Below are 57671 nucleotides of genomic sequence, written 5' to 3'. Positions count from 1 at the left end.
ATCTGCACAGACAATGGCGGAAAGTGTCGTGGGTGAGGATCGCCTCGTGATAGCTATTGATCAGCCTTTGCATGGCGCCAGGGGTGTCGATTTGAATGGTGACGGGGTAATGGATATCACCACGACCAGTACCGAAGAAAATGAAGACAAGTCGGTATACCTTAACCTGCTTAGCCCTCTAACGTTACGCGATAATCAGCGTCAGGCCGTGATTGATCAGCTAGCATTGAGAAAAGCGCTTAACTCCACGTCTTTTATTGATAATAGTGACGTAAGCCTAATAGGCCACTCACTTGGAGGTATCGTATCGACGATGGTGAGTGAGCTTTCTCAATCAGATGAAAAACTAAAATTTTCAACAGTTACTTTGGTGGTACCTGGTATGCATTTGACTGATCTGGTAATGAACTCAGATTTACTGGGTGACGAAGTGGCTAACGAGATAAAGGAATCGAGCGATATTCAGTTAATGGTTGCCCAAATGCTAGGAGTTTACGACTCGAGTGAACAGACTAAAGTTGAAGGCCTCAACGCTTTAGCAAAATTCAAGTTTGAGAGTGATGAAAATGAAGAACAAGCTGAGGAGCTAGAGCAGACATTCTACGATATGGCTGTGGCTGATATGTTCCCTGCAGTTCAGGCTGCCGTAGATGCAGGTGACCCGGCAAACTTTACCACCCAGCAAGCTAACAACCCTGAACAGCCAATCCTGCTCATTGAGGCTGCTGGTACGTGTGATCCTGAATTGGATAACTGTAAGCTTGGGGAAGATTACCTGCCTGATACCGTCGTCCCGAATAAAGCGACAGGCTTGCCGCTTGTTGGTACTGAGCCATTGATTGACCATCTTTCATTGACCACGGCTACCGATAATATTTCTGACCAGGGTGTAATCAAAACAGCCATCAGAGTGATGCATGGTGGGCATGGTTCATACTTGTTCCCGTATGAAGGCCCTGCAATAGAAGTTGAAGGAGAAGATGGGGAAGTGAATCTTGTTCCTGCACCAATTGGCCATGAGGAATTTAACGAGGACAAGGATCTGCTAATTGAGTCAATGAAAGCACAACAGGTAACCATTGCAGAGTTTATCCGCAGTAAAGGTACTGTGATCAACTTTGACTCAAACTACTACCACAGCGAAGACAAATAGGCTTAAAACTGTTTAATTTCTCGGCGTACACCGGAGTGTTGTGATATTGGTACTTGAATCTCATTTTGAATTTGGTACAAACAAAGGACGAAGAGGTTCCGGAGACAGGGATGACAACAGACAAATCGGTGGCCGAGAAATTACTGAGCCAGGACATTATGGATCAGGTACGCAAGCAAGGTGCCATCAACGCCCTCGAAGAGGTTTACAGTAAAGCGCGCTATGCACGTTTCACCCGTGTGAAGTGGAGTGGTAACTTTTACGACGGCCTACTGTTCGATGATGGCAGCACCATCAGTGTTTACCCAGCCTCGTTTAACAAGCTGACGCTAATCGCAGCCAAATCCGGTGAAGTGTTATCAGCATAAGCTAACCCCTCTTTCTGAGTGAAAACGAACCCTTTGTGCCAATGGCCAAAGGGTTTTTATTTGCTTGAAATCTTATTTTTCATTTATGGAATATAAGATTTCATGTGCGAGTGTTGAAGTGCTTCTAATGACCATATAAGTTGCTAACTGACCAAACAAAACAAGGGTAATCAGTGGAAGGTTACCTTACTTATAGGGATTTATCGTTGTTGGAGTACGATTAATGAACAATAAAACTGTAGGGAAGATCCATCTGCCCTCTACCGCCTCTTTAGAGCGTGCTTGCGCTTACCTTTCTCAATTCGCCAAACCTTCTGCAAACTTTCAGTTTTACGGCTATTTTGCCGCATTCCGATTTAGTCACTAATTCTCTATTGCTGCCGTTTTTATCTGCAGCACGTTGATAAATAGATTATTTCCCCCATTTTTGTTTTCTGCCCTCTGTGCGGCGGAGACACATTATTACGAGACAAAATTGTGAATTTAAAACTGCTTGGTAGCTCTCTTATTATTGCGGGTACGGCACTGGGTGCCGGTATGTTGGCTATCCCTATGGTACTGGCCCAGTTCGGGTTGGTCTGGGGTACGTTGTTGATGCTGGTGATCTGGTTAGGTACAACATATGCCGCTCTTCTTCTGCTTGAAGCCAGTATCAAAGCGGGTGGCGGCCTGGGTATGAATACCATTGCTCGCAAAACACTCGGTAAAGGTGGTCAGTTGGTGACAAATGGTTTGCTGTATGCACTGCTTGTTTGCTTGCTGATGGCGTACATCATTGGGGCAGGGGACTTGGTTCAAAAACTTCTGTCCAGCATTGGCCTTGAACTCAGCTTTATGCAGAGCCAGATCGTCTTTACCTTAACCGCAGGTGTGGTTGTAGCTGCGGGTACCGCAGTGGTTGATAAGCTAAACCGTGGTTTGTTTGCCGTGATGGTGATTATGCTGGTACTGACACTGTTGTCTTTGGTACCGACAATTTCAGTTGAAAACCTTATGGTAGCAACCAGCGATAACAAGATTGACCTGATCAAAACCAGCTCGGTACTGTTCACTAGCTTCGGCTTCATGGTGGTTATCCCATCTTTGGTGACATACAACAAAGAAGCCACCCACAAGCAGCTTCGCAACATGGTAGTGATTGGCTCGCTTGTTCCACTATTTAGCTACCTACTGTGGCTTTATGCTGCAATGGGTAACCTAAGCGCCGATCAGATGGTTGATTTCACCAACGTTTCTGAGTTAATTGCCGTGCTTGGTTCGAACCACAGTATGATTAACCTAGTCCTGTCAGTGTTCACAGGCCTTGCACTGCTTACTTCTTTCCTTGGTGTAGCTATGGCGCTGTTTGACCAAAACGTGGATACATTCCGCCAGAATCGCGCTGTGACCTACGTACTGACCTTCATCCTGCCGTTGGCTGGTGCATTGTTTGCTGCTGACCAGTTCCTATCTGTATTGGGCTATGCTGGTATCATCCTAGTATTCCTTGCAGTGTTCATCCCAATGGCGATGACAATGAAATTGCGCAAAGAAGATGACAGCGCGTTTGAAGTGGATGCTTCTGGGGTACTGTACCAAGCGTCAGGTGGACAGGTGGCGATGGGCTTGAGCTTCCTGTTCGGTTGCTTCCTACTGGCTGCAGAGTTGATTTAAGAGCAGCAGTTGCGGCACTGAAAGAATAATCTGAAAAACAAATAGAGTTAAGGGCGTTTACTGGGTAAACGCCCTTTTTGTTTCTACCTGGATGATGCAAAAGGCAAACAGGCTGGATAGGTAGGATGCGACCAAACAAAACTACCTGTTGAAGTTTTAGCGACCAAACAAAAACTTCTAACTGCTTTATGGAGTACTATTGGGAATAGGGTAAAGCAGTGTTTTCCAATGGCATTGATAATACAAAGTTTCGTGGTTTGCAGCTATATCTAGCCATGATCCGGCATATGGCGAAAAAGGGTATCATTGTAAACTAATGTGTACACTGCAATAGCTTACTGCAAGGGCAGGGTGTGTGATTGAAGATAGCCTTTTGAAACAAGCATCTTGAGCTTACTTGGGTATACAATGGTGAAAGTAAAGGATACTGAGGAGGGGCATATGTCCTGTCAAACTGAAACGCTGTGGGAAAAGGCAACCCAAGTTTCTGAGCACGCATTGGTTGATGGCAGCCTGATGCCGATAGTTACCGATGCCCAAGTGATAGAAGAAGAGGGAATTGCCTATTTTGGTCATGTGGTCACAGCCAATGCGACCAAGAAGTTTCGTGCGACGTCTACCCAAGGCAATCCGTTCCTGCCTTATGAACAATCTCTTTACGTTGCCGACGCCGGGAACGAGCACGTCTGTTTGTTGAATAAGTTTCCGGTACTGTCTCCCCATCTTCTTATTTGTTCAAAAGCCTTTGTCCCGCAGCAAAGCTGTCTGAGCTTGAGTGATTTCCAAGGCTGGCTGAAAGGGTTTGATCATCCCGATGTCTTCGGTTTTTACAATAATGGCCCTGTTGCCGGTGCGAGCCAAACCCACCGTCATATGCAGCTTGTTCGTTCGCCCATTCCGTTAGAGCAGGTCATTGCGTCAGGACAGTTGCCTTTTGAACACCAGTTGATGTCATTGCAGACTCTGGATGCTACGGCGCTGTATGAGAATTATCTTTCAATGATGGGGAAATTGGGGTTACAGGCGAAAACTGAGGGTGGGAATTGCGCACCTTATAACCTGCTCCTTACCGAGCGCTGGATGCTACTGTTTCCCCGCAGCAAAAATAACATCGAGGGTGTTTTTGCCAACGGGATAAACTATTCAGGGCGTTTTTTGGTGAAGCATGAAGAACAACTAGAGTGGTTAAAGCAATATGGTTTGATGAATTACCTTGCCAACTGTAGCTCATAAAAACAGAGCATAAAAAAAACCCGATAGCTTGGCTATCGGGTTTTTATCAGCTATTGAGCTTACTCAGATAAGAATTACTTCTTAGCTTCGCGCTCTTTAACTTCTGCGATTACCTGCTCAGCAACGTTTGCTGGACATGGTGCGTAGTGTGCGAACTCCATAGAGAACTGACCACGGCCAGAAGTCATAGTACGTAGGTGACCGATGTAGCCGAACATTTCTGATAGAGGAACGTCTGCTTTAATACGAACACCAGTAGTACCAGCTTGCTGGTCTTTGATCATGCCGCGACGACGGTTAAGGTCACCGATTACGTCACCAACGTGGTCTTCTGGAGTGAACACGTCAACGTGCATGATTGGCTCAAGAAGCTGAGCACCAGCTTTAGGCATAGACTGACGGAATGCACCTTTCGCTGCGATTTCGAATGCTACTGCTGATGAGTCAACTGCGTGGAAGCCACCGTCGAATAGTTCAACTTCAACGTCAAGAACTGGGAAGCCAGCTAGGACACCGTTGTCCATCATGCCTTCGAAGCCTTTCTCAACTGCAGGCCAGAATTCCTTAGGAACGTTACCGCCAACAACAGTTGAAGAGAACTTGAAGCCAGAACCAACTTCACCTGGCTTGATACGGTAGTCGATCTTACCGAACTGACCAGAACCACCAGACTGCTTCTTGTGCGTGTAGCTATCTTCAATTGCTTGAGTGATAGTTTCACGGTAAGCAACCTGTGGCTGACCAACGATTAGGTCTACGCCGTAAGTACGCTTAAGGATATCAACCTTGATGTCTAGGTGAAGTTCACCCATACCTTTAAGGATGGTTTCGCCAGTTTCTTCGTCAGTTTCAACCTGGAATGATGGATCTTCTGCAACCATTTTACCGATCGCGATACCCATCTTCTCAGAACCGCCTTTGTCTTTAGGCGTTACTGCGATAGAGATTACTGGAGTTGGGAAGATCATTGGCTCAAGAGTACACTCGTGCTTAACATCACATAGAGTGTGACCAGTTTGAACGTTCTTCATACCAACAACAGCGATGATGTCACCAGCTTGTGCTTCAGTAAGCTCGTTACGGTCATCTGCCTGCATCTCAACCATACGGCCGATACGCTCAGTTTTACCAGTCGCAGAGTTAAGGATAGTGTCACCCTTCTTCATGCGGCCAGAGTAGATACGGATGAACGTTAGTGCACCGAAACGGTCGTCCATGATTTTGAACGCAAGCGCTTTTAGTGGCTCATCAGCAGAAACAGTTGCAACTTCACCAGTTGGCTCACCAGTTTCTTTGTCTGTTAGCGGCTGAGGATCTACTTCAGTTGGAGAAGGTAGGTAGTCAACAACTGCGTCAAGGATTAGCTGCATACCTTTGTTTTTGAATGCAGAACCACAGAACGTAGGGAAGAACGCGATGTCACGAGTACCTTTACGGATACAACGCTTGATGTCTTCGATAGAAGGCTCTTCACCTTCCATGTAAGCTTCCATTAGGTCATCGTCCTGCTCAACAGCAGTTTCGATTAGCTCTTCACGGTAAGCTTCAACGTCGTCTACCATGTCAGCAGGAACGTCTTTGATTTCGTAGTTCTCTGGAAGACCAGTCTCATCCCAAACGTACGCTTTACGGCTTAGTAGGTCTACAACACCAACGAAGTCGTCTTCACGACCGATTGGAAGAACCATTACTAGCGGAGTAGCACCAAGAACGTTCTTAACCTGATCAACAACGTTGAAGAAGTCAGCGCCCATGCGGTCTAGTTTGTTAACGAAGATCAGACGAGATACTTCTGATTCGTTCGCGTAACGCCAGTTAGTTTCTGACTGAGGCTCAACACCACCAGAACCACAGAATACACCGATACCACCGTCAAGAACTTTAAGAGAACGGTATACTTCAACTGTGAAGTCAACGTGTCCAGGAGTATCGATAACGTTTAGGCGGTGGTCGTTCCAGAAACAGCTAACTGCTGCAGACTGGATTGTAATACCACGCTCAGCTTCCTGCTCCATGAAGTCAGTAGTTGATTCGCCGTCGTGTACTTCACCAGTCTTGTGGATTTGACCAGTAAGCTTAAGGATACGCTCAGTAGTAGTGGTTTTACCCGCATCAACGTGCGCGAAAATACCAATGTTTCTGTATTTAGATAAATCTGCCATTGTTTTTCTCTATAAACAATTAGTGTCACTATTCGGTGGGGGAGTATATCACTGATTCCAACAAACATTACATAGCTCATTTAAGATAAAATGAACATTTGCTTGTTTTTGCTCCGTCTTTTCAGGTTTTCTGGCGTAAACGCTCAATAAACCCACAGGAGCTGCATGTAATAACACATTATGTTTCCCTTATCATTGTCAAATTGCGCTTTGACAAAGCAGTTTTGGGACACACATCTTGGTCATTTACCTGCTCATTGTTCACTGAATGTGAACGATGATGGTGTAAAAATGGCAGCCTACATGCCACCAAATCCGCTTAATTCTAGTAGCAAACGCTAAAAGCTACCAGTGGGTTAGGGTAAATTTCCTGTCAGCAGATCATAGGTTGTTAACTTATGGTTGCTCTGAAAAATAGGCTGCGATGTCAGCTAAATCCTGGTCATTGAGTACAGAAAGTTGTTGTTTCATCATTTCACCATATGCACCGCTCCGCTCTCCTTTTTGGTAGGCTTTCATGGAGTTATAGAGGTAAAGGGCGTTTTGGTTGTTGATATGCGGGTAACTGTCTTTTTTGGCAACGCCTGTTTGCCCATGACAGAACTGACAGGAAAAGGACTTCATTTTGCCTGCTTCAAAATCACCTGATGGCATAGGGGTGGCAAAGGCGAATGAACTTGACAATGTGCTTGCTATATAAAGGAAGGAAAAAAGGAAATTAAGTTTCATGAGTTGCTTTGGTTTGTATGAGCTAACCACAAAATAATGCTATTGCCGACTTTTCGCAATTGTGTGGTTAGAACCTTTTACTAAAAAAGCTGTGGTGAAGAGCTTGGGTTTATGTCTAATGAAATCAGTTGCAATAATTTTGACCATTAGCCATTCGTTTCCCATACTCAAATCAAGGGTTAAGGGAGATTAAGTCTATGAAAGGAATTATTTTTACCGAGTTTTTGGATATCGTCGAAAATCGTTTTGGTTTAGAGGTTTGCCAGCAAATGCTTGATGATGCTGGGGTTGATGGTATCTACACGGCAGTAGGCAGTTATGATCACCGCGTACTGGTGAAGATGATCGTCTGTTTGAGCAAAATTACCAATGTCTCCCCTGAGGCCCTGCAAGAAGTATATGGTGAGGCATTGTTTGCGCGTTTGTTAACGACAATGCCTATGGATAATGGTGACAAACCGACAGGCACGTTTAGTTTCATTGAAAGAGTAGAGCGCCATATTCATATTGAAGTGAAGAAGCTCTACCCCAATGCCAACCCGCCGCAATTTGACTTTATCTCTCAAACGTCAGCCCAAATGGTACTCGATTACATTTCTGCCCGTTGTTTCTCTCATGTGTGCTTAGGCTTGATTCGAGGTTGCGTCCAGCATTTCAACGAAGAGATGGACATCGAAATGGAGCCGGTAAATCAAGATCAGAGCCATGTGCGATTTACGCTGACCCTTAACGCGGGGTAACTATGGGGCTTGAACGCATGGATCTTGAACGTCAAGTTGCTTTGATGCAAAAGAAAATCGACCGCGAGCGCGAGGCCAGAAAGATGGCTGAAATGCTGTTGGAGTCGAAAAGTTTGGAGCTTTATCAGACCAAGCAACTGGTTGAGGAAAACCTCGAGCAGATGCGAGATAAAGTCGCCAGTGGGTCTGATTTTCTTTCTTACCAGCAGAAAATGGATAACTTGCTGCTGGGTTTCGGCCATACATTCCTCAAATACCAACCTTCGCACGGTATTATTAAAGAACTGCTAGATGCCTTGATTTCCAGCCAAGCGGTAAGTGCTTGCGGTTTGAAGATCAGCTGTGAATCGACGCCTGCACTTAACATTGCATACTCTAATGGCATTGATGATTCCATAATGCCTCCCCCCCAATTAACGTCGATTGGCGAGTGTTGGGATGCTCAAACGCAATTACACTGGTTCTCACTGAGTAACTCTGCGGTAACAGGGTATCTGGTTACCCATATTGATGAGCGAAGGGAATGGCATACCACTGTCCGCAAACATATGAATTTAATCGGCGAGATGCTCCGAACCTCGATTGACCGTCAACTCAAGCTTGAAGAGGCGATCCTTGCCAGGAAATCTGCGGAGGAATCGGAACGGTCGACCCGTGATTTCCTGGCGATGATAAACCATGAACTGCGAACACCACTGAACGGTTTGCTCGGCACGGCTGAGTTGTTGTCTGATACTCAACTAGACAACCACCAGAGTGGTTTATTGTCCACCTTGCATCATTCAGGGGAATTATTGCGAGCCATTATCAATGACTTGCTTGATTACAGTAAGATCAATGCAGGGATGATGGAGCTGGCTATCAAGCCTTTTGATAGCCGGTTGATGACCAATATGCTGAAAGATATTTTCCAGCACCCAGCCAATGAAAAGCAGCTTAACTTTTCCATTCACTTCCTGCCTGATACACCGCAGTGGCTGCTAGGAGATGAGGATCGTATTAAACAAATCTTCGTTAACCTTATTGGTAATGCTATCAAGTTTACCCAGCAAGGCTTTGTATCGGTCACTATCGGGTGGCAAGACGACAAACTTAAGTTCATGGTGCGTGACTCGGGTTGCGGGATCCCTAAAGATAAAGTGGCAACGTTGTTCCAGCCTTTTACCCAGGTCGATAATTCCAGTAATCGCCAACACGAGGGAACGGGTTTGGGATTGGCAATTTGTAAGAAGCTTGCCGAACAGATGAAAGGTTGCATTGAGGTCGACAGTGAAGAGGGGCGTGGCACCACCTTTACAGTGACTCTACCGCTGGAAATCAATCAGACTCAGGTAGATAAAAATGAAAGTCGGTTTGGCGGCGTAACATCTATTGGTGAGCTGTCTATCTTGGTGGTAGAAGATTTAAAGACCAATCAAATGATCATTCAGCTAATGCTGGGCAAGTTCGGTATTACACCCGCTATTGCGGATAATGGCCAAAAAGCATTGGAAATTCTGGAGCATCAGGAATTCGATATTGTTCTGATGGATTGCCGAATGCCAGTACTTGATGGTTACGCGACAACAGAGCAGCTTCGCAGTGCAGGTTACAGTAAACCTATTATTGCTCTGACAGCTGGCACCACCAAGGCAGAGCGGGAAGAGTGTTTTACGGCAGGCATGGATGACATACTTTGTAAGCCGTACCAAAGTGTCGAGCTTAGGGAAATGATTGAAAAATGGGGCACAGAAACTGTCCCCCAATAGTGTTCGGCCTATGTGCTGCCTTAGGTGCGAGAATTAGTGATTCGACAGTTAGTGGTTCGAAAAACTCTCACCTTTTGCCATGCGGTCATATAGGATGACATTGACCGCGGCAGCGAGATTCATGCAGCCGTTTGTCGGTACATAGATGGTTTCGCGGCAGAAGTTGGTGATGTCTTTTTTCAGCGTGCCGTCTTCCGGACCAAAAATGTAAAACGCGCGTTTTGGGTGTTTGTAGTCAGGTAGCGGCTTGGCACCTTCCACAAGATCAACAGCAACAGGCACGCAATCGTGCGGGATGATGTTTTTCAGATCCTCAACACCGATTAATGGGATATCAAGGATGGTATTTTTGGTATCGGTGCAGAACTTTTTAGCAAGGTCGTAGCGAGTGCCTGTGTAAAACACACTATTGACGCCATAGCAGCCAGCAGCACGCATCACAGAACCAACATTTTCAGGGGTTTTTGGGTTGAACAACCCAACGCAGGCGTAACCTTTGCTCATAACTCGTATTTTCCGAAATTTTAAATCAGCGCGAGATTATACGGATTTTGACGGAAAATGGCAGGGGCTTCCCCCCTACCCATGATAAAGCCGCTTGGTGGGGTTATTTACCGCAGCACTTTTTGTATTTTTTACCGCTTCCGCATGAGCAAGGGTCATTACGGTTTGGGGTTTTCTCAAACACAGTGGTTTTCGGCTTGTTGATCAGTGTGTCCAGCTCAACCAGATTTTCTTCAGCTTCTGGATTTATCGTAATGGTGGCGACAATTTGGTGTTGTTCAAGCAGTGCTTCAACTTCTGATTTTTTCTCATCGCTGTTCACAATAAGTTGAAGTGGGTTAACTTCAGTTCCTATCTTCTTGGCCTGCTTGGTGTTGAAGCCGTAGCTCTCGTGCTTTGGTTTTTTTTCAATGCGGCCTTTATAGAAGAACTTTGACATAGGATGATCCTGGCAAATATAGATGAGATGGCGGTCTGTAAACCTGAAAGCGGGCGATATTAACGGCTTCAATAGCTTGCCGCAAGTGATCACAGCTTTTCATATTGGCTATTGAGTGGTTGTTCATTTGCCATTAGTGTCCTATCGTAAACATATACAGCATAATAATTTCATCTAATTCAAAGAGTAAGACAGTGCATACAGTTACTGTTTGAAAATGATTTCTACGCATGGAGGCTCGGATGTATAAATGCGTCTCATCGTTGCTGGTGGCGATGGCGGTAGCTGGCTCAGTGTCAGCCAATGAGGTGGTGGAAACCCGTTCGTTAGTGGGTTTTGGTAGCGCGAAGTATCCTGCAGATTTTGCACATTTTGATTACGTTAACCCCGATGCCCCTAAGGGCGGGCAGGTGACTTACGCCCAAGTTGGTACTTTCGACAGCTTCAACCGTTTCGCTTCTCGCGGGGTGTCGGTTGCAGGCAGCGAGGCAATCTATGACACCTTGTTTGTGTCGTCACAAGATGAAATCGACAGCTATTACCCACTGATTGCTGAAAAGGTGCGTTACCCAGAAGACTATTCGTGGATGGAAGTGGATATTAACCCTGATGCCAAATTCCACGATGGCAAACCGATCACTGCAGCTGATGTGGCTTTTACCTTTGATAAGTTCATGAAGGAAGGGGTGGCCCAGTACAAGGTGTATTTCAAGGATGTAAAATCGGTCGCGGCGAAATCTGAGCGTACCGCTAGGATCGAAATGGCCAAGCCGAACCGGGAAGTGTTGCTGGCTTTAGTGCAGGGCATGAACGTATTGCCTGAACACTACTGGAAAGACAAGAACCTCAGCGAGCCTCTTAATACCCCTCCTGTTGGTAGCAGCGCTTACAAGATCACTGATTACAAGCCTGGTCAAAGCGCGACCTATTCTTTGGTACAGGATTACTGGGCCAAAGATTTACCGGTCAATGTGGGAAGGCATAACTTTCAAACGATCAAATACGACTACTACCGGGATGAAACGGTCACCCTCGAGGCGTTCAAGGCTGGCGAGTATGATATTCGTGAAGAGAACGTCGCCAAGTTCTGGGCCACCATGTACCAAGGCCCAAACTTTGATAAAGGCTACATTGTAAAGGAAGAAATCCCGCACCAAATTCCGCAGTCGATGCAGGCCTTTGTGTTCAATACCGAGCGAAGCTATTTCAGCGATCCAAAAGTACGTGAAGCCCTGTCTTATGCCATGGACTTCGAGTGGATGAACAAGAGCTTGTTCTATAACCAGTATACCCGCACCCGCAGTTACTTCCAGAACACCGATTATGAAGCCAAGGGGCAGCCTTCGGAAGCTGAGGTTGCTGTCCTGGCTCCGGTAAAAGATAAAGTGCCGGCAAGGGTCTTCACCGAAGAATACCAGCCCCCTCAATCGGATGGCTCTGGCCGAATCCGTGTTCAGCTTCGCAAAGCGCTGGCATTGATGAAAGAAGCTGGCTGGGAAGTGCAGAACAAAGTCATGACCAATGTCGAGACTGGCGAAGCTTTTACCTTTGAGCTTTTGATGTACAGCCCAACCACTGAGCGTTTGGCTATCCCGTTGCAGAAAAATTTGAAGTTACTGGGCATTGATATGCGCTTGCGTACCGTCGATACCACCCAGTACATAAAACGACTTCGGGACAGGGATTTTGACATGGTCTCTGCTGGCTATGGGGCAAACCCTTACCCAAGCCCGAACCTGATGATTGCCTGGAACAGTAATTTTATCGACAGTACTTATAACACCGCTGGCGTAAAAGATCCTGCGATTGATTATTTGACGGAGCAAATTGCTGAAAACCAAGAGAACCCAGATAAGTTGCTGAACCTTGGCCGGGCACTCGACAGGGTATTGCAGTGGAACTTCTACGTGATCCCGCAATGGCATATCAGTATGTTCCGTGTGTCGAGCTGGGATAAGTTCTCTCGGCCAGATGTGCGGCCAAAATATGCTTTGGGTCGAGATACCTGGTGGATTGATTCCGAAAAAGCGGCCAAGTTGCCTAAGAAGCGGCGGTAAGTATGTCGGCATATATTATTCGGCGTCTGTTGTTGGTAATACCCACGTTGTGGGCGATCATCACCATCAACTTCTTTGTTATCCAAATCGCCCCCGGCGGACCGGTTGAACAGGCGGTGGCCCAGCTTGAAGGCCATAGCTCTGGCATCATGGAACGCTTCACTGGCGGTGGGCAAGAAGTTGGTTCGTTGGAGCCTTCTGAAAATGGTTCGGGCTACCGCGGCTCTCGCGGGTTGGATCCCGAAGTGGTCGAGGCGATCAAGAAGCAATTTGGCTTTGATAAGCCATTGCACGAGCGTTACTTCGATATGCTCAAGGATTACGCCACGTTCAACTTTGGCGAGAGCCTGTTCAAAGGCGGCAACGTGATTGATTTAATTATCGACCGCCTACCGGTCTCTATCTCGCTAGGCCTTTGGAGTACGCTGATCATCTATTTGGTCTCGATTCCACTGGGAATAGCCAAGGCTATCAAGCATGGTTCGCGGTTCGATGTCTGGAGTAGCGCGGTAGTGATTGTCGGCTATGCGATCCCCGGTTTCCTGTTCGCGATATTGCTGATCATCTTCTTCGCCAGTGGCAACTATTTCAGCTGGTTTCCGTTGCGCGGGCTGGTGTCGTCCAATTTTGACCAGTTGAATTGGTACCAGCAGATCATTGATTACTTCTGGCATTTGACCCTGCCTATTCTGGCGATGGTTATTGGCGGTTTTGCCACTTTGACCATGTTAACCAAAAACTCCTTCCTTGATGAAATCAACAAGCAGTACGTAGTCACAGCCCGTGCCAAGGGGCTTGATGAGCGCAGTATTTTGTATCGTCACGTTTTCCGTAATGCCATGCTGATCATCATCGCAGGCTTTCCGGCTGCCTTTATCAGTATCTTCTTTACCGGTGCGATGCTGATAGAGGTGATGTTCTCTTTGGAAGGGATAGGATTGTTAGGGTTTGAGTCGACCATACAGCGAGATTACCCGGTGGTATTTAGCTCTTTGTACATCATGACGCTACTCGGGCTGTTGCTGAACATTATTTCGGATATTACCTATACATTGGTCGATCCACGGATAGATTTTGAGGCACGTTAGTGAAATTGAACCCATTAACCAAGGAACGTTGGGCTAGATTCCGCGCTCATAAGCGCGGTTATTGGTCGTTGTGGATCTTTTCGATCCTGTTTTTCTGCAGCTTGTTTGCAGAGATCGTCGCCAATGATAAGCCGTTGGTGATCCAGTTTGAGTCACAGTGGTATTTCCCTATTGTCACCCCTTATTCCGAGACTGAGTTTGGCGGTGAATTCGATGCAGAAGCCGACTATACCGACCCTTATGTCGCGGACTTGATCGAGGCCGATGGCTTTATGATCTGGCCGCTGATCCGCTTTAGCTACGACACCATCAACTATGACTTATCTGGCCCGGCTCCGTCGCCGCCTGATAGTGTCAACTGGCTCGGCACAGATGACAAAGGGCGCGATGTGCTTGCCCGTATTATTTACGGTTTCCGTATATCCGTTTTATTCGGTTTTGCCCTTACCATCATTTCTACCGTGATTGGCGTTATCGTCGGGGCTAGCCAGGGGTACTACGGCGGTTGGGTCGATCTGTTCGGCCAGCGCTTTATCGAGGTATGGTCTGGCATGCCGACGCTATTTTTGCTGATCATCTTATCCAGCTTTGTTGAGCCAAATTTTTGGTGGCTGCTGGGCATCATGGTGCTGTTTAGCTGGATGGGGCTAGTCGGTGTAGTCCGTGCCGAATTCCTTCGATGCCGGAACCTCGATTATGTCAGGGCGGCCCAGGCGATGGGCGTCGGTGATGGCCGTATCATGCTACGCCACATGCTGCCTAATGCCATGGTGGCTTCACTTACAATGATGCCGTTTATTCTCAGCGGCTCGGTAACCACGTTGACCTCGCTGGATTTCCTCGGCTTTGGCTTACCAGCGGGCTCCCCATCATTAGGTGAACTGCTGGCTCAGGGGAAGACTAACCTGCAAGCGCCTTGGTTGGGCTTATCTGCCTTCGTTGTCCTTTCAATCATGCTGAGCTTGTTGGTGTTTGTCGGCGAAGCTGTGCGTGACGCATTTGATCCCCACCATCAGAGGTAACTATGTCACAACCTATTATTACCATTGAAAATCTATCGGTGGGTTTTCAAAGCGGAAAATCCGTTAATCAGGTGACCTACAACGTTAGCCTGGATATTAAACGTGGCGAAACCCTTGCGCTGGTGGGGGAGAGTGGCTCGGGTAAATCAGTCACGGCCAATGCGATTTTACGCCTGCTACCGAAATCATCTACTCGTTATCTCAGTGGCCATATTCATTATGATGGCATTGACATGATGCGTTGTAGTGAGCGGGAAATGCGCGGCTTAAGGGGCAACCGTATTGGCATGATTTTCCAAGAGCCGATGATGTCCTTGAACCCACTGCATAAAATTGGCCGCCAGTTGTGTGAAATCCTCGCTATCCACCGTGGTACTCGGCAGCGAGAAGCGCAGAAGAAAGCGCTGGAATGGTTGCAGAAAGTCGGGATCAGAAACCCAGAAAAAAGATTGGAATCTTATCCGCACGAATTGTCAGGCGGTGAGCGCCAGCGGGTAATGATAGCGATGGCGCTTATTAACGAGCCAGAACTGTTGATTGCCGATGAACCGACAACGGCACTGGATGTTTCGGTACAGGCGCAGATTTTGGATTTGCTCAAAGATCTACAGCGTGAAATGGGCATGGCCATGCTGTTTATCACCCATGACTTGAGCATTGTTCGCAAAATTGCCGATCGTGTTGCGGTAATGCAGATGGGGCGGCTGGTGGAAACCAATACCATGATTGAAGTGTTCGAACGGCCGCAAGATCCTTATACCATCAAGTTGATCAACTCCGATCCGAGCGGCGAGCCGGTCCCGGTCGATATGGCAGCGACACCTATGTTCGAGGTAAAAGACCTACGGGTGTGGTTCCCGGTTAAAGGCGGGGTATTGAAGCGGGTTAAGGATCATATTAAAGCGGTGACGGATGTAAGCTTTTTGTTGCGAACCGGCCACAGCGTCGGCCTTGTCGGTGAAAGTGGCTCGGGCAAGTCGACAACAGGCATGGCGATTCTCAAATTGTTGGAAAGTACGGGTGAAATTTTATACCGAGGGGAGGATATCTCGGCATTTAATCGTAAGCAAATGTTACCTATACGCAGCAAAATGCAAGTGGTTTTCCAAGACCCGTTTTCTGCCTTGAACCCGAGGATGTCTGTGGCTCAAATCATTGGTGAAGGGCTAAAAGTTCATCAAAATTTAACGCCTGAGCAAGAAGACAAGGTCATTTGTGATGTGATGCGAGATGTTGAGCTCGACCCAGAAACACGCCACCGCTATCCCAACGAATTTTCGGGCGGCCAGCGCCAGCGGATTGCTATCGCCCGTGCCCTGGTGTTGAAACCTGCGTTTATCTTGTTGGATGAACCGACATCGTCGCTAGATAGAACGGTTCAATTTCAGGTGCTTACCCTATTAAAAAACCTGCAGCAAAAATATAACTTAACCTACCTCTTTATCAGCCATGATCTCCATGTTGTGAAATCCTTGTGTCACTACACCTTGGTTCTTCGCCAAGGCCAAGTTGTAGAGCAGGGGGAAACCCAATCCCTATTTAGTGAGCCGCAACAAGAATATACTAAGCAATTAGTTGCTCTCTCATGACTGGTTGTACCAGACAAATGTAGCTGGGATGTTATGTGCTTCTCATACATAATGAGGCGCCCAAAAGGCGCCGTTCTCATTATCGACTAAAATGTGACCAATTAAAGGTTTTCTCTATCGGTGCGATAGAGAAAATCTGCTGGTGCTTTTTAGCTGTATTGATAACATCAATACCAAACTGAATAATAAAATGAATAACTTGTCCTGATGGATTCAGGCGAGTGGGAAAGCATTATGGTTAAGCCTGAAAATAATTGTATCGTCATCTTCGGGGCGTCGGGTGATCTGACTCATCGTAAGTTGATCCCAGCCTTTTACCACCTATTCGCGAATGGATTGCTGTCTGAAGAATTCGCTATTTTAGGGGTAAGCCGGACTCATTATTCTGATGATGAGTTCCAGCAGAAATTGAAAGATTCGCTGACAGCCAACGAAAAAGTTGACCCCCAGGTACTTGATGCTTTCTGTCAACGCCTTCATTACCAAGCGATTGACACGAAGGATGTCGACGATTACGCCAAGTTGAAAAATCGTTTGGATGAAATTGAGCAGAAGTACCAAACCCAAGGCAATACCACTTTCTACCTGGCGACGCCGCCAAGCCTCTACAGTGTGATCCCTCAGTGCCTAGCAGCCCATGGCCTCAACAGTGAAGAAAATGGCTGGAAGCGCCTGATTGTCGAGAAACCTTTTGGTTACGACTTGGCGACCGCCGAGCAGTTAGACAAAGACTTGCATGCCCACTTCCAAGAGCACCAAATCTACCGTATTGACCATTACCTAGGTAAAGAAACTGTCCAGAACTTACTGGTGTTCCGTTTTGCCAATGGTATGTTCGAGCCACTTTGGAACCGCAACTTTATTGACTACGTCGAGATCACAGCGGCTGAATTCCTGGGTGTCGAAGAGCGTGGTGGTTATTACGATGGCGCGGGTGCGGTTCGTGACATGTTCCAGAACCACTTGTTGCAAGTATTGGCTATGGTGGGTATGGAGCCGCCGGCAGCCATCAATGCCGACTCGATGCGTGATGAAGTGATGAAGGTATTCAAGAGCCTTCAGCCGCTTTCTGAAAAAGATCTGCAGAACAACTTGGTGCTGGGCCAGTACACCGAATCTGATGTGCGTGGCGATCACCTTGTGGGATACCGTGAAGAGCCGGGTGTGGCAGAAGACTCCCGAACCGAAACCTATGTCGGTTTGAAGATGTTTATCGATAACTGGCGTTGGAACGGCGTACCGTTCTACGTACGTACCGGTAAACGCTTGCCAACCCGTGTGACTGAAGTGGTTATTCACTTCAAGAAAACGCCTCACCCAGTATTTGGTGCTAACGCTCCAGAAAACAAACTGATCATTCGTATCCAGCCAGATGAAGGCATCTTGATGAGCTTTGGTCTCAAGCAGCCGGGTGCCGGCTTTGAAGCTAAAGAAGTGAGCATGGACTTCCACTACGAAAGCCTGGAAGAGACCCATATGCTAACGGCTTACGAGCGCTTGCTGCTGGACTCGATGAAAGGTGATGCGACCTTGTTTGCGCGTACCGATGCAGTGAAAGCCTGCTGGGAGTTTGTTCAGCCTATTTTGGACTACAAAGAAAACCCAGAGCACCTCTACGGTTATGCTGCAGGTACTTGGGGGCCGAAAGAAGCGGATGAGCTACTTTCTCGTGACGATCGTGAATGGCGCTTCCCTTGTAAGAACCTGACAAATACCGACTACTGTGAGCTTTGAGTGACATGAATTACCACGTTTTTGAAAACGCCGATCAGGTCGTTCATGCATTGGCAAACAGCCTAAAAGAGTACAGTGAGCTGGGCCGCCCGGTTCATATCTCGCTGTCTGGCGGTAGCACACCGTCTCAGCTGTTTGCTTATTTGGCCGGCTCAGAATTTGCCCAGTCTATCCAGTGGCAAAACCTTCATTTTTGGTGGGGCGATGAGCGCTGCGTAGCACCGGAAGATGAGCAGAGTAATTACGGCCAGGCTAAGGCTTTGTTATTCGACCATATTGCGATCCCTGCTGATAATATCCACCGTATTCGCGGTGAAGAATTTGCAGCGATGGAAGCGATCCGTTTTGCCCAAGAGATGATGACAGAAATCCCAGAAAAAGATGGGGTGCCTGAGTTTGATTGGATCTTGCTTGGCATGGGAACAGATGGCCATACCGCTTCTTTGTTCCCGGGGCAGACGGACTACGAGACCACAGAAATTGCAGCAATCGCTGCACATCCAGACACTCGCCAGATCCGCGTGACGAAAACCGCGCACTTGCTGGCAAACGCTAAACGTATTACTTACTTGGTTCTAGGTGCAAGCAAATCGGCAGTGATCAAAGAGATCGCCAGCAACGCACCAGCTGCACAGGCATACCCAGCAGCTAAAGTCAGTTCAAAAGCTGGCACAACCGAGTGGTATTTAGATTCAGAAGCAGCCAAAGAGCTGGCATAAGGAGAGAAGTAAATGAAAGCTGATATTGGTGTTATCGGTTTGGCCGTGATGGGTCAGAACCTGATCCTAAACATGAACGATAACGGATTTAAAGTGGTTGCTTACAACCGTACCGTTGCGAAAGTTGATGAATTTTTGCAAGGTCCGGCGAAGGGCACCAACATTGTCGGTGCGACTTCTCTTGAAGATCTGGTTGGCAAACTAGAATCACCACGTAAAGTGATGCTGATGGTTCGCGCAGGTGACGTTGTTGATCAGTTCATTGACAACCTAGTACCGCTTCTGGATGAAGGCGACATCATCATCGACGGTGGTAACACTAACTACCCAGACACCAACCGCCGTGTGGCAGAACTGCGCGAAAAAGGTATCCGCTATGTCGGTGCCGGTGTATCAGGTGGTGAAGAAGGTGCACGCTTTGGACCGTCAATCATGCCAGGTGGCGATCCTGAAGCATGGCCACATGTTAAGCCTATCTTCCAGGCAATTTCCGCCAAAACCGACAAAGGTGAAGCGTGCTGTGACTGGGTAGGTAAAGAAGGTGCTGGCCACTTTGTGAAGATGGTTCACAACGGTATTGAATACGGTGATATGCAGCTGATCAGTGAAGCTTACCACTTCATGAAAGAAGGTCTGGGCATGTCTCATGATGAGATGCAGGCAACGTTCGCTGAGTGGAATAAAACTGAGCTAGACAGCTACCTGATTGAAATCACAGCAGACATTCTTGGTTACCGTGACGAAGATGGTGAGCCGCTGGTAGAGAAAATCCTTGATACTGCTGGCCAGAAGGGTACCGGTAAGTGGACGGGTATCAATGCTCTAGACCATGGGATCCCGCTAACGCTGATCACTGAATCTGTCTTTGCCCGTTGCTTGTCTTCACTGAAAGAGCAGCGTGAAGAAGCGGCATCGCTATTCAACAACCCAATTACTGCTGTTGAAGGTGATAAGTCTCAGTGGCTGGATGCACTGCGTCAGGCACTGCTTGCGTCTAAAATCATCTCTTACGCGCAGGGCTTTATGCTTATCCGTGAAGCGTCTGAGTCTAACAACTGGGATCTTAACTACGGCAACGTGGCCCTAATGTGGCGCGGTGGTTGTATTATCCGCAGTGCTTTCCTGGGTAATATCCGTGATGCTTTCGAAGCAAACCCAGAGCTTGCGTTCCTAGGCCTTGATAACTACTTCAAGGATATCCTAGAAAGCTGTCTTCCAGCATGGCGTAAAGTCGTGGCTAAGTCGTTCGAGACTGGTCTGCCAATGCCTTGTATGTCTTCAGCGCTAACTTTCCTAAATGGTTACACAACGGCTCGCCTGCCAGCAAATATGCTTCAGGCACAACGTGACTACTTTGGTGCCCACACTTATGAGCGCACTGACAAACCACGCGGTGAGTTCTACCATACGAACTGGACAGGTACTGGTGGCGATATCTCTTCTACAACTTATGATGTTTAATTAATAAGTAAATAGAAGTCGGTATATCATTATTATTAAGGCGCTGAAGATTCAGCGCCTTTTTTATAAATTTAACAGCTGAAAATTGCTATTAATTATTCAAAATATTGACGAATAGACCGTCAAATAAAAGCTCAAACAGAGTGAATAAAATCGTTAATAAATATTTTGTGATCACCTTCAAAATCAAAGTCTAATTATTATTAGTCTTGATTTATCCTGCCTACGATATTTCTATGGTTTATGTTAAGGGCTGACAGTGTGACACTTTTATTTCAAAGAGTATCTGGATATTTATTATTGGTATTTATCTTTTCCTCGCCTTTAGCATTCGCTGAAAGTTATGCGATTGTCACATCAACACCGACACCTCCTGCTGAAAAACTGACTAAAACGAAAGCTAAGCTTTTATTCTCTGGCAAGGTTCACACTATTCCAGGTATCGGAAAAATAGAATTGATTGACTTCCCTTCAGGTAGTGAATATCGAAAGGAGTTTTATCAAAAGATGTTAAGGAAGAGCGAAGGGCAGATGAAAAGGATTTGGTCATCTATTGCCTTCTCGGGCAGAGCTAAGCCACCAACAGAGATGAAATCAGATGATATAGAGTTGGTGCATCAGTGGTTGGAAAAAGAACCATCGGCGATTGGGTATTTGCCGGTTAGCAAAATAGGAGGGCTCAATGTACTGCTTGAAATTCATTAGTGTTATTTTTCTGCTATCAATATCGTTGGTAGTAAAAGCTGTTGAGTTACCTGATTGGTTAGCTATTTCCGGTTTTGCCTCCGTCGCGGCAGCGAAAAGTGATAACGAAACCCCATATTATTACACCCGAAATATTACTGATGAGTGGTGCTTTGATTGTGACACCATCGCCGGTATACAAGCGGATTTATTCCCAACGGACTGGCTTCATGCTTCTGCACAACTGGTAAAGCGGCCGTCAGATAATTTCAGTGATCCTGATCTTGAGTGGGCATATATTTCTGTAGAGCCGGTAGCGGATTTGAAAATACGTGCCGGACGGTTACGCTCACCGACGTTTATGTATTCACAAGTGGTTTTTGTTAACCAGGCTTACCCTTGGGTAAGGCTTCCCGCTGAGGTATACGATACAACCGGTGGTTTCACCCGATACGATGGCATTGATGCGTACTATACCTGGACGCTGAGTGATAGTTTATTGCTTCAAATACAGCCTTATGCTGCTTTTAAAACCTCGATTGATAATAACGAGATAAACCATGTGTATTACGACGTTAATTTAAAAGAGTTATATGGATTGCGGCTAGATTTGGAAAGCGATGTTTGGAGTATCTATCTAAACTATTTTGAAAGCCGCCTTGATATCACCACAGTAGAAGATGTTGTCCCGGTAGAATATAATGAATTTGGTGTACCGATTAAGTTCGGTAAATATACCGCCCACATTGATAGCCAAACCTGGTCCTATGGCCTCCAGTACGACTGGCAGGATTTCACCACAATCTTCGAAGGTACCATCAGCAAAGATGGCCCGTGGGGCGGTTACGTTTCACTGCTATATCATTATCAAGATTGGACGCCTTATCTTGTCTATGGAAAGCGTACTGGTGGCGATAAAACCAAAGACGGCTCTGACAGCGTTAGCCTAGGTGTGCGTTACGACATATTGCCAAACCTTGCAGCGGTCGGTGAATGGCACTATACCAAAGCCAAAGAGGGCCGGAGGGGCAGCTTTACCCCGCCGTCGGTCTCTGACATCACTGACCGGTCTGCTAACATTTTTTCATTTGGCCTTAACTATAGCTTCAGTATGTAGTGTGACTAAGAAAAGAAACCGACGTGGTAGCTTAGGTATCTGATGGTAGGAAACTGTTTTATCCGACAAGTTAATCAATTAAGCCAGAATGATGAATTCTGGCTTTTTTAATGGCATTTTAATTACACAAGGTGCATATGCCTGTTAAGACAAAGAAAATTCTCGCAGTAACCATCGAAACTATGTGTACCGCTTAACTAGAGTAAAATTGTGAGCAAACAGGAATTTTTGGGTTTGTTTGCTTGGTTTTTAAACAGCAAATTAACATCTCTTTAGCAATGGATTTAGATAAATCGACCTACGTCACGTTAACTGGTAGGAGCTTTATCTGCCGTATACCAATCCCCCCCAGCTTATGAGCTATAGATCACGCTAAATTGCATGATGAAATAAAATATTTAACAATCGGGTTACAATGTGATTATTATACTGACGAAGCATTAACCAATCATACAGGGAGTTTTTTAATGCAGTCGTTAGTAGATTTTCTAAATGGAATAATTTGGAGCCCAGTGCTGATTTATCTGTGTCTGGGCGCGGGTCTGTTTTACTCCATTACCACTCGTTTTGTTCAGCTTCGTCACTTCCGTGAAATGTGGCGTCTGTTGTTATCTGGTAAAAGTTCCGCTCAGGGTATCTCCTCTTTTCAGGCATTAGCCGTTTCTCTTTCTGGGCGCGTAGGTACGGGTAACATCGCGGGTGTTGCAGCCGCTATCGGTTTTGGTGGTCCGGGTGCAGTATTCTGGATGTGGGTTGTTGCTTTCCTTGGTGCAGCAACAGCATACAGTGAATCTGCATTGGCACAGATTTATAAAGAAGAAGATGAAGACGGCCAGTTCCGTGGTGGTCCGGCTTACTACATTGAAAAAGCGATGGGTCAGAAGTGGTACGCGTGGATCTTCGCGATTGCTACTATCTTCGCGTGTGGTGTGCTTCTTCCTGGTGTTCAGTCAAACAGTATCGGTAATGCGGTTGAAGCTGCATTTGGTCCTGGTCAAATGATTGAAACTACTATCGGTACTATCAGCCTTGCGAAAATTGTAACGGGTACCTTCGTTTCAATTATCCTTGCCTTCATCATCTTCGGTGGTGTTAAGCGTATCGCGAGCTTCACACAGGTTGTGGTTCCTTTCATGGCACTGGCCTACATTGTGATTGCTTTCATTATCATCCTGCTAAACATCAACATGGTACCAAGTATCTTCATGATGATTGTCGGTGATGCCTTCACGCCAATGGCGGGTATTGGTGCGGCAATCGGTTGGGGTGTTAAGCGTGGTGTTTACTCTAACGAAGCCGGTCAGGGTACAGGCCCTCACGCAGCGGCTGCTGCTGATGTACAGCACCCAGCACAGCAGGGTCTGGTTCAGTCATTCTCAATCTACATTGATACACTGCTAGTTTGTTCTGCTACCGCGTTCATGATTCTGATCACTGGTGCTTACAACGTACACGGTGGCGCAGAAGGAATGTTCTTGGTACAGAACCTTGCGGCAGACATTGGTGCTAACGGCCCAGTCTTTACCCAGATGGCGATTGAAAGCGCGATGCCAGGTATCGGTAAACCATTCATTGCCTTTGCACTGTTCTTCTTTGCCTTTACGACTATCCTAGCTTACTACTACATTGCAGAAACCAACATTGCTTACATCCGCCGTACTGTGAAATTCCCAGGTATGATGTTTGTGTTGAAAGTCATCCTAACGGTAGCAGTGTTCTACGGAACCGTGAAGACGGCCAACCTTGCTTGGGCAATGGGTGATGTGGGTGTAGGTCTAATGGCATGGCTGAACATCGTGGGTATCTTGATCATCTTCTTCCTATCGAAGCCAGCACTAAAAGCGCTGAAAGATTACGAAGAGCAGCAGAAAGCCGGTGTGAAAGAGTTTACTTTCGACCCTGTTAAGCTTGGTATCAAGAATGCTGATTACTGGGAGAAGAAATTCCACGGCAAAACAGTGTCTTCAGATCAAACTGATGGGGATGCAGAGCCAGTGAAGACAACGGTTTAAACAGCACTCTTCTCGAACTCAAAATCTAAATTAACGAAGGGCCATTGGGTATTACCCAATGGCCCTTTTCTTTTCATCGAGTTACCCAGAAAGATGTGAGCCAACATGGGATGCCTGATGATGTATGTGTAAATAAATGCTGGCACAATAATATTGGTGTTAAAACTAACGCAACGACCTGCCAGTTGGCTGACATAAATCTTTGTAAGTATATGAAAAGTAACACTGTCAGGTGTTTGTCGGGTCGGTGTCGTTCTGGTTAACCGTGATGACAGGTACAGTTGATTCAAACAGCAGGAAGGATTCTACAATGATTGTCAGAAAGCTAAGGCTACAACGTGGTTGGTCTCAAGAACATCTCTCTGAGCTATCCGGTTTGAGTGTTCGGACTATCCAGCGTATCGAAAGGGGCCATAAGGCAGGGTTGGAATCGTTAAAATCATTGGCTGCTGTGTTTGAAATTTCAGTCACCGATCTTCAGGGAGAGCCAATCATGAACGAGCAAACACACCTTAACGAGAATACGCAAATAACCCAAGATGAAATGAAAGTTATCGAGCAAGTCAGGGAGATTAAAGGGTTTTACTCCCACCTGATCACTTATGTCATGGTCATCGCCATGTTGTTCGTCATTAACTTCATGACAGACCCGAGCTATATCTGGGCGTGGTGGCCGGCAATGGGCTGGGGGATAGGGATAGTGTCTCACGGCTTAAGCGCTTTCGAAGTCTTCAACTTCTTTGGCGCCGAATGGGAGAAACGCCAGATTGAGAAACGGCTTGGCCGTAAGCTCTGATCGCTGTTGGGTGTATAGTAGAAAATAATGAAAAGAGGCTGGTGGAATACAGCCTCTTTTTCTCTTTAATGCGTTTACAGGCTCAGTGCTGTGTTGCAGAGTGTTGGGTGCCTTTTTCTTTCTTGATGCGAAGCATGCGGGTCAACGTATTATCTTTATCTATAAAGTGGTGTTTCAGTGCGCCTGCCACATGCAAAGCCAATGTAATCATGACAACGCGTGAGGCATAGAAATGCAGGCTCTTACCTATACTATTTACCCACTCAGTTTTTTCCCCGCCAGCAATTAGCTCAATTGAGAAGAATGCGACAGAATGGCCACCGCCTACGCTCATGATAATGCCAGATATAGGCATTAATAGTGTACTGACCAATAGCGTATAGTGAACGATTGTTGCGGCTTTTTCCTGCCATGCTGGCCCTGAAGTTGCACTTTGGATAGGACCTTCTTTCAACCGCCAAATTACCCTAACCAAGGCGACAATCAATACTGCAACTCCGAAAGATTTGTGCAGGCTGAGTAATTCAAATTTCTCTGGGCTACGTGGTAGGTCAACAAGATAAAAACCAATGGCGAAGGTGGCGATAAAGCTCAGCCCGGTTAGCCAGTGAATGAGGATAGTCTGGGTGGATAATAGTTGATTGCTTTTCATTGAAATAATCCTTTACGTGTCGAGCATTTTTATATGGTGTGCTCTGTTGTATTGAGACACCGATTTATATAAATCCATTATTACTTAAGGGTTATTCAAGTTATGTTAATGCTTCGTAAATTTAGGTAAAGGGGAGTAATAAGGCATATCACACAAAGCCCCATATCTAGACCGTATTAAAGTGGTATCAGTGATGAAATCACTATAGTTAGCGATTGTAAATTATCAAATTCGATATAAAAATGTTGATAATTAATATTACCCAATGGAAACAAATATAAGAAAAAGTATTAATAAATGCTGTTGTGATTACATTATTTAAAGTTTACTTATTTACTAGAGAGTCAAGTTGTTTAAAAATCACGATTGTATTTTTGCTACAAGATCACTTTATCGGGTCGCTACATTTTGAAGAGGAAATTGATGCTTTGTTTCTTTCTGAAAGTTATTGATACTTAATGGTTTTATTTTTATGCGTTCAGGCTCTATTTCTGTACGGTTCCTGAAATAATCTGCAACTTTACTATTCGTGAAAAATAATTGTGGTTAGTTTAAATTCCCACAACAAGCACAACTCTGAGATAAACATCATTAGGTTTGTGGGTATTAAAAACCCAGATTTTCTTTAATGTTTGTCCTACTTATAAGTCATTTATATTAAACAGGTAGAGTCTATGAAAATTAAAACTATGGTAAGTGCGTTTACATTACTTTATATTTCAACCTCAGCCTTTGCTAGTGTTGTCGTCAATCAAGCGGTTACCGAAGATGAGGTACTGGCTGCCCAGCATGGTTGGTGTCAGGCACTGGTTGATATCAGCACGACCTATACTAAAAGTGGGCATGAAGCCGCTAAAACATTGGCAGAAGAGGTTATCGAGGGTGCTTATGCCTACCAAATGGGGACAGTGCTGTTCAAACCAACCCTGACGGTTAATCCGCAAACCTTCCGTACCACGCCAGAAGGGGCATTATCGTACTTTGTTGGTGGTGATGAGGCATTTCCACAGGACACAGGTTTTGCGCTAAAGAACTGGAAAGCATGTGAAATCGAAAATGCAGGTGTTTTCATTACTGGAAACAGTGCCAGCACTATGGGTAAAGTTCACTTCACCGATACAGAGGGCAACCAGACCAGCGTAGATAAAACGTGGAAGTTTGTTAAAGATAATGCCGGTGCACTACGTATTGCGCTGCATCACTCTTCGCTGGAATACAGTCAGTAGTCGAAATTAATCAAGGCAGCCTAATGGGCTGCCTTGTCTTTTGAGTGAGTTAAACCCTTTCAGTTAAACAACAAACTTGTTCATGATTGAGTCTTGCTCACGGACTTTGTTAATTTGCTCTTCCAAAGCCTGATCGGCTGCTGATGCAGCGTCGGAGACCTGAACACTCAACTCTTTAATGTTTAGAGTATTGGTATTGATTTCCTCAGCCACTAGGCTTTGCTCTTCAGCGGCCGAAGCAATCTGCAGGTTCATATCATTGATTTGCTGGATAGCACCACTGATCCGTACCAGCGCTTCATCGGCTTCTTGAGATTTCTCCACGGTAGATGCCGCTGTTTCTTTACTCACACCCATCACACTTGCTACAGAGCTCGCGCCCGACTGAAGCTGCTCAATCATTTGGCGAATTTCAGTCGTCGACTCCTGTGTCCTTTGCGCCAGCGTTCGTACTTCATCCGCGACAACAGCAAAGCCTCGGCCTGACTCACCTGCTCGCGCAGCTTCAATAGCGGCATTAAGGGCAAGCAGATTGGTTTGGTCGGCGATTTCGTTGATAACCTTAAGTATGGATTCAATATTGCCTGTCGAAGCTTCTAGCTGCCTAACGACTTCGACTGCCTCATCAATTTGTGCAGACAGATCGGAAATAGCACTGGCAGTGTGGGAGACAATGCGTCCGCCATCCTGGACAGCTTCATCAGCCTGCTGCGCGGCTGTCGCAGCGCCCTGAGCATTATTGGCCACCTCAACCGACGTCGCTGCCATCTCATGCATCGCTGTTGCTAACTGATCGAGCTCTTTGAGTTGGTTTGACATCGCGGAGGCGGATTGCTGAGCGCCTGCGGCAGTTTGTTCGGTACCGAGCAAAATATCTGTGCTGAGAGACTTAGATTGTAGGATCAGGTTTTGTAGTTTTTCAGTGAAGGCATTGAAGCCTGTCGCTAGTACGGCAAACTCCTGATCGGTGTTGGTATCAAGACGTCGGGTTAGATCTCCCTGTCCGGAAGCCACATCTTGTATTGCTGTATTAAGATCAGCAAGCGGGCGCATCAACACCTTGATCAACAGCAGTAGGGCGATGATCCCTGCGATCAAAGCAACAAGAGAGTAGATAATGGCATCGCTGCGTAATTGATTAACTGCGGCAAAGGCAACACTCTCATCAAGTACGGCACCGATATACCACTCTTGGCCTTCAATTTGACTAAATGATAATGTCACAGTTTTTCCGTCCAGCTCAGCATGGACGGCATCAGATGAAATCGAGTGGTTGCCAATAAAGTCGGTCATTGGTTTGCCATTGTACTTCGTATCGGGGTGAGCGATAGTTGTCCCGCTTCCATCTACGATGAACAGGTATCCAGCATTGAACAAAGAGACTTGGTTAACCAGATTGGCTAAGCTCGATAGGCTCATGTCGAAAAAGATCGCACCCTGGAACTGGCCGTTAGCGATTAATGGGCTGGCAATAGAAACCAAAATCTCATTGGTCACAGAATCAGCATATGGCGCAGTGATTATGGTGTCGCGTTTCTGCTTGCTATCAATATACCAAGGACGTGCTCGTGGTTCCCAAGATTCTCCCGGATCCCAGCTTGGGTCATTACTGGTGAAGCTACCGTCTTTTTCAAATCCCAATCCCGTGAGCAAAAAAGTATTTTTGATAGTGGGTTGCTCAATCACGGTATGGATATGATCCAGTGTCATATCACTGGTGATTAAGCCGGCAGTATAACTCGCTAATGACTTTTTGCTCTCCAGTTCGGCATTGACGGTATTGCTCATGCCGGAAATGATTTCCTCCATGCTTTGCATAACCAAAGACTGGATTTGATTTTTAGTATTAAAATATTGGTTGGCTGACAGTAGTGCGAGTGCCACCAATAGTATTGCCGATGATGATGCGACAACTTTATGGCTAAACTTCATTGGATCCCTCAACAAGCACAAAAAGTAGATAGTTATAATGTCGGCGTGGTAACGTAATTGTTAATGTTTGTTGAGTATTTTTGTGATCTGAAGCTGAACTTTTTTGCTGTGTTGTTGTGAAATTAAAGATTTATATGCTATTGGGTGATTAATGAAATGCAGTATAAAATACGCAACAAATTGTCCATGACTAATGGTCACCGGAAAGGTAATGAAAACAAAAAAGGCAGCACAGACGCTGCCTTTTTCTTAACAATTACGCGCTCTATATAAAGGAATGTAATCCTAGTCAATCAAACCGTATTGCTCGCGAAGCACTGAAACGATTTCTGCTTTCGGGTTTTCAGAAAGCAGGATTTTTTCGCCAGTGATCTTCTCGGCGATGTCGGTGTAAACCTTTGATAGGTTCATCAGCGCCTCAACAGGAAGCTCGTTATCGCGGGCTAGAGCGAAACGCTCATCCATGCGATCTTTGTTCAATAGGATGTCTGGATCTGGGAAGTGGTTCAGCAGCATCTGGCGGAAACCTTCTTTCGAGTTCTCGATGATTTCGCCATTGCGGTATGCTTCGCCGTCCCAGATACGGGATGAATCTGGTGTGCCCACTTCATCCATATAGATCAGCTTTTCTTTACCTTCGGCATCGGTCACATATCCGAATTCGAATTTAGTATCGACAAAGATCTGATCCAGCGCTGCCAGCTCTTTGCTGATGACATCAAAACCTTCCTTAAGCAGTTTTTCATATTGACCGATGTCGTCAGTGCTGCGGAAATTAAATGCTTCGTAGTTGTTGACCAGATCGTCACGCGTTACGTTGACATCATCAACTTCAGGCACACCCGGAATTCCAGTCAGAATCCCTTTGGTCGAAGGTGTCATCAGTAGCTCTGGCAGTTTCTGATCTTTCTCAAGACCTTCTGGCAGTTCGATGCCACAGAAGTTGCGCTCACCTTGGTTGTAGGCACGCCACATTGAACCTGTGATGTACTGGCGACAAATTGCTTCAACCATAACTGGCTTGGCTTTTTGGACAATCCATACAAACGGGTGTGGAATATCAAGGATGTGGCTGTCGGCAAGACCGTTTTCACGGAACAGCTTGAACCAGTGGTTGGAAATGGCGTTAAGTGCAGCACCTTTACCCGGTACGCCTTTCAGGCCGCCTTCTGCATGCCAGATACAATCGAAAGCAGAGATACGATCGCTGATCACCATGATAGCCAGTGGGGCATCAGGCTGAACGTTGTAGCCTTTTTCTTTGATCAAGCGGCGGCTATCTTCTTCGGTTAACCAGTAGACGGAACGAACTTTACCACTATGGACGGGTTTATCCGTTCGGATTGGCAGGTCATCATTTACAGCGAGAACTTGATCAGCAAGGCTCATGGCGAATTCCTATTTCAAAAGTTAAACGAAGGTAAAACGTTGCGGCTAAACTAGGTAATCCAAGGGTAGTCGTAAATCCCAAGGTTATAGTTCCTAGGTTATTGTGCCAAGGTCGTTACACCTTTAATGCGGGCGATGATAACAGAACTCGAATAGCCTTTCAGCTAGAAAAGCAAACGTTTGCGCAAATTTATATTTCATTCAGCCAATGATTTTATGTGAACCGATTTCAAGTGGTCATATTTTATTCAAGCGACAGGCTTGAAGTGTGGCAAAATCAGGCTCCATTTTTTGATGCAAGGCCTACCATGACCTGTTATACCAGCGAACAATCGGCATTTATTCAACACCAGCACGGGAATGCCCTTTGTATTGCCGGGGCAGGAACGGGGAAAACGACCACGCTGGTGGGCCTCATTGAGCAGAAACTGGCAGTAATTCCTGCCGAAAAGATGCTGGTGTTGATGTTCAACCGAGATATTCGCACCGATTTTCAGGCCAAGTTGCGTGATACCGGCATCCAGGCGCAGGTGCCAGTGCATACTTTTCACAGCTTTTGTCTGAAGTTTCTCAATCAAACCGGGTTTATTCGCAATACTGGCTATCGGGTCGATTACCAGAGTGGTGAAAGTGACAAGGCGCTGGTGAAGGCTATTTTGAGGGAGCTTTCTGGCCTTGAGAAAACCTACCAGCGCCAGCAGATGATCAAAGACCCGAAGACTATCGAGTTGCTGCTGAGCTTTATCGGGTTGGTGAAAGCCTACATGCTCTCACCGCATGAAGTGTTCAAGATTGCCGAAATCAACCGGGACTACCTGTTTATTCTCGATGCCTATGAGCAGTTTGAAAGCCTGAGAAAGAAGCAGCGCTTGCTGTTTTTTGATGACTGGCTGGTGGAAACTGTCAAACTGCTTGAAAACGATGATGCTATCCGTGAGCACTTTCATCAGCACTGCAAGTTGGTGGTGGTCGATGAGTTCCAAGACATCAACACCGCCCAATACCGCTTGCTGAAACAATTGCTGGGGCCGCAAACCCAGTTGTTGGCCGTGGGTGATGTTGACCAGTGTATTTATAAATGGCGGGGTAGTGCACCGCAGTTCATGCTGAACTTTGAGCAGGATTTTGCCCCGGCGAAAACCTACACCCTGTCGCAAACGTTCCGTTTCGGTCATAGCTTGGCGCTAGCGGCTAGCCACCTGATTGCCAATAACAAGGAGCGTTTCAGTGAGTTCTTGACCGTTTCTGGCGAAGGGATTTCTGATACCCAAGTAGTAGAATGTGGCTCTTCAAGGCAGGTGGGTGAAATCGCCAATTCAATTTCACAATACCTAGCTGATGGCGGGAAGCCTTCTGATGTGGCTATTTTGGTTCGCCGTTGGTCACAAACCTTGTTGTTTGAGTTAGCTTTCCTCAGTAAGCAACTACCGTATCATATGCCAGTACCTTCGGTATTGGCGCATAGCCGTGAAGTCAAGTTGCTTATGGAGTTGGCGACGTTGGCGACAACGCGTTTTGCTGATTTGGCCGTTGCACAGAAATCGGGGCTATTGTTCAGCTTAATGTGCTTTCCACACTGTTATGTGCCTAATAAATCCCTCAAGCCGTTGTGTGAACAATTGGCGGGAATGGAGCCTTCGCAGTGGCTGACGTTTATTGGCCGCTATGAAAAAGCCAATGCGACTTTGAAGCTGGATAACCTCATTGAGCGCCTAGAGCTTTTGCAACGGTTAATGCGCAAAGGCAGCTTTAAAGCCTCGGATGTCTATAAGCAATACCGTAATGAAAGTGGCCTTGATAGCTGGATTTGGAAAACGGAGGCGACAGCCTCTGAGATTGAAGAAGCGATTGAGCGCCTAGACAGCGTCGCCACTGTGCTTGAAGCGATGGATCAGAGCTGTGAAAAGGCGCTGCAGTATTTCGAGTATTACACTCAGCAGTCTGGCCAGAAAAGCGTCAAGAATAATACTGGCTCAAATGCCACAGGAGCTAATGCAACAGGATTTAATGAAGCAGGCTCCAATGAAGCGAATGCGCAAGACTCGATCCAGCTGACAACCATATTCCGGGCCAAAGGGTGTGAGTATAACCATGTCCACTTGCCGTTTTGGGACAAGGATGCTTTTCCTTATGTGAATAGGGCGTCGGGTACGGTAGGGGCTGATTTGGAAGAAGAGCGCCGTTTGGCGTATGTGGCACTGACCCGGGCGAAAGCAAAAGCCTTTGTCTATTACACCATGCCGGATAAGCCGTCGGTAAAGGCAACCAATGCCAGCCGGTTTGTATTGGAAGGGAAAATCAACCTGGCACAGGATTTGGGAGCTAAGTTATACCAGCAAGGTACGCTGCCATATTACTCCAGCCCGGTTGCAGAGGAATATTGCCGTCGGATGGGGCGTGAGCAGGATGTCGCTGAGCCACCTGTAAAGAAAGTGAAGAAAAGCCCGGCAGCGAAGGCGTTGAGTTTCGGTGGCAGTAACAAAAGTGATGCCGTTGTCAGTGACAGTGGTGAATACAGCTATAAGTGGGCGATGCAGCAGCCATTGCCGGATAATGCTGAGAAAGTCATTCGGGCGATGGTGAAAACGAAAAATGCCAAATACCTAGATGGCGAGATCAACCGAATTATTCGTGAGCTACAGTCAGTCTCTGATACGAAGAAAAAGGTATTGGTGAATAGATTGATTGTTGCGGCTAATGCGAGAAGTATGGTTCGGCGATAATTGTCCGCGCTGTGATAATAATTTAGCCTCTACGAAAAGTAGAGGCTAACTATTAAATGAAACCAAAGCTAGTTTAACTTAGTAGTACTCAATGCCTTCACCGGCTTTGATTAATGTGCCTGCCTCGTTGGTGAGGATTTTATCGAGCTCGAACAGTGAGCCGATAGCAGCATTACCGCGGCCGCTGTTGACGAACTGGCATACAGCATCGACTTTTGGCCCCATAGAACCGGCAGGGAAGTTAAAGTGAGACAGCCCTTCAGGGGTAGCAACTTTCATCTCAGCCTGGTCTTCTTTACCGTAGTTACGGTAGATAGAGCCGTCAGTCAAAATCACAAATAGATCTGCGTTGATGGTTTCTGCCAATAACTCAGCGGTGAGGTCTTTGTCGATAACACACTCGACACCAACCAATTTGCCTTCCTGGCGGCAAACAGGCACACCGCCGCCACCACAAGCAATCACAACATTGCCGCTTTTTAGTAGGGTTTCAACTTGCTGCTGCTCAATAATTGCTTTAGGCATTGGAGATGGCACAACGCGACGGAAGTATTGACCATCCGCTTTAAACTCTTTGTCGCTAACTGCCATGATTTCTTTGGCGCGCCCCTCGGTGTAAACCGGGCCAACGAATTTAGTCGGGTTGGCAAAAGCGGGATCATCTTTGCTGACTTCAGTTTGGGTGACTAGGGTCGCCACAGATAGGTTGGCATCGATATTCCGAAGCTCTTGTTGCAACATGTAACCAACCATGCCGCAGGTCTGAGAGCCCAATACATCCATTGGATACGGTGTCGTTTCAGGTGAATATTCTTGGTAAGCGCTGTTTTGTTCCATTAACAAGCCAACCTGTGGCCCATTGCCGTGAACAATTACCACTTCGTGATCGTTGGCAATCGCTGCAATGCTCGCAGCGGCTTTTTGGATATTTTCTCTTTGGTTTTCAGCGGTAAGGGCTTGGCCACGGGCCAAAAGGGCATTTCCGCCTAGTGCTAAAACTATGCGCATGATCGTATCTCCATTAAAGAGTTTGTTTTTATTTGTATTTGATTTATTTAATCCAAGCTAAGAAGTTGCTTGGTTAGGTGTATACCCAAGTTACCTCAAGGTGCAGGATTCAGAGTGTTGTCAGCGCATTCAAAACAATGCCTTGTCTATAAGCTTATAAATTCTCGCTGAACCTGCATATTGAAGTAGCTTGGGTATAGGTTAAGAGAATTATTAAACCGTAAATGTGATAATTCTCTAATAATATATTTATGGCTTTTTAATAGGAAAATAGAATCGCAGTTAAATAGTGATTAAATATCCGAGGTTATTCAATCTAGTGTTTTGTTTGTAAAGAAAGTGGATATAGCTTAGCAATAAAAGCGAATAGTTATTTTCGCTAATAGAAAGTGAAAAATGTTAATGGGATCACATGATAACGTGGGTTATACCTATCAGTCACCCTGAAGGAGTCAAGGGATGCCACTTGTGCATAATCCGGTTTACATACTGATTGAGATAGTTGCATAACTTTGCTGTATTTCTAACTCGAATTTTGTTAAAAATACTGTTCGATGGAACATGATTATGGAAGACGTTGAATTTTATTGCCTCTCATCTTATGCCTATACCTTTTTGCCTTAAAGCGCTAACTGTTAGTTTATTCATTATCTTATCTTGCGGTTTTCTTTCACCGAAGGCGCTGGCTGCTGGTGATAAATCCGTACAGCAATGCTATTTATCCAGTAAGGTAGACAGCGACGACAATCCTTTTCTCAACTATTACAACTTGTCGTGGGATAATCCTTCCCTTGCGGATAAGCAAAACGTGTATTTGCAAAGGCGCATGGAAGAAGGTGCCAGTTACAATGAGCAAGCTTTGTATTGGCTTGCGCGCTATAACATTGAACAGGCTGAAGACCGGGCAGACGTTGATATCGTTTTCTTTATCGACCAGTTGGAGAAGGTTGCCCAGAAGTCAGGGGAAGCGTGGATGGAGGCTGAGGTGATGTTCCTGGATGCGTTAACCTTAATGGATCAACGGGAATATGCCTTGGCGCAAGTTAAGCTGGAATCGGTAAAGCTTAACGCTGAGCAAATTGGCTATCAGTTACTGCTGGCAAGAAGCTTGAAATGGCTCGCGAATATTGATGTGGAGCGCTCCAATTACAATGCAGCCTTGGATAACTACCAAGAAGCTTATGAGATTTTCTCTTCACGCTCTGACAACCAGCAACTGGCAAGATTGCTTTCCAATATCGCCTCGGTTTATATCAATATGGAAGAGTGGGAAACGGCCTCGCATTACAGCCAGCGTGCTTTCGAATGGTATGGACGAAGTGCAATCAATAATGCTTATGTTGAATCTATCTTGCATATCAATGCAGGTGTCATCGACAAATATTTAGGAAACGAGCGACAGAGAAAGTTTCATGTTGATAAGGCGCTACAGCTGTCGTCAAAAACACGTTCGGTGCGGATAAAAACAATTGCGTTGATTAACTTGTCAGCTTACTACTTGGATCATGGAGATGAACCGTCTGCAATGACGGCGGCAGAGCAGTGCTTGGCTATGGCAAGGCGGCACGGTGGTAAAAATGGTATTTCAGCTGCCAATTGCCACGAAAGTCTTTCGGAAGCTTTTTATTCTTCGGGTCGAGCCGACCAAGCTCTGTATTATGCCAAGCTTGCCTTGGCGGTCTATGAGTCGAATCAAATCGAACATCGAATGATCTATGTCTATGAGCTGTTGGCAAAAATTTATGAAAGTGGTGATGATTACCAGCAAGCGTTGCATTACTTCAAAAAGTACTCGGAGTTAGGGCGCAGTTACCTGTTTGATATCCGCAGGAAAGAGTTGTTTGACATGCAAGAGCGCTATGACACGCATGTCAAAGAAAAAGAGATCCAGCTGCTAAAGGCGGAAAATGCGCTGACATCGTCAAGGCTGGCCGAGAGAAAGGCCAGCGAAAATATGCTTAAGCTCGGTACTGCACTGATCATCATTTTGCTCTATTGGTTATATCGCCGCTATTCCATGCTTAATAAAGATAAGCAGGTGCTCGAGCAATCCAATGCGCAGCTGGAAACCCAATCAAATAAAGATCCGCTGACTATGCTGCATAATCGACGATTCCTTGAGCGTTGGTTGAAAGATCTGCCTATTGCAGGCTACCGGCATGGCGGTTTGGTCGTGGTCATTGATATTGATCACTTCAAGAAGTTTAACGATGACTATGGCCATAACGTCGGTGATGAGGTGCTGGTGGAAATTGCCAAGCGGCTTAAAGCCGCTGTTCGTCAGAGGGATGTCGTCGTCCGTTGGGGCGGTGAAGAGTTCATTTTGGTCGTGTCGTGCCGCGAAAGCGAGAGCGAGCGTGTTCTGCAGCGGATCCAACGGCAAATTACCGATACCGATTTTTCACTGAGTTGCGGTGAATATTCGGTTACTGTTTCAATGGGGGCGATATTCACCTCAAGTGCCGTTCAGCTTTGCCAAGAGTGGGTGTCTTTATTACTCAAAGCGGATAGAGCCCTGTACCAAGTTAAGGCATCAGGGCGAAATGGCTATAAATTATCAACCAGTTACCAGTTATCAACCAACTCAACGGTAACATGATGTTTGTGCAGTGGTAACCTAGGTTCACCAGAAGCGATAAAATAGCGGCTTTAATTGGCCGCTACGCCTACAAAGTGAAACCTCGCTCACAGATGTTTGATTGCATCACTGTGATTTTAATGGCTTTTGGTACACTCCGGTTTTGCAAAATCAAAGGGAGTGACCATGGAATCTTCTCACCACACATCTTCATCTATTCATTCCGACTCCTTAAGTTTGGCACTATTGACGAGTACAGATTTAGCCATGCTTGGCCTTGCTCCGGCATTGCCAAAATCTGATTGGCAGCTGGTTATTAAACCGTTGTCTGAGCTGACAAAAGAGGTTGAATCCCTCGATGAGGATTATCATCAGGTTCAAGCGGTCATTGCAGATAATCAGCTGGCTTCCGCTCATAACCGCCAAACTGATCAGGCGAGTGATGTTGCACTGGAAGTCTATGCAAATGGCGAGGTAGCTGCAGTGGCGACATTTAGTCGTTACCTCGAAGATCAGCATAATCCTCGTAAATCATCAGAGCTGTTTTATGAACTCACGCTTCATACTATCTATGTGAAAGAGGCGTTTCGTCAGCAGGGGCTGGCAGCCAGCCTATGTGAAATGATCATCAATATCGCCCGCACTGATTGCGATGGTTTGTTCCGTAAACTAGCCCAGCACTCTATTCAACTAAAGCTATGGTTTTCTGCACTGGCGATCACTCCTGGCGGAGAAGCCATTTGTGATTTGCTCAGTGAAGCCTTTGTTGAAATGACCGATGATGTTATTGACGATTTGATTGAGGAAGGCGTACCGGTTCGTTATCAGGAGCCGATGATTTTTGTCGATTGTTTGGCTTGATACCCCCTTGAAAAGATAGTTGAAAGAAGCTCCCCTATACAAGCTTCTGGACAAGTTACTGGATAGGGGAGAATTGGGTCTAGCTAGTGGTATGACGACTTAGCCGTCGTTTAGCGTTGGCACGCGAGACCAAGTTATCAAACAATGGGGCAAACAGGTTGGCAAACAAGATAGCCAGCATGATGCCTTCAGGGTAGGCCGGGTTGACGACCCGGATGAATACCGTCATCACCCCAATCAGGATCCCGTAAGCCCACTTACCCTTGTTGGTAAAGGCTGCGGATACCGGATCTGTTGCCATAAACAACATCCCGAATGCAAACCCACCCAAGACGAGGTGCCACCAGAACGGCATTGCGAACATTGGGTTGGTATCTGAACCGATCATGTTGAGCAGTGTTGAGGTGACTATCATCCCAACCATGACACCGGTGACAATTCGCCATGAGGCGATCCCCATAAACATGATCATTAAGCCACCAATTAACAGGAACATCGTTGATACTTCGCCGATTGAACCTGGGATATTACCGACGAAGGCATCCATCCAAGTGATGGCTTCGCCTGTCGCATTATGCACCATGGCCGTTGAGCCATTTTCAGCCCATTGGCTTAGTGCGGTTGCCCCAGTGTAACCATCAGCTGCGGTCCAGACCATACCGCCAGAGATCTCTGCCGGGTAAGCGAAGTATAAAAATGCCCGGCCGGCAAGCGCGGGGTTGAGGAAATTACGCCCGGTACCGCCAAATACCTCTTTGGCGACGACTATCCCGAAGGTGATACCAAGCGCTGCTTGCCACAAGGGAATTGTTGGCGGCAATATCAACGCAAACAGAATGGATGAAACAAAGAAACCTTCGTTGATTTCATGCTTGCGGATGATGGCGAACAATACCTCCCAAAAACCACCGACAATGAACACCGTTATGTAGATGGGAAGGAAGTAGAAAGCACCAAGCAACATATTGCTAGCCCATCCGGCGGATTCAGACAAACTGCCGCCAAGGGCGAGGGTTGCTGAATACTGCCAGTTGTCACTGACCAGCTGCTGTATTTCTTCTGGTGAATACAGGCTGTTTAGTGCAATAACCGTCTGGTTACCAGTGTTGTATAGCCCCCAGAACATGGCCGGAAAGACAGCAATCCATACCATTATCATGATCCGCTTGAGATCGATACTGTCTCTGACGTGGGTGAGTTTGTTGGTTACTTGTCCCGGGGTGTAAAGCAATGTCGCGAATGCTTCATAAAGTGGAAACCACTTTTGGTATTTGCCTCCTGGCTCAAAGGCGTGTTCAAACTTTTCCAGTGTCGACTTTAGACTCATTGTTTAGCCCTCACGAAAAACTGACAGGGGATTGCCAGCATGTTTATTGCTATTGCTACGGGCTGAGTGGGATTTTCGATTAGCAATGATTTAACTATAACGCACCTTGTCCACTCGGCAAGATAGTTGATTAATCTGGCTTCATGTCTCTCCGCCATATTTTTGCAAGATGAACCATACTGTTAAGCAACACGTACAAATCATAGGAATAAAAGTGTTGCTTCCATAGCCATACCTACTCAAAAAAGGGTCGCTAGATTAGGTACTAAGGAGAAACCATGAATGAACTCGCGGTCGATCTTGCTAGATTTCAGTTTGCGTTTACAGTGTCGTTCCACATCATTTTTCCGGCTTTTACGATCGGGCTTGCGAGTTATCTTGCAGTGCTTGAAGGGCTATACCTCAAGACGGGTAAGCACAAATACATAGAGCTTTATCAATATTGGATAAAAATTTTCGCGATTAGCTTCGGTATGGGGGTAGTCAGCGGGATCGTCATGAGCTACCAGTTTGGTACCAACTGGAGCGTTTTCTCCGATAAAACGGGTCCGGTGTTGGGTCCACTCATGGGGTATGAAGTCTTCACTGCCTTTTTCCTTGAGGCTGGCTTCCTGGGAGTCATGTTATTCGGGATGAACCGGGTAGGTAAGAAGTTGCACTTCATGTCCACCGTTATTGTTGCTATTGGGACCTTAATGTCGGCTTTCTGGATCCTTTCGGTGAATAGCTGGATGCAGACCCCGGCTGGCTACTCTATGAACGAGCTTGGGCAGTTTATTCCTGAGGACTGGTGGGCCGTGGTTTTCAATCCTTCTTTCCCGTATCGGTTAGTCCACATGGTGCTGGCTGCGTTCTTGACCACCGCATTTGTGGTCGGTGGGGTGGGGGCATACCATTTGCTCAAATCGCAGAACAATCATTTGGCGAGGACGATGTTTTCTATGGCGCTGTGGATGGCGGCAATTGTGACGCCGATTCAAATCGTGGTGGGTGACATGCATGGCCTTAATACCTTTGAGCATCAACCTGCCAAAGTAGCAGCGATGGAAGGGCATTATGAAACTCAGCAAGGCGCGCCATTGATCCTGTTTGGGTTACCGAATGAGGAAACCAAAGAAGTCGACTATAAAATTGCTATCCCGCATTTAGGCAGCTTGATCTTGACTCATGAGTGGAACGGTGAAGTCAAAGGGTTAGATGCCTTTCCAGAAGAAGACCACCCGCCAGTGGCTATTGTGTTCTGGAGTTTCAGGATCATGGTTGGTATTGGTTTCTTGATGCTGGCTATCGGCCTTTATAGCTTGTGGCTGCGTAAGAAAGACGAGCTTTATCATCACACCTTATTTCACCGCTGCTGTGTGGCGATGGCACCGGCTGGCTTCATTGCTATTTTGTGTGGCTGGATCACCACAGAGGTAGGCCGCCAACCGTTCACAGTGTATGGCTTGCTGAGAACATCTGAGTCCATATCACCCGTCGATGCTGCAGCGGTAAGTGTGTCGCTGGCTGCATTTGTGCTGGTGTACTTTACCGTATTTGGCGCGGGATTCTTCTACCTGCTTCGTTTAATGCGCAAGCCGCCGACAAAATACGTTATGCCACCGACATCGAGCGTGCCGGATGTCGGTGATGAGGACAAAGAAAAACAGTCATTGGCTTCTTCAAATAAATTGACCATGTGAGGCATAAGCTATGGATTACGCATTGATTTGGTACATCTTGATAGCGGTAGCCGTTTTCGCCTACGTCATTCTCGATGGTTTCGACCTGGGTATCGGTATCCTGTTCATTTCTGCTGATTCCACTAAAGAGCGGGATCTGATGATGAACAGTATCGCACCGGTATGGGATGGCAATGAAACCTGGCTTGTGCTCGGCGGCGGTGGATTGTTCGCTGTCTTTCCTTTGGCTTACGCTGTCGCGATGCCAGCATTGTATGCCCCAATCATCATGATGTTACTGGGTCTGATATTCCGCGGGGTAGCGTTTGAGTACCGCTTCAGGACTAAACGGGGTCAGTTCCTGTGGGACAGCTCGTTCTTCCTTGGCTCGCTAATGGCAACATTCACCCAGGGGATGATCCTTGGAACCTTGCTGCAGGGCGTTAGTGTTACCGATAGGGCGTATAGCGGCGGTTGGTTTGACTGGTTTACACCATTCAGTGTGTACTGCGGATTTGTGACTGTTGCAGCGTATACCTTACTTGGGGCATGCTGGCTGCTGATCAAAATGCCGCACGGGATGCATGAGCGTTTTTACGTGATAGCTAAACGTTGCGCACTCATTATGGTGGTAATGGTCGGTATTCTTAGCCTTTGGTTGCCACTGGGCAATGAAACTATCGCAGACCGCTGGTTCTCTTTCCCACAAGCGCTGCTTTTCTTGTTGATACCCGGTTGCTCGGCTTACTTGGTTTACCTACTGTTCAAAGATCTGATGGAGCACAAGCCGGTACAAGCCTACTTGGTGGTACTTGGTTTATTCTTCCTTGCCTTCCTGGGCTTTGGGGTCAGTACCTACCCTTATATCGTGCCGCATGCGATCACTTATGCCGATGCAGCTGCACCAGATACTAGCTTGAAGTTCTTGTTAAGTGGGGCTGTGTTCTTATTGCCATTGATCATCGCTTATACCGCCTACTCTTATTGGGTATTCAGAGGCAAGCTCAAGGAAGATGAGGGGTATCACTAATGGTTAACCCTTGTTTTAAAAAGTGGCTGTGGTTTGCAGTGCTCTACCTCGGCGGCATCTTCGCAGTCAGCCTGCTTGCAGTAGTCATCAAATGGGCATTAGGCTGAATTCATAATAAAGCCGCCATGATTTGGCGGCTTTATCTCTTTGAACGGTTGAAAGTTTAACTTCCTTTGCTCAGCTCTCCGGAAGGAGGGGGGCTAGCTGTCTCGGGTTGCGAGGAAAAAACTTTCCCTAATTGCTTTTCTATCACCTCTTCAGGGTCAACCAGCTGGGTAGAGGGGGGCTTTATCTTGTCCTCTTCATTTGGCTTTGGCTCACGCTGCTCTATGCGCTGTTTGTGATCCCGCCCTAGCATCAATAAGCATGGGGTCAGGATCAGTGTTAGCACCGTTGCAAACGCCAAGCCGCCTGCTACCGCTGTGGCTAACTGTGACCACCATTGGGTGCTTGGCGCCCCGAACTCAACTAACCGGTTAAGTAGGTCGATGTTCATTTCGAGCACCATAGGCATTAGGCCTAAAATCGTTGTGATAGTGGTTAGCAGGACAGGGCGCAAGCGCTGGGCACCAGTATGCATGATGGCGGTCGCCTTATCCAACCCGCTGTGCCGGAGTTGGTTGTAGGTGTCGATCAAAACAATATTATTGTTGACTACGATACCTGCCAGAGAAATTACACCGATCCCGGACATAATGATGCCGAATGGCCGCTGGAATATCAGCAGCCCTAAGAACACACCGACCGTCGAGAACAATACCGCACTTAAAATCAATAGTGCCTGGTAGAAGCTATTGAATTGGGTAATTAAAATCAGTCCCATGACGGCGAGGGCGACCAAAAACGCATTTTGCAAGAACGCGGAAGACTTCTCTTGGTCTTCATTTTGCCCACGCACGGCCACAAGTGTACCTGGAGGGAGAGGCATTTCTGCAATGGCCGCGTTAATAACGGGCAGTTGTAAGCTCAGGTTATAACCGGTTGACATATCAGCCATGACCTCGATAACCCGTTTGCCATCAAGGCGGTTGATGGTGCCTTGTTTGGGTGATGGGGTAATGCTGGCAAAATTGGTGATAGGTACCATGCCATACAAGGTTTTGACCCTTAGCTCATCGAACCGCCCGATATCCCTTTTGTCTTCGGGATAACGAACCAGGATGTCGACTTCTTCGTCGGTGTCATCTGGCAGGAACTCACCGATTTTCAAGCCGTTTGTCACAAACTGAACGGTATTGCCGACCAGGGTGGCATCGCCACCAAAGCGGGCTGCGTCATCACGGTTGATATTGATTTCCCAGTCGATGCCTTCTTTATCAGCATTATCAGAGATATTGGTGAATGCCTGGTGAGACTCGAGCCAATATCTGACTTGGCGCACCGCATCATTCATGTCTTCGGTATTGTTCCCGGAGACTTCAATAATCAAATCATGTTCACTTGGCGGCCCTGCCTGTGGGAATTTGAATTCGAGCTCTATCCCCGCAATATCGGCAGTTTTTTCCCTCATCTCCGCGATAATCTCTTTAATTGGCCGGCGCTCCTGCCAGTCCATAGGGTTGAGTTGGATCTGGCCAATCTCGTCGCTGCCACCGGTACGGGTATAAACACTTTTTATTCCTTCGGTGCCCATAATCCGCTGCTCTACCTGGCGCATCAAGATATCTTTCTCATAGATAGACAAGTCGCCATGGGAGCGTGCCTTGATAGTGAAGTGGGGGGGATCAACTTCCGGGAAGAACACGACGCCAAGGCCGGCCTTGCTGTACGCAAAGCCAACAGCAATGGCAAAGACAAAGGCACTAATCAGGATTTTTATCGGGTGCTTAATGGCAACGGCTAGGCTGGAAAGGTAAAGCTTGGTGATCCCCTTGGCCTGGCTGAAATCACCCTTTTCCATAGCGATTTTGCGTTCTTGCTCTCGCTTGGTGGTGTATTGCGGCTTACCTAGGACACTCCCCAACACAGGGACAAATAGCAGTGCCATCAAGAGTGAGGCTGACAATGTTGCGATCAAGGTCATGGGCAGGTATCGCATAAACTCGCCGGTGGTATCCGGCCAGAACAGCAAAGGGGCAAATGCCGCAAGCGTGGTTGCTGTAGAGGCCGTGATCGGCCATGCCATACGTTTGGCCGCCTCGCGGTATGCCTGCTTGCGCCCAGTGCCTTCCTGCATTTTCCTGTCAGCATACTCGGTCACAACGATAGCGCCATCTACCAGCATACCGACAGCCATAATCAGCGCGAACAATACAATCATATTGACTGTGATACCGCTGACAGCCAGCATCAGCAAGCCGGTGAGGAAAGCGCCGGGGATAGAGACGCCGACCAAGAAGGCGGTTCGGGTTCCCAATATCGCCAATATCACAATAACAACCAGAATAATGGCCGACAGGATGTTGTTCTGAAGGTCATTGAGCATGGTCTTGATATCGTCGGATTGGTCGAAAGTATACTCGACCAATAAGTTATCCGGCCATTCGTCGCGCTTTTGTGCTTCTGCAATTACCGCTTTGACGATATTGACCGTTTCGATAATGTTTTCGCCAGCTCGCTTTTTGACATCAAGCACGACAGCGGTATCGCCATTTAGGCGGGCGAAGCTGTCGGGGTCACGGTAAGCACGTCGTATTGTTGCGACATCACCGAAAGTGACCACGGTATTGCCATCAACCTTAATTGGCAGCTCAAGGATATCTTTCAGAGAATCGAAGACGGAAGGCACTTTGACTGAAAACCGCCCGTAGCCGGTATCGACAAAACCGGCGGCCACCACACGGTTATTACGAGCTACCAAGTTAAAGACATCTTCTTGGTCTAGGCCATAGCTTTCCATTAGCAGAGGCTCGACGAGTACCTCGACGACATCTTCCCGGTCACCGGCAATATCGACTTCAAGTACTTGCTTGAAACTTTCCAGCTTGTCCTGCAATTCACGGGCAATTTGTATCGTCGTTCGTTCAGGAACAGTCCCGTAGAGCACCAGAGACAGTACCGGCTCATAACTGGCTAAGGTGACCTCGTGCACGGTAGGCTCATCGGCATCTTCAGGCAACTTGGGTTTGGCCAGATCAACAGCCTCACGTACATCGGTCAGAGCCGTTTTGATATCTGAGCCGACAATGAACTCTAGCGTCACCGAGGCATGGCCTTCAGACGCAATTGCACTCATTTCTTTGACCCCTTCAATAGAGCGCAACTCTTTCTCTAATGGCCTGACCAATAGCCGCTCGGCATCGACTGGGCTGATACCTTGATGGCTTACAGAAACGTAGATGACAGGGATAGTGATATCAGGGCTAGATTCTTTGGGGATCAGCCTGTAGGTAATAACACCGGCCAGTAAAATCAATACCAGCAAGGTGAGCATGGTACGTGAGCGGTTTATCGCCGCATCGATCATGGCAAACATTACTCACTCCCAGCCTGGCGGACAGTATTTTGGCGGACAGGAATCACCTTATCACCATCCCTAACAAAACCTTGCCCTGTTGTAATGACTTCGACGGTTTCTTCGGTACCGCCTAGCCAGACACCGTCGGGTTCGACTTTGACGATTGATATTGGCACGAAGTGGACTTTGTCACCGGCAGCCAACGTCTTGATACCTAGGTTTCCTGCTTCATCAAGTGCAAGCATGGAAGGGGTGATTTTAATGGCAGGTTCTGTCGCCAGGATTAAATCGAGGCTAGCACTGGTACCTGCGGTTAGTGTCATGTCCGGGTTGCTTATCTCTACCTCGATAGGATAGGTATTGGTAGATTCGTTGGCGACGGCACCTCGGAAGCTGAGCTCGCCAGCCGTGGAAAAGCCGGTTACCAAGTGGACATCAGCCTGCTGGTTTTTGTAAACCTTATCGATATGGCGTTCGCTGACATCCGCACTGATCACCAGCGGGTCTAGATCAACGATTGAAATGATTGGATCCCCAACACCCAGATAGTCGCCTTTTTCAATATAGAGGAGTTCGACAATTCCGTCGAAAGGGGCGCTGATCTCGGTATTGGCCAGTGCCAATTCCAGCCCCCTGACTTGTGCCTTGGCTTCAATCAAGTTGGCTTCTGCTTGACTAAATGCCACTTCACCTTGCAGGCCTCTGTTTTTAAGTGACTTAGAGGCATTGAACTCTTGGTTTCTTACTTTGAGCAAAGCGTTGGCACGTGCTAGCTGTAGCTCTCGGTCTGCCTTATCAAGTTGGATAAGTGGTTGGCCTGATTTTACATGCTGCCCTTTGCGTACTAATAAATTCTCGACTTTTCCCGCAACTTCGGCCCCGAGAGTAGCTTTGCGGTTAGGTGCTGTGCGGCCATACAGGGAAAGGGTACGGGTAACAGGTTGAACGGTAAACTGCTCGATAACCACTTTAGCGAGAGGGGGAGCGCTTGAATCTTCACCTGCCTGTTCAGGAGATGCGGGGGTATCAGATGGAGTCGGCTGGTTACCACTCAACAACCAAAAACCGATACCGAGCAAAATAAATGCGGAGAGTATCCAAGGTTTACGCCGAAAAAGTTCCTTGATAGAAATCATCTGTTACTGTCCCTAGTAAGCAAAATATCAGTATGTATTGTTAATCGTCAGTTATTAAAAAGGCTTATTCAACAACATTTTGCATACTAACAATAATTAGCATGAATGTTAATTTGAAGAATTTGACCTGACTCGCTTAATAAAAATGGAATGTTTGTCGTTTACATAATTAGTGGTTTATCAATAGCAGTAGCACTATGAAGGAACAAATCACAATATCGGTTTCGTCGATACATGGGTCTAAACACTTTCAGCTGAGCAACCAGGCCCAGCGTAATCTACGCTGGCTGGCAATAACTGCAGTTACGGTAACGCTAACCGCAGTAGGCTGGATGGTTTACCTCAAGACTGAAGCCGATGACGCGAAATATAAACAAATGGAATTGGAAGCCCAGTCATCAACATTGACTGAGGAACTTGAACAGCTGAAGGCGCTGAAGTTTGATCTAGAAGCTGATTTGGATTCCCGTGAGAATAGGCTGAGTGGTGTGTCAGACCGACTCCATGAGCTTGAAGCCCTTTTGGGTGTCGATGTGACTGGCGAAGTCGATGCCATCGAGCATCGTTTGGATGTTGCTGCGATCAACTCAGCGGTACGCACTGCGATTTTAGAGAGTTTGCCAAATGGAGCGCCTGTGGTAAATGCTAGGCAGTCTTCGCAATTTGGCTATCGTATTCATCCTATTACAGGTAAGCGGCGTTTACACCGAGGGTTGGACTTTGCGGTAAATACGGGTACGCCCGTCTACGCACCGGCAGATGGTGTAGTGGAAACCGTTCGGCCAAGCAAGGAAGGCTCTGGTAACTTTTTGCGCCTGCAGCATACCTTTGGCTTTTCTTCTTCCTATTCCCACCTACACAAATTTGCCGTGAAAGCCGGTGACTTTGTTAACAAAGGCGACCTCATCGCGTACTCCGGTAATTCCGGCCTGTCATCGGGGCCGCACCTGCACTACGAGGTGCGCTTCGTAGGGCGGGCGTTGAATCCACGGCCTTTCGTTGATTGGAGCCTGGATAATTTTGAACATATTTTTGAACAAGAGAGAAATATTCAATGGGCATCTTTAATAAACAAAGTGGAGCAACAAGTCAGCAAACAACTACAACTGTCATCGCAGCGGGATGTGATATCCAAGGCGAATTCAAGCTAACCTGTGACATGCAAGTAGATGGCATTATCGATGGGACATTGAAGCTCGAAAAAGGGTTAATTGTTAGCCGAAGTGGTTCAATCAAAGGAGAAATCTGGGCGGATAAAATCATCGTTAATGGTCAAATAGAAGGGGTGTGCCGTGCCAATGCCATCGAGATTTTAGATAAAGGCGTGGTCTCCGGCAGTATTTATTGCGATAACCTGAGTATCGACCGTGGCGGCAAATTTTTTGGAACCACTTTCCCGGCTGAAACCCAGCATGTTGTCGAGTTCACCCCGAAAGGCAAGGCAGAAGAGAAAAGCATAAAAGCTGCAGCCGAGGGGAAAGGGGAAGGGCAGAAGCTGAAAAAGGCTCAATAACAGGACTAAAAAGCGGCTCCTTAGTGTCTATAATTATACCCAAGTTACAGTTAAGTCGCGTAATTTCAACTTGTTAACTCATGCTTTGTGTTATAGGAGGTTGAATTGCGCAACTTGGCTGCCATGCTTTCAGACTTTGGGGCGCAATGATTTCTATCAAGCAGTTGACCTATGCTCTTGCCGTAGAAAAAACCTTACACTTCAAGAAAGCTGCTGACCTCTGTTATGTCAGTCAGTCGGCTCTCAGTGCCGCTTTGAGTGAGTTGGAAAAGCAGCTCAGCCTGCAAATTTTCGAACGTAACAATAAACAAGTTTTGGTTACGCCTATTGGGCAAGAAGTACTAAAGCGGGCGAAAGATATTTTGCTGCGGATCGAGGACTTGGAGCATTTGGCTGGCAGTAAAGGTGAACCCTTGAGCTTTCCTATGAGCATCGGGGTGATACCGACTATTGCGCCATATTTGCTACCCAGGATCTTCCCTATCCTCAATGAACGTTTCCCTCTGGCGGAAATCAATGTGGTCGAAGAGCAGTCGCAGCAGCTGGTCGATATGGTTCGCAGTGGTGAAATAGATACAGCTATATTGGCATTGCCGTACCCCTGTGATGGGTTGCTGAGCTTGGAGTTTTGGCAAGAAGACTTTTATTGGGTCACCCTCAAAGGCGCAATGCACTCACAGCAATCAGAGATCACCAGCGATGAGGTAACTCAAACCCGATTGATGTTACTCAAAGAAGGTCATTGCCTGAAAGATCATGCGCTGGATGTGTGCAAACTCACTGAGCAACGGGCCAATCATGGTTTTGGCGCGACAAGCCTGAATACGCTTATCCAGATGGTACAGGGTAATTTGGGAACGACATTGATACCCGCGATGGCTAAAGACCAGCTGATTGCCGCGAACGATCAACTATCGGTTATTCACCTCAATGAACCCAGCCCGCACAGACGGGTTGCTTTTGTCTTTCGACCTAATTATACCTGCCTACCTAGTATCGAAGTCTTGGCCGAGATTTGTAAAACGTCACTGCTAAGCAGTTGATCTCAAGGCTTCCAGCGACTATTTGTTGTTAATCATATTTTCTTATAGCAGTGTTCGGAAAATTCCAATGTTGTTTTCAAACTCCTCCTCCTAATCTAAAGTCACTGCTCTTAGAGCTTGCTGGAAGGGGTCAAAAATGAAAACGTATCCACGAACCATGCTTGCTTTAGCGATCTTATCTGCTTTGATATTCGCATATCCTGCTTCGGCTCTGGCTGGTGAACCAATAGTAATCAGTTCTGGTGGCCGGAACAGCTCAATTTGAGCGCGCTGCGTGACCACGACTCACGCTCTAATCCATATGGGGCGGATTTCAACTATGCAGAAGCTTTCAATACTCTGGATCTCGCCCAGGTTAAGCAAGATATTGAAAAAGTGCTGACCACGTCGCAAGACTGGTGGCCGGCAGATTTCAGTCACTATGGCCCCTTTATGATCAGGATGGCATGGCACAGCGCAGGTACCTACCGCGTGGGGGATGGCCGAGGCGGTGCCGATGGCGGGCAAATGCGTTTTGATCCGTTAAATAGCTGGCCGGATAACGCCAATTTGGATAAAGCGAAGCGGCTTTTATGGCCGGTTAAACAGAAGTATGGCCGAGCGTTGTCGTGGGCCGATTTGATGATCTTAACGGGTAATGTGGCGCTGGAGTCTATGGGTTTCAAAACCTTCGGCATGCAGGTGGTCGTACCGATGATTGGGAGCCTGATTTGGTCTACTGGGGGCCAGAAAAAACCTTCCTGGCTGATGAACGACGAACAGAGGATGGCAAGCTGCAAGGCGACTTGGCAGCTATCCAAATGGGGTTGATTTATGTGAACCCTGAAGGCCCTGGGGGCAATCATGACCCACTGGATGCGGCAAAAGATATGAGGCTCTCATTTGGCCGTATGGCGATAAATGATGAAGAAATCGTCGCACTGGTGGTGGGTGGTCATACCCTTGGTAAAGCACATGGTGCCAAACCAGCGAAGGATTGTGTAGGACCAGAGCCCGGGGCAGCACCGATTGAAGAGCAGGGTCTGGGCTGGATAAACAAATGTGGTAAGGGCAATGCCGAAGATACCACAACCAGTGGCCTTGAAGGGGCATGGACTTCAACGCCTACAGCTTGGTCAATCATGTATCTGGATTTCCTGCTTAAGTTTGACTGGAAACAGGTCAAAAGCCCGGCAGGGGCGACTCAGTGGATACCCACAGATGAAAGTGCGGCGAATTTAGTCCCAGATGCCCATATTGCCGACAAGCGCCATGCACCCATCATGTTCACGACTGACTTGGCTTTGAAAAAAGATCCTGACTTTTTGAAGATCACTCAGCGTTTTCGGGATAACCCCGATGAGTTTGACAAAGCATTTGCCAAAGCCTGGTTCAAATTAACCCACCGTGATATGGGTCCGAAAGTCAGATACCTCGGAAGCGAAGTGCCTGAAGAGGTACTGTTATGGCAAGACCCAATCCCAGAAGCATCCTCGCCAGCAATCGGTGACAGTGATATCGCCAATTTGACAAAAGCAATCATGGATGCGGGTATTTCTAGCCCTGAGTTGATCAGAACCGCTTGGGCTTCCGCCTCAACCTATCGTGCCAGTGATATGCGTGGTGGTGCCAATGGCGCAAGGGTTCGCCTCGAGCCTCAAAAAGATTGGATGGTCAATAACCCTGAAGAGTTGGGCAAGGTACTGGCTGCACTTGAGAAAGTACAAAAAGATTTCAATGAAGCGGGCGGGGCACAGGTCTCTATGGCTGATTTGATTGTCCTTGCTGGTTCTGCCGCGGTTGAAGAGGCTGCGAAAAAAGCCGGATATGAAGTAGAAGTCCCATTCATGCCCGGGCGTGGTGACGCCAGCCAAGAGCAAACTGATATCGAGTCTTTTGCCGTCCTAGAGCCAAAAGCCGATGGTTTCAGGAATTACTTTGCTGAAGGGAATTACTATGGCCCTGCAGAAGCCTTGGTTGACCAAGCCAGTTTACTGGATCTATCGGTACCGGAAATGACAGCGCTGATAGGCGGTATGCGGGTGCTTGATGCCAATACTGGCGGCAGCCAGCACGGTGTACTTACTGATAACCCCGGCACTTTGAGTAATGACTTCTTTGTGAACTTGCTGGACATGTCGACCAAGTGGAGCAAATCCGGCGAGGAGGGTATTTACGAGGGGCATGACCGTAAAACCGGCGACAAGAAGTGGTCTGCGACCACGGTCGATCTTATCTTTGGTTCGAACTCTGAGCTCAGGGCAGTAGCCGAAGTGTATGCCTCTGATGACGGCAAAGAGATGTTTGTGAATGACTTCGTCAAAGCTTGGACCAAAGTAATGAATGCCGATCGTTTTGATCTGAAGTGATCTTTTGACAACGATGTAGGTATCACTATTGGGATGGTAAACTTTTGGCCGTGAAGGAGACTTCACGGCACTTTTTTCATAGCAGCTAGCTTTATAGCAGTTTGCTTTGTAGCAGATAGCTTATATCAGATAGGTTTGCTCTAAATACGCCACAATATCTGCCGATTCAAACATTGCTTGATTGGTGTTGGGATCCATTAAAAAGGGCACCTGCACGTTGCCGTATTGTTTGAAAAAGGCTTCTCGCTTGGTGTTTGGCAAAGGCTGGTAAGGCTTGAGGTTCCACCGCATAGTCGCAGGCCCCAAATCAGAAACCTGCTGCTTGCCCAAGTTGATCAAAATGTAGGTCAGCTCCAGCTCACAGAGCTTTTCTCGTACCAGCCTTGCAAAAGGGCTGGACTCAAAGCTGTATAAAATCAAAGGTAGCTCTGGCTGATTGGAAGGTTGGGCTTGAGTACCTGAATTAAAGCGAACTGCTGATGCCAGCGTTGAACTTACTTGATTGGTGACTTTACCAAGCAAGGAAGTCGAAGCAATTACTGGGCCGTAATGCTGGTTAAGGTGTTTGAGGATTGATCTCGCGCCCTGCATGGCCTTGGATTGGTTATTATCAACAAAAACGGGGGGCTGGATATTACCCTCTTTGCCTGCCTTGCTTTTTAGTGCCTCGAGGTTTTTGCCTCCTCTGGGGCAGGGCACAATAAGAATATCTAAATTCAATTGGGTCAGCACTTCGCGAACCAGTCTGCATTCGGCATTGTTCTCTTGGTCAAACAGCATCAGAATTTGCGCGGGCTGCTCTGTGGTTTGATTAGCTACAGTCCCCTGCCAGCAGCGGTACGTTGATGCTAACAGTGAGGTGGTGACGTCGAGAGTGTGCTTCATTGTTAACCTAATTCCTTATGGTAAGAGCAATGCGTTCAATAGTTCCTTGGGGCTATTTGTATTCTAGTCGATGAAAGATAAATCATTCAGTGACTTACATTACATATTTGCCAGGGGTATATTCATTTAAATTAGCGATCCCGATAGAAGAATACGGAGAATATTCTATTTTGCTCCGAATCGTTAGATATACTACATCCTATCGACCATAGGTTGTTGATAGGTAAAACTAAGGTGCTAGCAGGAAGCATGAAAACGGAAAGCAAGCAGGACAAACGGTTAAGGCAGCTAGCGGAACTGCTGCAGGGCCAAGATAAAATACACCTCAAAAAGGCAGCAGAAATGTTGGCGGTGTCTGAAATGACACTGCGTCGTGATTTAACCCTTCCTCATCCAACATTAAGTGTCATTGGTGGTTATATCATCAATAAACACTCAGGCAGCGGCGGCGCCGAGTATAAGATCATTGAACAGCATGAAAACCATGTCAGTGAGAAAAGCGCCTTGGGGAAATTGGCTGCCAAGCGGGTTAATGAAAATGATACGGTTTTTTTTGATAATGGGACAACCACTGTTCATATTATTCATGCCATAGATGACGATATTGCATTTACCGGCGTCTGTTTTTCTTTGAATATTTTCTTGGCTTTGAAGAGCAAGCCTAACTGTAAGCCTATCTTGTGTGGCGGTCAGTTTGATGAAAAATGTAATCACTTTTACCCGCTATCAAACCAAAGCGAATTGGATAACCTGAGGTTTGACTTGATGTTCGCCTCTGCGGCGGGGATCGATTTCGAGCAGGGAATTACTTGCCATGCACTTACCGAGTTACCCTACAAACGCCAAGCTATACGCCAGTCACAGAAAACGATTCTGGTTGCCGATAGCAGTAAGCTAGGCAGGGTCAGGAAGGCGTTTGTGTGTGGGATCGAAGATATTGATGAAATCTTGTGTGACAGTGATTTACCGGCCAGTTGGCTTTCTGCTCGAGAATAATAAAAGAGGCTGAAGTCAGCCTCTTTTTACTTTATGGGTGTTTATAATCAGTGCGAGCCTTTTGGCTAGGTGTCATTACTTACGCTTTCTACGCAGCAAGCCTAACCCCATGAGTGACAGAAGGCCAAACCAACCGGTAGAGCCGCCTGAACCATCATAAGTCGGCTCAGTCACTTTAGGTTCCAATGAATCGCGTTTAACCACTTCCACATCCATTGACACGGTAGAGTTTGCAATAGGCTCAGCGCTAGATTTTGTGCTGGCAGGGCGCTCCAATGTCATTGTCACTGTGTAACGTCCTGCTTCGATGCCGTTAACGTCAAACATGACTGTTTGTTTGCCGTCTTCTGTTAGCGTCATCTTAGGTAGCGTCACTTTGCTTAGGTCGGCAGGTGCAGGGGAGAACTGGATACTAGCTACATCGCCAGCAAGTGCTTTGTCGGTTGGGACTGGGTAAGCCACTTCCATACGTCCGCTCTTTGTTGACAGCAAGACTGGCTCGCCAGCAGTTTCACCATAGCCGTAGCTTAATGTGATGATGGCAGAGTCATGATCCGATGAGCGGAAAGGATCTTCTGAGTAGAATGGGTTTTGTCCCCAAGAGCTACTCTTGTATTTGCTGCTGTAGTCAAACAGTGGAGATTCCGCGGCATTGATATGCCAGTCGGTTGCATCAATCAAACGATTTGTCAGTGACGGGGTGATCAATACATGGTCAAGCGAACCGATTTCATCGTTGTAGGAGTAGCTCCATACCATGTGTTCTTGCTTGGTTTCTTTCTCTACTTTGTCATTGATCATCTCAACTGCGTTGATCAAGCCGTATGACTTAGTGATCTCAGCACCATTCGGACCGAACTGTGGTTTGTAGCCAATAAATGTATCACGTGCAGCACGGATCGTTTTTCCTTCAGGAAGTGATTCAGGGATCGTTGTGAGCACCATCATTGGATCTTCATAGGTGTAGGAGTTGAAATCTCCCATTACCACTTGATCACCGCCCATTTTTGCAAGTTGCTCGCCCAGCGCGACAGCACCCGCTACACGGAAGTTTTCGCAAGAACCTTGGTAGTCATCATTTTTGACATCGTCATCTTTCGGATCAAAGTTTTCCCAAGTCTCCCAACCTTGCCAATCTTCCCAACATGTTGAGCCTTTAGACTTAAGGTGGTTAACCGCAACCGTCAGTTTCTTACCGGTATTAATCAGCCGGAAAGTCGCGGCAACAGTATTACGCTGGAAGTTCTTACCGTTTTCACGGATTTCACCTTTGTCGTCAGTAATTGGAGCACCGTTTTCATCGGTGATGATAGGCGCTTCCTGACGCGGCATTTCAATAATACGAGATGATTCGATAGCCACTTTACTCGGGCGGTATAACAGGCCAGAGGTAATGGCATCACCGCCTACTGAGTCTTGTTCATCCAGTACCACGTCGCCGTTTGAGTCGAAGCCAACAAATGCGTATTTGTTGTGAATTGATTCAGCCTCGTTGCGATCCTCGTAGTTTTCGTAGTAGTACTTTTTGTTGACGGCATTAACGAGTTCGGTGATGGCGCTGTAAGTACCAAAACCGTTGTTTTCGATTTCCATCAAGCCAATGATATCGGCATCCAAGCCATAGATTGCCTCGACGATCTTGGCTTGCTGGCGTTCAAAATCGATTTGGCTTTCGGCTCCGCGGTTGTCGCCATGCTGGTTTTCCGCACCGCCATATGGCGAGTTGAAATAGTTAAGGACATTCTGAGTTGCCAAGCGAATAGCAAACGCATCCGATGTAGTCTCTTCACTAACTTCTGGCTTCGATTTACGGTCGGTATTATGAATGAAGTTTGTATTGTCCACCTCATTCATTGGGATCAAACGGTAATCACCGTAAGAGAAGTGGATAACACCTTCTAAGCCCACAACACTGTCGTTGATGCGGATGTAGTTGTTCTCTGGATCTGTTTGAAAGTCAGGGTAGTAAGGGATCTCACCATTACCTGGCTTCTTGTCACTGTCGACATACAAGCGGAAGTTATCGTTTTCAGCCATCTGATCTTTAGATGCCTGGCTGCCTGCAATGTTATCTTGGTTAGGCTGCATATTAGGGCGTTTGTAGGCCAGAACCATGTTATTGCGGTAGCTGTCGTAGTCAAAGCTGAATGTGCGCGATACACGCATATCTTCTTTGACTTTTGGATTGTCCAAATTGATGTCTTCCGGCAGGCGAACCAGCATACCTTCGTGGCGCTCTAGGGACTTTTCAAAATTGCCGCCATCTGCGGCAATCATGGTGAGATCCACTGCTGCCGGTGGGTGAATACCTTTGCTTTCATCAACTGACCAGCCGTCAGCAGCAAGTAACGTCAAACCGAAATCTTCTTTGACTTTACCGGTAACGGTAACCGATGCGCCAATTTCTGGCTGATCTTTGGTTGTGCTGATAAACAGGCCGTTTGACGTTAACTCGTTGCCATCGTCGGCATAGATGTAGAAGCCTTTGACCAAAGAATTTGCTACTGCTGAAACAACACCAGTCACGCGGTAGCGATCTGTTGACTGATACTCACCATCCTCAAGCAGCGGTGAGCGGAATCCTTCCCCTTGGATCTGACCGACTGTCGTATCTAGCGGCTCTGCAGGTTTGTCTTCAAGGGTTGCGATACCCAGTCCGGTGAAGTCATCTTTTGCGAACTCTGACCAATGCCCAGGTTCGTGAACGGTTGTTTGCTCTGAATTAGATTCATAGCGACGAAGGGTGACATCCTTTCCCCAGTCATTGTCATATTCAGCAACACCAATAACATCTAAAACATTGTCTGGGTTATCGGCATCCGCTATGAAAATGCTGTCATTTCCACTGAAAGTTAGGGAGTTGTACTTGAAGTCGTCATAGGCAGCCGCTTCAACCAATACGGCCTTATTGTTAGCCGCAGCGGATTTGAGCTCGTCACCGGCTTCTCGGTTTACAACGACGATAACGCCACCGGCCGGGATGGTTTTATTGGTTAGGACTGGGTTACCATCAACATTGTAGACTTTATTGTTGTAAATTTTACCCCAAGATTCGTTGCCAAAGAAAAGGGCATGATCGTTGGTAAAAGTAAAATCTTCATTACCCGTATTCTTGATCTCGATGGCTTTGTTAGCTGAAGATCCTTCGACATATTCAGAGATAATAATATCGTTAATGCCCGCCATGGCTGGAGCAGCAAGGGCGGCAGCAACCGCGGCTGATACCAGTGTTATTTTGTTTTTCATAGACGTTTGACTCTTTATTTTTAGTTATTGGTGAGATTTAGAAATAAACACGTGCGTAGGCATAAACATCTTGTGCGGCTTCGCCGACGTTGCCTTCGATAGCTAGCACAGATGAACTGGTTGGCTTGTAATTAACACCCAGGGTGCCCCAAGTACGGCTGCTTCCCCAGTTGTAGTCTTTACCATCCCAATACTCGCTGTCCTTGTCCCAGTTCTCATAGGCTTCATAGTTAGCCGAGCCGACGACTTGCCATTGTTGTGACAGGTTATATTTGGCTGAAACTAACGCACCCTTATGATCGAGAGTCTGGTAGTCGCTGTAGCGTTTGATGGTGTTGTTAGGATCGCTGACATCGACAGTGGTACTTTCCTGGGCGATATCTTCTTGCTCGAGGAAACCGTTGAAACCAAGAGTAAGATCTTGAGTGACAGCCAGGCGCATACCTAAGCCAAGTAGGCGTTGTTCACCGTATTTTGAATCACCCTCGGAGCCACCGCGCCCTTCTAGGCCAACAACAATAGAAAAGACTTTGCCAAAGTAACCGGCATAACCGTTGACGACATCGCCAAGCTCAGAACCCGAGCTAGATTCAGCGTTGTAACTGTATGAAGCACCAACTTTGATGTCACCATAGCGGCCTTCGTATTTTACCGTCGCGTCTTGATCACCGGCTTCTCCGGTTTCTACCGTGGTGTCGAACGTAAAGTCACCGTACTTGTCGTAGTCGTCAAACGCCGTATCCGTTAGGCCTGCTTCAATGTAGTGGTGATCATTGAACTCGTAGCCCAGATAAAGCTTATCGATGCTAAGCACCATGTCACCCGAGCCGTATTTCCAGTTTTCGCGTTCGTAGTCCAGTTCGAGGCGGTAAAGGATTTCGCCATTACGGCCTTTGGCACCAAGAGTGGCAAAGGAGTCATCAATGTAGCTTTGATCTTTATAGAACTCGCCAGATTTAAAATCAGCGCCAAAGTGACCACCGATACCAACCTCGCCGTAGATATCGAGGTAGTCGCCGTTATCAGCTTGGTAAACGGTGGCTGCTTGTAGTGATGGGGCAACTAGTAGAGCAGAAACAAATGTAGCAAGAGCTGTTTTTCTATGTTTGAGAATGTTCATTCGTTAACCTTTGTTGTAATTCAAACATTTTTTATTTCTTTTGTTTCAATTATCACTTTAACGTTTGCGATGAAGCAATTATTGGCTTCCATTAATGAGAGGGAGGTCAATATTCTTGTAACATCTGTTAGGAAATGTTTCTGGATAAACAGCGAGTGATTCAAATTTAACTCTATGATTTTATGTGTTTTTAATGATTAATTGTTAGTTTGGTGTGATGGAGGTAGTTACTCTTGATGTGAAATATCTCTGATTAAGTGGGATAAATAATCTAGGGATGGCTTTGTTATGTTATAAACATTTTAGTTGGGAGGGGGAGCGCAGAAAGCAAAAAAGCCTGTTCCGAAGAACAGGCTTTTATAAGTGGTGGGCGATACCGGGCTCGAACCAGTGACCCCCTCCTTGTAAGGGAGGTGCTCTCCCAACTGAGCTAATCGCCCGAATAAATGCTTGGGAGCCTCAAAGAGGAAATGCATTTATTGGAATTTGGTGGGTCCGGGCGAACTCGAATCGCCGACCCCTACCATGTCAAGGTAGTACTCTAACCAACTGAGCTACGGACCCAAATTTTGTACTTCTTAATGGTTAGCTA

Annotated in this window: 40 protein-coding genes, 2 tRNA genes and 2 pseudogenes (1 of these 44 running past the window's edge); 28 read left to right on the top strand and 16 right to left on the bottom strand. The window is 46.8% G+C overall.

The window, feature by feature from the left end:
- From ACXAGQ_RS00220 to ACXAGQ_RS00205, 4 genes are all read left to right on the top strand, one after another.
- Positions 1-1153, top strand: partial view of an alpha/beta fold hydrolase gene (locus tag ACXAGQ_RS00220; protein ID WP_475250767.1) — the 3' portion only. It extends 1079 nt beyond the left edge of the window; 1153 of the gene's 2232 nt are visible here — the last part of the coding sequence; its start codon lies off the left edge, out of view; it ends in the stop codon at positions 1151-1153.
- A gap of 110 nt (positions 1154-1263) precedes the next feature.
- The gene (locus ACXAGQ_RS00215) at positions 1264-1521 is read left to right on the top strand and encodes a hypothetical protein (RefSeq protein WP_475250766.1); all 258 of its coding nucleotides are present in this window, start codon (positions 1264-1266) and stop codon (positions 1519-1521) included.
- A gap of 477 nt (positions 1522-1998) precedes the next feature.
- Entirely contained in the window at positions 1999-3174 is a 1176-nt protein-coding gene (locus ACXAGQ_RS00210; protein ID WP_475250764.1) for an amino acid permease, read from the top strand.
- A 441-nt stretch (positions 3175-3615) separates the two neighbouring features.
- Positions 3616-4407, top strand: a complete 792-nt coding sequence (locus ACXAGQ_RS00205) for a DUF4922 domain-containing protein (RefSeq protein WP_475250762.1) — start codon at positions 3616-3618, stop codon at positions 4405-4407.
- A 74-nt stretch (positions 4408-4481) separates the two neighbouring features.
- Here ACXAGQ_RS00205 and fusA read toward each other — a convergent pair whose 3' ends face one another.
- Entirely contained in the window at positions 4482-6569 is a 2088-nt protein-coding gene (gene fusA, locus ACXAGQ_RS00200) for an elongation factor G (RefSeq protein WP_475250760.1), read from the bottom strand.
- 396 nt (positions 6570-6965) lie between these two features.
- Positions 6966-7298 carry a c-type cytochrome gene (locus tag ACXAGQ_RS00195; RefSeq protein WP_475250758.1) on the bottom strand — a complete coding sequence of 111 codons (333 nt, stop codon included), beginning with the start codon at positions 7296-7298 and terminating at the stop codon, positions 6966-6968.
- 197 nt (positions 7299-7495) lie between these two features.
- Here ACXAGQ_RS00195 and ACXAGQ_RS00190 point away from each other — a divergent pair, with 197 nt between their 5' ends.
- On the top strand, positions 7496-8038 hold the full coding sequence (locus ACXAGQ_RS00190; RefSeq protein ID WP_475250756.1) for a heme NO-binding domain-containing protein: 543 nt from the start codon (positions 7496-7498) through the stop codon (positions 8036-8038).
- Positions 8039-8055: 17 nt separating this feature from the next.
- Entirely contained in the window at positions 8056-9786 is a 1731-nt protein-coding gene (locus ACXAGQ_RS00185) for an ATP-binding protein (RefSeq protein ID WP_475250754.1), read from the top strand.
- Positions 9787-9834: 48 nt separating this feature from the next.
- Here ACXAGQ_RS00185 and ACXAGQ_RS00180 read toward each other — a convergent pair whose 3' ends face one another.
- Both ACXAGQ_RS00180 and ACXAGQ_RS00175 read right to left on the bottom strand, forming a co-directional pair.
- The gene (locus tag ACXAGQ_RS00180) at positions 9835-10290 is read right to left on the bottom strand and encodes an RNA methyltransferase (RefSeq protein WP_317521150.1); all 456 of its coding nucleotides are present in this window, start codon (positions 10288-10290) and stop codon (positions 9835-9837) included.
- Positions 10291-10393: 103 nt separating this feature from the next.
- The gene (locus ACXAGQ_RS00175; RefSeq protein ID WP_475250752.1) at positions 10394-10729 is read right to left on the bottom strand and encodes a PBPRA1643 family SWIM/SEC-C metal-binding motif protein; all 336 of its coding nucleotides are present in this window, start codon (positions 10727-10729) and stop codon (positions 10394-10396) included.
- 275 nt (positions 10730-11004) lie between these two features.
- On the opposite strand from ACXAGQ_RS00175, the gene ACXAGQ_RS00170 reads away from it, so the two are divergent.
- The 11 genes from ACXAGQ_RS00170 (at position 11005) to ACXAGQ_RS00120 (ending at position 25008) form a co-directional block, all read left to right on the top strand.
- The gene (locus ACXAGQ_RS00170; RefSeq protein WP_475254621.1) at positions 11005-12786 is read left to right on the top strand and encodes an extracellular solute-binding protein; all 1782 of its coding nucleotides are present in this window, start codon (positions 11005-11007) and stop codon (positions 12784-12786) included.
- A 2-nt stretch (positions 12787-12788) separates the two neighbouring features.
- Positions 12789-13874 carry a microcin C ABC transporter permease YejB gene (locus ACXAGQ_RS00165; protein ID WP_475240142.1) on the top strand — a complete coding sequence of 362 codons (1086 nt, stop codon included), beginning with the start codon at positions 12789-12791 and terminating at the stop codon, positions 13872-13874.
- Positions 13874-14896 carry an ABC transporter permease gene (locus tag ACXAGQ_RS00160; RefSeq protein ID WP_475250750.1) on the top strand — a complete coding sequence of 341 codons (1023 nt, stop codon included), beginning with the start codon at positions 13874-13876 and terminating at the stop codon, positions 14894-14896. Before ACXAGQ_RS00165 ends, ACXAGQ_RS00160 begins: the two co-directional genes overlap by 1 nt.
- 2 nt (positions 14897-14898) lie before the next feature.
- The gene (locus tag ACXAGQ_RS00155; protein ID WP_475250748.1) at positions 14899-16485 is read left to right on the top strand and encodes an ABC transporter ATP-binding protein; all 1587 of its coding nucleotides are present in this window, start codon (positions 14899-14901) and stop codon (positions 16483-16485) included.
- Between the two features lie 234 nt (positions 16486-16719).
- Entirely contained in the window at positions 16720-18219 is a 1500-nt protein-coding gene (gene zwf, locus ACXAGQ_RS00150; RefSeq protein WP_475250746.1) for a glucose-6-phosphate dehydrogenase, read from the top strand.
- 5 nt (positions 18220-18224) lie between these two features.
- Complete coding sequence (gene pgl / locus ACXAGQ_RS00145) at positions 18225-18938, top strand: 6-phosphogluconolactonase (RefSeq protein ID WP_475250744.1); 714 nt, start codon at positions 18225-18227, stop codon at positions 18936-18938.
- Between the two features lie 12 nt (positions 18939-18950).
- Positions 18951-20399 carry a decarboxylating NADP(+)-dependent phosphogluconate dehydrogenase gene (gnd, locus tag ACXAGQ_RS00140; RefSeq protein ID WP_475250742.1) on the top strand — a complete coding sequence of 483 codons (1449 nt, stop codon included), beginning with the start codon at positions 18951-18953 and terminating at the stop codon, positions 20397-20399.
- A 261-nt stretch (positions 20400-20660) separates the two neighbouring features.
- Positions 20661-21104 carry a hypothetical protein gene (locus tag ACXAGQ_RS00135; RefSeq protein WP_475250740.1) on the top strand — a complete coding sequence of 148 codons (444 nt, stop codon included), beginning with the start codon at positions 20661-20663 and terminating at the stop codon, positions 21102-21104.
- Positions 21082-22200: a hypothetical protein gene (locus ACXAGQ_RS00130; protein WP_475250738.1), complete on the top strand. Its 1119-nt coding sequence runs from the start codon at positions 21082-21084 to the stop codon at positions 22198-22200. The genes ACXAGQ_RS00135 and ACXAGQ_RS00130 overlap by 23 nt, the downstream gene beginning before the upstream one ends.
- Before the next feature lie 467 nt (positions 22201-22667).
- Positions 22668-24212, top strand: a complete 1545-nt coding sequence (locus tag ACXAGQ_RS00125; RefSeq protein WP_475250736.1) for an alanine/glycine:cation symporter family protein — start codon at positions 22668-22670, stop codon at positions 24210-24212.
- Positions 24213-24522: 310 nt separating this feature from the next.
- Complete coding sequence (locus ACXAGQ_RS00120) at positions 24523-25008, top strand: 2TM domain-containing protein (RefSeq protein ID WP_475250734.1); 486 nt, start codon at positions 24523-24525, stop codon at positions 25006-25008.
- 82 nt (positions 25009-25090) lie between these two features.
- Here the strand turns inward: ACXAGQ_RS00120 and ACXAGQ_RS00115 are convergent, their stop codons facing one another.
- Positions 25091-25660 (bottom strand): cytochrome b, encoded by a 570-nt coding sequence (locus ACXAGQ_RS00115; RefSeq protein WP_475250732.1) that lies wholly within the window; start codon positions 25658-25660, stop codon positions 25091-25093.
- A gap of 674 nt (positions 25661-26334) precedes the next feature.
- Between ACXAGQ_RS00115 and ACXAGQ_RS00110 the strand changes: the two genes are divergently transcribed.
- Complete coding sequence (locus tag ACXAGQ_RS00110; protein WP_475250731.1) at positions 26335-26886, top strand: phosphoribosyl-AMP cyclohydrolase; 552 nt, start codon at positions 26335-26337, stop codon at positions 26884-26886.
- Positions 26887-26949: 63 nt separating this feature from the next.
- Here ACXAGQ_RS00110 and ACXAGQ_RS00105 read toward each other — a convergent pair whose 3' ends face one another.
- Entirely contained in the window at positions 26950-28818 is a 1869-nt protein-coding gene (locus tag ACXAGQ_RS00105) for a methyl-accepting chemotaxis protein (protein ID WP_475250729.1), read from the bottom strand.
- A gap of 285 nt (positions 28819-29103) precedes the next feature.
- Positions 29104-30207, bottom strand: coding sequence for a phosphoribosylaminoimidazolesuccinocarboxamide synthase (locus ACXAGQ_RS00100; protein WP_475250727.1), 1104 nt, complete (start codon positions 30205-30207; stop codon positions 29104-29106).
- Positions 30208-30515: 308 nt separating this feature from the next.
- On the opposite strand from ACXAGQ_RS00100, the gene ACXAGQ_RS00095 reads away from it, so the two are divergent.
- On the top strand, positions 30516-32930 hold the full coding sequence (locus ACXAGQ_RS00095) for an ATP-dependent helicase (protein WP_475250725.1): 2415 nt from the start codon (positions 30516-30518) through the stop codon (positions 32928-32930).
- A 78-nt stretch (positions 32931-33008) separates the two neighbouring features.
- On the opposite strand, the gene ACXAGQ_RS00090 is transcribed toward ACXAGQ_RS00095, so the two are convergent.
- The gene (locus tag ACXAGQ_RS00090; RefSeq protein ID WP_475250723.1) at positions 33009-33938 is read right to left on the bottom strand and encodes a carbamate kinase; all 930 of its coding nucleotides are present in this window, start codon (positions 33936-33938) and stop codon (positions 33009-33011) included.
- A gap of 808 nt (positions 33939-34746) precedes the next feature.
- On the opposite strand from ACXAGQ_RS00090, the gene ACXAGQ_RS00085 reads away from it, so the two are divergent.
- The gene (locus ACXAGQ_RS00085) at positions 34747-36537 is read left to right on the top strand and encodes a diguanylate cyclase (RefSeq protein WP_475250721.1); all 1791 of its coding nucleotides are present in this window, start codon (positions 34747-34749) and stop codon (positions 36535-36537) included.
- A 165-nt stretch (positions 36538-36702) separates the two neighbouring features.
- Positions 36703-37377 (top strand): GNAT family N-acetyltransferase, encoded by a 675-nt coding sequence (locus ACXAGQ_RS00080; protein WP_475250719.1) that lies wholly within the window; start codon positions 36703-36705, stop codon positions 37375-37377.
- Positions 37378-37456: 79 nt separating this feature from the next.
- Here ACXAGQ_RS00080 and ACXAGQ_RS00075 read toward each other — a convergent pair whose 3' ends face one another.
- Complete coding sequence (locus tag ACXAGQ_RS00075) at positions 37457-38704, bottom strand: NADH:ubiquinone reductase (Na(+)-transporting) subunit B (RefSeq protein WP_475250717.1); 1248 nt, start codon at positions 38702-38704, stop codon at positions 37457-37459.
- Between the two features lie 278 nt (positions 38705-38982).
- Here ACXAGQ_RS00075 and ACXAGQ_RS00070 point away from each other — a divergent pair, with 278 nt between their 5' ends.
- Together ACXAGQ_RS00070 and cydB are read left to right on the top strand one after the other, a co-directional pair.
- A complete protein-coding gene (locus ACXAGQ_RS00070; RefSeq protein ID WP_475250715.1) occupies positions 38983-40386 on the top strand; it encodes a cytochrome ubiquinol oxidase subunit I in 1404 nt (467 codons plus the stop codon).
- A gap of 10 nt (positions 40387-40396) precedes the next feature.
- Positions 40397-41395, top strand: a complete 999-nt coding sequence (gene cydB, locus ACXAGQ_RS00065) for a cytochrome d ubiquinol oxidase subunit II (protein WP_475250713.1) — start codon at positions 40397-40399, stop codon at positions 41393-41395.
- Between the two features lie 337 nt (positions 41396-41732).
- Here cydB and ACXAGQ_RS00060 read toward each other — a convergent pair.
- Positions 41733-44810, bottom strand: a pseudogene (locus tag ACXAGQ_RS00060) (efflux RND transporter permease subunit); the annotation flags it as partial.
- Positions 44810-45928, bottom strand: coding sequence for an efflux RND transporter periplasmic adaptor subunit (locus tag ACXAGQ_RS00055; protein ID WP_475250711.1), 1119 nt, complete (start codon positions 45926-45928; stop codon positions 44810-44812). The pseudogene ACXAGQ_RS00060 and the gene ACXAGQ_RS00055, both read right to left, overlap by 1 nt.
- A gap of 197 nt (positions 45929-46125) precedes the next feature.
- Here ACXAGQ_RS00055 and ACXAGQ_RS00050 point away from each other — a divergent pair, with 197 nt between their 5' ends.
- The 4 genes and pseudogenes from ACXAGQ_RS00050 to katG all read left to right on the top strand — a co-directional run bounded on the left by ACXAGQ_RS00050 (position 46126) and on the right by katG (position 50832).
- Positions 46126-47079 carry a M23 family metallopeptidase gene (locus tag ACXAGQ_RS00050; protein ID WP_475250709.1) on the top strand — a complete coding sequence of 318 codons (954 nt, stop codon included), beginning with the start codon at positions 46126-46128 and terminating at the stop codon, positions 47077-47079.
- 8 nt (positions 47080-47087) lie between these two features.
- The gene (locus ACXAGQ_RS00045) at positions 47088-47441 is read left to right on the top strand and encodes a bactofilin family protein (protein ID WP_475250707.1); all 354 of its coding nucleotides are present in this window, start codon (positions 47088-47090) and stop codon (positions 47439-47441) included.
- A gap of 146 nt (positions 47442-47587) precedes the next feature.
- Positions 47588-48484 (top strand): hydrogen peroxide-inducible genes activator, encoded by an 897-nt coding sequence (locus ACXAGQ_RS00040; protein ID WP_475250705.1) that lies wholly within the window; start codon positions 47588-47590, stop codon positions 48482-48484.
- Between the two features lie 157 nt (positions 48485-48641).
- Positions 48642-50832, top strand: a pseudogene (gene katG / locus ACXAGQ_RS00035) (catalase/peroxidase HPI).
- Between the two features lie 120 nt (positions 50833-50952).
- On the opposite strand, the gene ACXAGQ_RS00030 reads toward katG, so the two are convergent.
- Complete coding sequence (locus ACXAGQ_RS00030) at positions 50953-51717, bottom strand: glutathione S-transferase N-terminal domain-containing protein (RefSeq protein ID WP_475250703.1); 765 nt, start codon at positions 51715-51717, stop codon at positions 50953-50955.
- 249 nt (positions 51718-51966) lie between these two features.
- Here ACXAGQ_RS00030 and deoR point away from each other — a divergent pair, with 249 nt between their 5' ends.
- Entirely contained in the window at positions 51967-52713 is a 747-nt protein-coding gene (gene deoR, locus ACXAGQ_RS00025) for a DNA-binding transcriptional repressor DeoR (RefSeq protein WP_475250701.1), read from the top strand.
- Positions 52714-52788: 75 nt separating this feature from the next.
- On the opposite strand, the gene ACXAGQ_RS00020 is transcribed toward deoR, so the two are convergent.
- From ACXAGQ_RS00020 to ACXAGQ_RS00005, 4 genes are all read right to left on the bottom strand, one after another.
- A complete protein-coding gene (locus ACXAGQ_RS00020) occupies positions 52789-55959 on the bottom strand; it encodes an ExeM/NucH family extracellular endonuclease (RefSeq protein WP_475250699.1) in 3171 nt (1056 codons plus the stop codon).
- Between the two features lie 37 nt (positions 55960-55996).
- On the bottom strand, positions 55997-57079 hold the full coding sequence (locus ACXAGQ_RS00015; RefSeq protein ID WP_475250697.1) for a porin: 1083 nt from the start codon (positions 57077-57079) through the stop codon (positions 55997-55999).
- Positions 57080-57443: 364 nt separating this feature from the next.
- Positions 57444-57519, bottom strand: a tRNA-Val gene (locus ACXAGQ_RS00010).
- Positions 57520-57566: 47 nt separating this feature from the next.
- A tRNA-Val gene (locus ACXAGQ_RS00005) sits at positions 57567-57643 on the bottom strand.
- Between the last annotated feature and the right edge of the window lie 28 nt (positions 57644-57671).

This window comes from Photobacterium sp. ABD4_091, assembly GCF_056160145.1.
This window is presented reverse-complemented; position numbering and strand designations above follow the sequence as displayed.

Coding starts and splice junctions, on each gene's coding strand:
- ACXAGQ_RS00215 (WP_475250766.1), top strand. CDS start 1,264: ATGACAACAGACAAATCGGTGGCCGAGAAATTACTGAGCCAGGACATT.
- ACXAGQ_RS00205 (WP_475250762.1), top strand. CDS start 3,616: ATGTCCTGTCAAACTGAAACGCTGTGGGAAAAGGCAACCCAAGTTTCT.
- fusA (WP_475250760.1), bottom strand. CDS start 6,569: ATGGCAGATTTATCTAAATACAGAAACATTGGTATTTTCGCGCACGTT.
- ACXAGQ_RS00195 (WP_475250758.1), bottom strand. CDS start 7,298: ATGAAACTTAATTTCCTTTTTTCCTTCCTTTATATAGCAAGCACATTG.
- ACXAGQ_RS00190 (WP_475250756.1), top strand. CDS start 7,496: ATGAAAGGAATTATTTTTACCGAGTTTTTGGATATCGTCGAAAATCGT.
- ACXAGQ_RS00185 (WP_475250754.1), top strand. CDS start 8,056: ATGGATCTTGAACGTCAAGTTGCTTTGATGCAAAAGAAAATCGACCGC.
- ACXAGQ_RS00180 (WP_317521150.1), bottom strand. CDS start 10,290: ATGAGCAAAGGTTACGCCTGCGTTGGGTTGTTCAACCCAAAAACCCCT.
- ACXAGQ_RS00175 (WP_475250752.1), bottom strand. CDS start 10,729: ATGTCAAAGTTCTTCTATAAAGGCCGCATTGAAAAAAAACCAAAGCAC.
- ACXAGQ_RS00170 (WP_475254621.1), top strand. CDS start 11,005: ATGGCGGTAGCTGGCTCAGTGTCAGCCAATGAGGTGGTGGAAACCCGT.
- ACXAGQ_RS00165 (WP_475240142.1), top strand. CDS start 12,789: ATGTCGGCATATATTATTCGGCGTCTGTTGTTGGTAATACCCACGTTG.
- ACXAGQ_RS00155 (WP_475250748.1), top strand. CDS start 14,899: ATGTCACAACCTATTATTACCATTGAAAATCTATCGGTGGGTTTTCAA.
- zwf (WP_475250746.1), top strand. CDS start 16,720: ATGGTTAAGCCTGAAAATAATTGTATCGTCATCTTCGGGGCGTCGGGT.
- pgl (WP_475250744.1), top strand. CDS start 18,225: ATGAATTACCACGTTTTTGAAAACGCCGATCAGGTCGTTCATGCATTG.
- gnd (WP_475250742.1), top strand. CDS start 18,951: ATGAAAGCTGATATTGGTGTTATCGGTTTGGCCGTGATGGGTCAGAAC.
- ACXAGQ_RS00130 (WP_475250738.1), top strand. CDS start 21,082: ATGTACTGCTTGAAATTCATTAGTGTTATTTTTCTGCTATCAATATCG.
- ACXAGQ_RS00125 (WP_475250736.1), top strand. CDS start 22,668: ATGCAGTCGTTAGTAGATTTTCTAAATGGAATAATTTGGAGCCCAGTG.
- ACXAGQ_RS00120 (WP_475250734.1), top strand. CDS start 24,523: ATGATTGTCAGAAAGCTAAGGCTACAACGTGGTTGGTCTCAAGAACAT.
- ACXAGQ_RS00115 (WP_475250732.1), bottom strand. CDS start 25,660: ATGAAAAGCAATCAACTATTATCCACCCAGACTATCCTCATTCACTGG.
- ACXAGQ_RS00110 (WP_475250731.1), top strand. CDS start 26,335: ATGAAAATTAAAACTATGGTAAGTGCGTTTACATTACTTTATATTTCA.
- ACXAGQ_RS00105 (WP_475250729.1), bottom strand. CDS start 28,818: ATGAAGTTTAGCCATAAAGTTGTCGCATCATCATCGGCAATACTATTG.
- ACXAGQ_RS00100 (WP_475250727.1), bottom strand. CDS start 30,207: ATGAGCCTTGCTGATCAAGTTCTCGCTGTAAATGATGACCTGCCAATC.
- ACXAGQ_RS00095 (WP_475250725.1), top strand. CDS start 30,516: ATGACCTGTTATACCAGCGAACAATCGGCATTTATTCAACACCAGCAC.
- ACXAGQ_RS00090 (WP_475250723.1), bottom strand. CDS start 33,938: ATGCGCATAGTTTTAGCACTAGGCGGAAATGCCCTTTTGGCCCGTGGC.
- ACXAGQ_RS00080 (WP_475250719.1), top strand. CDS start 36,703: ATGGAATCTTCTCACCACACATCTTCATCTATTCATTCCGACTCCTTA.
- ACXAGQ_RS00075 (WP_475250717.1), bottom strand. CDS start 38,704: ATGAGTCTAAAGTCGACACTGGAAAAGTTTGAACACGCCTTTGAGCCA.
- ACXAGQ_RS00070 (WP_475250715.1), top strand. CDS start 38,983: ATGAATGAACTCGCGGTCGATCTTGCTAGATTTCAGTTTGCGTTTACA.
- cydB (WP_475250713.1), top strand. CDS start 40,397: ATGGATTACGCATTGATTTGGTACATCTTGATAGCGGTAGCCGTTTTC.
- ACXAGQ_RS00055 (WP_475250711.1), bottom strand. CDS start 45,928: ATGATTTCTATCAAGGAACTTTTTCGGCGTAAACCTTGGATACTCTCC.
- ACXAGQ_RS00050 (WP_475250709.1), top strand. CDS start 46,126: ATGAAGGAACAAATCACAATATCGGTTTCGTCGATACATGGGTCTAAA.
- ACXAGQ_RS00045 (WP_475250707.1), top strand. CDS start 47,088: ATGCAAGTAGATGGCATTATCGATGGGACATTGAAGCTCGAAAAAGGG.
- ACXAGQ_RS00040 (WP_475250705.1), top strand. CDS start 47,588: ATGATTTCTATCAAGCAGTTGACCTATGCTCTTGCCGTAGAAAAAACC.
- ACXAGQ_RS00030 (WP_475250703.1), bottom strand. CDS start 51,717: ATGAAGCACACTCTCGACGTCACCACCTCACTGTTAGCATCAACGTAC.
- deoR (WP_475250701.1), top strand. CDS start 51,967: ATGAAAACGGAAAGCAAGCAGGACAAACGGTTAAGGCAGCTAGCGGAA.
- ACXAGQ_RS00020 (WP_475250699.1), bottom strand. CDS start 55,959: ATGAAAAACAAAATAACACTGGTATCAGCCGCGGTTGCTGCCGCCCTT.
- ACXAGQ_RS00015 (WP_475250697.1), bottom strand. CDS start 57,079: ATGAACATTCTCAAACATAGAAAAACAGCTCTTGCTACATTTGTTTCT.